The organism is Helicobacter pylori (genome assembly GCF_009689985.1).
GTDB lineage: Bacteria > Campylobacterota > Campylobacteria > Campylobacterales > Helicobacteraceae > Helicobacter > Helicobacter pylori_CG.
The window spans coordinates 1-57,671 of the sequence record NZ_QBAW01000003.1 but is presented as its reverse complement, the minus strand read 5'-3'; the positions used below and the strand labels follow the sequence as shown (position 1 = coordinate 57,671).

46 protein-coding genes and 2 pseudogenes (1 of these 48 running past the window's edge) are annotated in these 57,671 nt (G+C 39.2%); 35 read left to right on the top strand and 13 right to left on the bottom strand.

Translation table 11 applies throughout. The annotated features are described in order from the left end of the window. The 6 genes from hefA to DBU79_RS03180 all read left to right on the top strand — a co-directional run. Positions 1-1,067, top strand: the 3' portion of a protein-coding gene (gene hefA / locus DBU79_RS03205; RefSeq protein ID WP_154411579.1) for an efflux RND transporter outer membrane subunit HefA. It extends 367 nt beyond the left edge of the window; 1,067 of the gene's 1,434 nt are visible here — the last part of the coding sequence; its start codon lies off the left edge, out of view; the stop codon is at positions 1,065-1,067. 10 nt (positions 1,068-1,077) lie between these two features. Beyond that, the gene (gene hefB, locus DBU79_RS03200) at positions 1,078-1,782 is read left to right on the top strand and encodes an efflux RND transporter periplasmic adaptor subunit HefB (protein WP_154411516.1); all 705 of its coding nucleotides are present in this window, start codon (positions 1,078-1,080) and stop codon (positions 1,780-1,782) included. Positions 1,783-1,794: 12 nt separating this feature from the next. Beyond that, positions 1,795-4,881: an efflux RND transporter permease subunit HefC gene (gene hefC, locus DBU79_RS03195; RefSeq protein WP_154411515.1), complete on the top strand. Its 3,087-nt coding sequence runs from the start codon at positions 1,795-1,797 to the stop codon at positions 4,879-4,881. Then, positions 4,878-5,447, top strand: coding sequence for an outer membrane beta-barrel protein (locus DBU79_RS03190; protein WP_154411514.1), 570 nt, complete (start codon positions 4,878-4,880; stop codon positions 5,445-5,447). The genes hefC and DBU79_RS03190 overlap by 4 nt, the downstream gene beginning before the upstream one ends. 150 nt (positions 5,448-5,597) lie before the next feature. Beyond that, positions 5,598-5,723: a hypothetical protein gene (locus tag DBU79_RS08000; protein WP_260621346.1), complete on the top strand. Its 126-nt coding sequence runs from the start codon at positions 5,598-5,600 to the stop codon at positions 5,721-5,723. A gap of 140 nt (positions 5,724-5,863) precedes the next feature. Next, positions 5,864-15,430: a vacuolating cytotoxin domain-containing protein gene (locus tag DBU79_RS03180; protein ID WP_154411512.1), complete on the top strand. Its 9,567-nt coding sequence runs from the start codon at positions 5,864-5,866 to the stop codon at positions 15,428-15,430. Between the two features lie 62 nt (positions 15,431-15,492). Here DBU79_RS03180 and DBU79_RS03175 read toward each other — a convergent pair. The 4 genes and pseudogenes from DBU79_RS03175 to ligA form a co-directional block, all read right to left on the bottom strand. Beyond that, positions 15,493-16,249, bottom strand: a pseudogene (locus tag DBU79_RS03175) (ABC transporter permease). Beyond that, positions 16,249-16,950, bottom strand: coding sequence for an ATP-binding cassette domain-containing protein (locus DBU79_RS03170; protein WP_000625014.1), 702 nt, complete (start codon positions 16,948-16,950; stop codon positions 16,249-16,251). The pseudogene DBU79_RS03175 and the gene DBU79_RS03170 overlap by 1 nt, the downstream one beginning before the upstream one ends. A 306-nt stretch (positions 16,951-17,256) precedes the next feature. Continuing rightward, a complete protein-coding gene (locus DBU79_RS03165) occupies positions 17,257-17,589 on the bottom strand; it encodes a ribbon-helix-helix domain-containing protein (RefSeq protein ID WP_195834216.1) in 333 nt (110 codons plus the stop codon). Positions 17,590-17,689: 100 nt separating this feature from the next. Continuing rightward, positions 17,690-19,663, bottom strand: a complete 1,974-nt coding sequence (ligA, locus tag DBU79_RS03160) for an NAD-dependent DNA ligase LigA (protein WP_154411510.1) — start codon at positions 19,661-19,663, stop codon at positions 17,690-17,692. A 78-nt stretch (positions 19,664-19,741) separates the two neighbouring features. On the opposite strand from ligA, the gene DBU79_RS03155 reads away from it, so the two are divergent. The 7 genes from DBU79_RS03155 to ppa are packed head-to-tail and all read left to right on the top strand — an operon-like array spanning position 19,742 to position 25,934. Then, positions 19,742-20,683 (top strand): chemotaxis protein, encoded by a 942-nt coding sequence (locus DBU79_RS03155; protein ID WP_154411509.1) that lies wholly within the window; start codon positions 19,742-19,744, stop codon positions 20,681-20,683. Between the two features lie 34 nt (positions 20,684-20,717). Next, on the top strand, positions 20,718-22,451 hold the full coding sequence (gene aspS / locus DBU79_RS03150) for an aspartate--tRNA ligase (RefSeq protein ID WP_154411508.1): 1,734 nt from the start codon (positions 20,718-20,720) through the stop codon (positions 22,449-22,451). Positions 22,452-22,467: 16 nt separating this feature from the next. After that, positions 22,468-23,043 (top strand): adenylate kinase, encoded by a 576-nt coding sequence (locus DBU79_RS03145; protein ID WP_134890106.1) that lies wholly within the window; start codon positions 22,468-22,470, stop codon positions 23,041-23,043. 20 nt (positions 23,044-23,063) lie between these two features. Then, a complete protein-coding gene (locus DBU79_RS03140) occupies positions 23,064-24,062 on the top strand; it encodes a glycosyltransferase family 25 protein (protein WP_154411507.1) in 999 nt (332 codons plus the stop codon). Between the two features lie 52 nt (positions 24,063-24,114). After that, positions 24,115-24,675: a glycosyltransferase family 25 protein gene (locus tag DBU79_RS03135; protein ID WP_154411506.1), complete on the top strand. Its 561-nt coding sequence runs from the start codon at positions 24,115-24,117 to the stop codon at positions 24,673-24,675. Next, positions 24,614-25,357 (top strand): glycosyltransferase family 25 protein, encoded by a 744-nt coding sequence (locus DBU79_RS03130; protein WP_154411505.1) that lies wholly within the window; start codon positions 24,614-24,616, stop codon positions 25,355-25,357. The genes DBU79_RS03135 and DBU79_RS03130 overlap by 62 nt, the downstream gene beginning before the upstream one ends. A gap of 55 nt (positions 25,358-25,412) precedes the next feature. Further along, positions 25,413-25,934, top strand: a complete 522-nt coding sequence (gene ppa / locus DBU79_RS03125) for an inorganic diphosphatase (protein ID WP_001047002.1) — start codon at positions 25,413-25,415, stop codon at positions 25,932-25,934. 143 nt (positions 25,935-26,077) lie between these two features. Here the strand turns inward: ppa and DBU79_RS03120 are convergent, their stop codons facing one another. The 4 genes from DBU79_RS03120 to DBU79_RS03105 are packed head-to-tail and all read right to left on the bottom strand — an operon-like array spanning position 26,078 to position 31,184. Next, positions 26,078-28,324 (bottom strand): endonuclease MutS2, encoded by a 2,247-nt coding sequence (locus DBU79_RS03120; protein ID WP_154411504.1) that lies wholly within the window; start codon positions 28,322-28,324, stop codon positions 26,078-26,080. 25 nt (positions 28,325-28,349) lie between these two features. Continuing rightward, positions 28,350-28,715, bottom strand: coding sequence for a hypothetical protein (locus DBU79_RS03115; RefSeq protein ID WP_000537714.1), 366 nt, complete (start codon positions 28,713-28,715; stop codon positions 28,350-28,352). Beyond that, the gene (gene murC, locus DBU79_RS03110) at positions 28,715-30,064 is read right to left on the bottom strand and encodes a UDP-N-acetylmuramate--L-alanine ligase (RefSeq protein ID WP_154411503.1); all 1,350 of its coding nucleotides are present in this window, start codon (positions 30,062-30,064) and stop codon (positions 28,715-28,717) included. The genes DBU79_RS03115 and murC overlap by 1 nt, the downstream gene beginning before the upstream one ends. Beyond that, on the bottom strand, positions 30,057-31,184 hold the full coding sequence (locus tag DBU79_RS03105) for a succinyldiaminopimelate transaminase (protein ID WP_154411502.1): 1,128 nt from the start codon (positions 31,182-31,184) through the stop codon (positions 30,057-30,059). The genes murC and DBU79_RS03105 overlap by 8 nt, the downstream gene beginning before the upstream one ends. Before the next feature lie 154 nt (positions 31,185-31,338). On the opposite strand from DBU79_RS03105, the gene ispG reads away from it, so the two are divergent. The 4 genes from ispG (at position 31,339) to DBU79_RS03085 (ending at position 36,876) form a co-directional block, all read left to right on the top strand. Continuing rightward, positions 31,339-32,418, top strand: a complete 1,080-nt coding sequence (gene ispG, locus DBU79_RS03100; protein ID WP_154411501.1) for a flavodoxin-dependent (E)-4-hydroxy-3-methylbut-2-enyl-diphosphate synthase — start codon at positions 31,339-31,341, stop codon at positions 32,416-32,418. Between the two features lie 11 nt (positions 32,419-32,429). Then, on the top strand, positions 32,430-33,635 hold the full coding sequence (locus tag DBU79_RS03095) for a 2,3,4,5-tetrahydropyridine-2,6-carboxylate N-succinyltransferase (RefSeq protein ID WP_154411578.1): 1,206 nt from the start codon (positions 32,430-32,432) through the stop codon (positions 33,633-33,635). A gap of 11 nt (positions 33,636-33,646) precedes the next feature. Further along, on the top strand, positions 33,647-34,705 hold the full coding sequence (locus DBU79_RS03090) for a tetratricopeptide repeat protein (RefSeq protein ID WP_154411500.1): 1,059 nt from the start codon (positions 33,647-33,649) through the stop codon (positions 34,703-34,705). 119 nt (positions 34,706-34,824) lie between these two features. After that, on the top strand, positions 34,825-36,876 hold the full coding sequence (locus tag DBU79_RS03085; protein ID WP_154411499.1) for a DUF262 domain-containing protein: 2,052 nt from the start codon (positions 34,825-34,827) through the stop codon (positions 36,874-36,876). 50 nt (positions 36,877-36,926) lie between these two features. On the opposite strand, the gene DBU79_RS03080 is transcribed toward DBU79_RS03085, so the two are convergent. Continuing rightward, positions 36,927-37,511 (bottom strand): NAD(P)H-dependent oxidoreductase, encoded by a 585-nt coding sequence (locus DBU79_RS03080; protein WP_154411498.1) that lies wholly within the window; start codon positions 37,509-37,511, stop codon positions 36,927-36,929. Between the two features lie 160 nt (positions 37,512-37,671). On the opposite strand from DBU79_RS03080, the gene DBU79_RS03075 reads away from it, so the two are divergent. From DBU79_RS03075 to hydE, 5 genes are read left to right on the top strand one after another with little or no spacing between them, the layout of a single operon-like run. Further along, the gene (locus DBU79_RS03075) at positions 37,672-38,826 is read left to right on the top strand and encodes a hydrogenase 1 small subunit (protein WP_000499057.1); all 1,155 of its coding nucleotides are present in this window, start codon (positions 37,672-37,674) and stop codon (positions 38,824-38,826) included. 9 nt (positions 38,827-38,835) lie between these two features. Then, positions 38,836-40,572 carry a nickel-dependent hydrogenase large subunit gene (locus DBU79_RS03070; RefSeq protein ID WP_154411497.1) on the top strand — a complete coding sequence of 579 codons (1,737 nt, stop codon included), beginning with the start codon at positions 38,836-38,838 and terminating at the stop codon, positions 40,570-40,572. Between the two features lie 12 nt (positions 40,573-40,584). Further along, positions 40,585-41,259 (top strand): Ni/Fe-hydrogenase, b-type cytochrome subunit, encoded by a 675-nt coding sequence (gene cybH, locus DBU79_RS03065; protein WP_154411496.1) that lies wholly within the window; start codon positions 40,585-40,587, stop codon positions 41,257-41,259. Then, complete coding sequence (gene hydD / locus DBU79_RS03060) at positions 41,256-41,792, top strand: hydrogenase biosynthesis protein HydD (protein ID WP_000078619.1); 537 nt, start codon at positions 41,256-41,258, stop codon at positions 41,790-41,792. Before cybH ends, hydD begins: the two co-directional genes overlap by 4 nt. A gap of 1 nt (position 41,793) precedes the next feature. Continuing rightward, positions 41,794-43,332, top strand: a complete 1,539-nt coding sequence (gene hydE, locus DBU79_RS03055) for a hydrogenase biosynthesis protein HydE (protein ID WP_154411495.1) — start codon at positions 41,794-41,796, stop codon at positions 43,330-43,332. A 4-nt stretch (positions 43,333-43,336) separates the two neighbouring features. On the opposite strand, the gene DBU79_RS03050 is transcribed toward hydE, so the two are convergent. Together DBU79_RS03050 and DBU79_RS03045 are read right to left on the bottom strand one after the other, a co-directional pair. Further along, on the bottom strand, positions 43,337-43,783 hold the full coding sequence (locus DBU79_RS03050; RefSeq protein ID WP_154411494.1) for a hypothetical protein: 447 nt from the start codon (positions 43,781-43,783) through the stop codon (positions 43,337-43,339). Positions 43,784-43,882: 99 nt separating this feature from the next. Then, a complete protein-coding gene (locus DBU79_RS03045) occupies positions 43,883-44,335 on the bottom strand; it encodes a hypothetical protein (protein ID WP_154411493.1) in 453 nt (150 codons plus the stop codon). A gap of 179 nt (positions 44,336-44,514) precedes the next feature. Here DBU79_RS03045 and oipA point away from each other — a divergent pair, with 179 nt between their 5' ends. Next, entirely contained in the window at positions 44,515-45,441 is a 927-nt protein-coding gene (gene oipA / locus DBU79_RS03040; protein WP_154411492.1) for an outer inflammatory protein OipA, read from the top strand. A gap of 68 nt (positions 45,442-45,509) precedes the next feature. Here the strand turns inward: oipA and queC are convergent, their stop codons facing one another. Next, positions 45,510-46,196 carry a 7-cyano-7-deazaguanine synthase QueC gene (queC, locus tag DBU79_RS03035; RefSeq protein WP_134890583.1) on the bottom strand — a complete coding sequence of 229 codons (687 nt, stop codon included), beginning with the start codon at positions 46,194-46,196 and terminating at the stop codon, positions 45,510-45,512. 62 nt (positions 46,197-46,258) lie between these two features. Here queC and DBU79_RS03030 point away from each other — a divergent pair, with 62 nt between their 5' ends. The 12 genes from DBU79_RS03030 to DBU79_RS02980 all read left to right on the top strand — a co-directional run bounded on the left by DBU79_RS03030 (position 46,259) and on the right by DBU79_RS02980 (position 57,584). Continuing rightward, entirely contained in the window at positions 46,259-47,467 is a 1,209-nt protein-coding gene (locus tag DBU79_RS03030; protein WP_180395259.1) for a CCA tRNA nucleotidyltransferase, read from the top strand. 13 nt (positions 47,468-47,480) lie between these two features. Beyond that, positions 47,481-47,984, top strand: a complete 504-nt coding sequence (locus DBU79_RS07780; RefSeq protein ID WP_195834215.1) for an SRPBCC family protein — start codon at positions 47,481-47,483, stop codon at positions 47,982-47,984. 14 nt (positions 47,985-47,998) lie between these two features. Continuing rightward, on the top strand, positions 47,999-48,856 hold the full coding sequence (locus DBU79_RS03025; protein ID WP_031204267.1) for an NAD(P)-dependent oxidoreductase: 858 nt from the start codon (positions 47,999-48,001) through the stop codon (positions 48,854-48,856). Position 48,857: 1 nt separating this feature from the next. Beyond that, on the top strand, positions 48,858-49,511 hold the full coding sequence (gene frxA, locus DBU79_RS03020; RefSeq protein WP_154411491.1) for an NAD(P)H-dependent flavin oxidoreductase FrxA: 654 nt from the start codon (positions 48,858-48,860) through the stop codon (positions 49,509-49,511). Positions 49,512-49,676: 165 nt separating this feature from the next. Next, positions 49,677-50,996: a glutamate--tRNA ligase gene (gene gltX / locus DBU79_RS03015; protein WP_154411490.1), complete on the top strand. Its 1,320-nt coding sequence runs from the start codon at positions 49,677-49,679 to the stop codon at positions 50,994-50,996. Next, on the top strand, positions 50,993-51,286 hold the full coding sequence (locus tag DBU79_RS03010; protein ID WP_154411489.1) for a YggT family protein: 294 nt from the start codon (positions 50,993-50,995) through the stop codon (positions 51,284-51,286). The genes gltX and DBU79_RS03010 overlap by 4 nt, the downstream gene beginning before the upstream one ends. 8 nt (positions 51,287-51,294) lie before the next feature. Further along, positions 51,295-52,977, top strand: a complete 1,683-nt coding sequence (locus DBU79_RS03005; protein ID WP_154411488.1) for a lytic transglycosylase domain-containing protein — start codon at positions 51,295-51,297, stop codon at positions 52,975-52,977. Then, on the top strand, positions 52,974-53,795 hold the full coding sequence (gene galU, locus DBU79_RS03000; protein WP_154411487.1) for a UTP--glucose-1-phosphate uridylyltransferase GalU: 822 nt from the start codon (positions 52,974-52,976) through the stop codon (positions 53,793-53,795). The genes DBU79_RS03005 and galU overlap by 4 nt, the downstream gene beginning before the upstream one ends. Positions 53,796-53,806: 11 nt before the next feature. Continuing rightward, positions 53,807-54,214 (top strand): hypothetical protein, encoded by a 408-nt coding sequence (locus DBU79_RS02995; protein WP_154411486.1) that lies wholly within the window; start codon positions 53,807-53,809, stop codon positions 54,212-54,214. A gap of 2 nt (positions 54,215-54,216) precedes the next feature. After that, positions 54,217-55,485, top strand: coding sequence for a UDP-N-acetylglucosamine 1-carboxyvinyltransferase (gene murA, locus DBU79_RS02990; protein ID WP_154411485.1), 1,269 nt, complete (start codon positions 54,217-54,219; stop codon positions 55,483-55,485). Between the two features lie 57 nt (positions 55,486-55,542). Next, positions 55,543-56,949, top strand: coding sequence for an aspartate ammonia-lyase (gene aspA / locus DBU79_RS02985; RefSeq protein WP_001217501.1), 1,407 nt, complete (start codon positions 55,543-55,545; stop codon positions 56,947-56,949). 44 nt (positions 56,950-56,993) lie between these two features. After that, the gene (locus DBU79_RS02980) at positions 56,994-57,584 is read left to right on the top strand and encodes a uracil-DNA glycosylase family protein (protein ID WP_154411577.1); all 591 of its coding nucleotides are present in this window, start codon (positions 56,994-56,996) and stop codon (positions 57,582-57,584) included. Between the two features lie 8 nt (positions 57,585-57,592). On the opposite strand, the pseudogene DBU79_RS07895 reads toward DBU79_RS02980, so the two are convergent. Next, positions 57,593-57,671, bottom strand: a pseudogene (locus DBU79_RS07895) (fucosyltransferase); the annotation flags it as partial.

The following is a 57,671-nucleotide window of genomic DNA, read 5'->3' as shown; positions in this document are numbered from 1 at the left end:
CCACCTTAAATACGAGTTATAATTTTAAGAATGAAAATAGGGATACTCCGCACTTTAAGCATTACAACACGCAACAACTCCAAGCTGAAGTCAAATTGAATGTGTTTAATGGTTTTAGCGATGTGAATAATGTCAAAGAAAAGTCTGCGACTTACCGATCCACTGTGGCTAATTTAGAGTATAGCCGCCAAAGCGTGTATTTGCAAGTGGTGCAACAATATTACGAGTATTTTAATAATTTAGCTCGCATGATCGCTTTACAAAAGAAATTAGAGCAAATCAAAACGGACATTAAAAGGGTTACCAAACTCTATGACAAAGGGCTAACTACGATTGATGATTTGCAAAGCTTAAAAGCGCAAGGGAATTTGAGCGAATACGATATTTTAGACATGCAATTTGCTTTGGAACAAAACCGCTTGACTTTAGAATACCTCACTAATCTCAATGTGAAAAATTTAAAAAAGACTACGATTGATGTGCCTAATTTGCAATTGAGAGAAAGGAAAGATTTGGTCTCTTTAAGGGAGCAAATTTCCGCACTCAAATATCAAAACAAACAACTCAATTATTACCCCAAGATAGATGTGTATGACTCATGGCTTTTTTGGATCCAAAAACCCGCTTACGCTTTGGGGGGTTTTGGGAACTTCTTCCCCGGTCAGCAAAACACGGCTGGGGTTACTGCGACTTTGAATATTTTTGATGATATAGGGTTGAGCTTGCAAAAACAATCCATCATGTTAGGCCAATTAGCGAATGAAAAGAATTTAGCGTATAAAAAATTAGAGCAAGAAAAAGACGAACAGCTTTACAGAAAGTCGCTTGATATTGCCAGAGCCAAGATTGAATCTTCCAAGGCTAGTTTGGATGCGGCTAATCTTTCTTTTGCCAATATTAAAAGGAAATACGACGCTAATTTAGTGGATTTCACCACCTATTTAAGAGGCTTAACCACGCGCTTTGATGCGGAAGTGGCTTACAATTTAGCGCTCAATAATTATGAAGTGCAAAAAGCCAATTACATTTTCAACAGCGGGCATAAAATAGACGACTATGTGCATTAAGGGAATAAAAATGATACGAAAAATTTTAATAGGACTTTTTTTGAGTCTTTTGAGTTTGGAAGCTGGCGAGAGAGTGTATGCGATTTTCAATGTGAAAGCGGTGCAAGACTCCAAGCTCACCTTAGACAGCACAGGGATTGTGGATAGCATTAAGGTTACTGAGGGGAGCGTGGTCAAAAAGGGCGATGTTTTGTTGCTTTTGTATAATCAAGACAAGCAGGCTCAAAGCGATTCTGCCGAGCAACAACTCATTTTCGCTAAAAAGCAATACCAACGATACAGCAAAATTGGGGGCGCTGTGGATAAAAACACTCTAGAGGGTTATGAGTTCACTTACAGGCGTTTGGAATCAGATTACGCTTATTCTATTGCGCTATTGAATAAAACCATTTTAAGGGCCCCTTTTGATGGCGTAATAGCGAGTAAAAACATTCAAGTGGGCGAAGGGGTGAGCGCGAATAACACGGTGTTATTGAGATTAGTCAGCCATGCTAGGAAATTGGTTATTGAATTTGATTCTAAATATATTAATGCGGTCAAAGTGGGGGACACTTACACTTATTCTATAGACGGGGATTCCAATCAGCATGAAGCTAAAATCACTAAGATTTACCCCACGGTTGATGAAAACACTAGAAAAGTGAGCGCTGAAGCCCTTTTATCTAAGCCTATGGCAGTGGGGCTTTTTGGCGATGGGTTTATCCAAACGAAATAATAGGATATTTTGATGTATAAAACAGCGATTAATCGTCCTATTACGACCTTGATGTTTGCTTTGGCGATTGTCTTTTTTGGGACTATGGGTTTTAAAAAATTGAGCGTGGCGCTTTTCCCTAAAATTGATTTGCCTACGGTGGTGGTTACTACGACTTATCCTGGAGCTAGTGCTGAAATCATAGAGAGTAAGGTAACCGACAAGATTGAAGAAGCGGTGATGGGGATTGATGGGATCAAGAAGGTTACTTCCACGAGTTCTAAAAATGTGAGTATTGTTGTCATTGAATTTGAGTTAGAAAAGCCTAATGAAGAAGCCTTAAACGATGTGGTTAATAAAATTTCTTCGGTGCGTTTTGATGACTCCAACATTAAAAAACCCTCTATCAATAAATTTGATACCGACAGCCAAGCCATTATTTCGTTATTCGTGAGCAGTTCAAGCGTGCCTGCTACAACCCTCAATGACTACACTAAAAACACCATTAAACCCATGCTCCAAAAAATCGATGGGGTAGGGGGCGTGCAACTCAACGGCTATAGGGAACGCCAGATTAGGATTTATGCCGATCCCACTTTGATGAATAAATACAACCTCACTTATGCGGATCTTTTCAGCACGCTTAAAGCGGAGAATGTGGAAATTGATGGGGGGCGCATTGTCAATAGCCAAAGGGAATTGTCTATTTTAATCAATGCGAATAGTTATAGCGTGGCGGATGTGGAAAAGATCCAGGTGGGTAATCATGTGCGTCTTGGCGATATTGCAAAAATTGAAATTGGTTTGGAAGAAGACAACACTTTTGCGAGCTTTAAAGACAAACCCGGTGTGATTTTAGAAATCCAAAAGATTGCCGGAGCGAATGAAATTGAAATCGTAGATAGGGTGTATGAAGCTTTAAAGCGCATTCAAGCCATTAGCCCCAGCTATGAAATCAGACCCTTTTTAGATACAACGACTTTCATTCGCTCTTCTATTGAAGATGTGAAATTTGACCTAGTCTTAGGGGCGATTTTAGCGGTTTTAGTGGTGTTTGTGTTCTTGCGTAACGGCACGATCACCCTTGTTTCAGCGATCTCTATCCCTATTTCTATCATGGGGACTTTTGCGCTCATTCAATGGATGGGTTTTTCATTAAACATGCTCACCATGGTGGCTTTAACGCTAGCGATAGGGATCATTATTGATGATGCGATCGTGGTGATTGAAAACATCCATAAAAAGCTAGAAATGGGCATGAGCAAACGAAAAGCGAGCTATGAGGGGGTGAGGGAAATTGGTTTTGCTCTAGTAGCGATTTCAGCGATGCTGCTTTCTGTTTTTGTGCCTATAGGGAACATGAAAGGCATTATTGGGCGCTTTTTCCAAAGCTTTGGGATCACGGTGGCTTTAGCGATCGCTTTGTCGTATGTGGTGGTCGTTACGATTATTCCTATGGTAAGCTCAGTCGTAGTTAATCCCAGGCATTCTCGTTTTTATGTGTGGAGTGAGCCTTTTTTTAAGGCTTTAGAGTCTCGTTATACCAGGTTACTCCAATGGGTATTAAACCACAAGCTCATTATCTTTATAGCGGTGGTTTTGGTGTTTGTGGGTTCACTTTTTGTAGCTTCTAAATTGGGCATGGATTTCATGCTGAAAGAAGATAGGGGGAGGTTTTTAGTGTGGCTTAAGGCTAAACCGGGCGTGAGCATAGATTACATGACACAAAAGAGTAAGATCTTTCAAGAAGCGATTGAAAAACATGCTGAAGTGGAATTTACCACCCTGCAAGTGGGTTATGGCACCACACAAAACCCTTTTAAGGCTAAAATTTTTGTGCAACTCAAGCCTTTAAAAGAGCGTAAAAAAGAGCATCAATTGGGGCAATTTGAGTTGATGAGCGCTTTAAGGAAAGAGTTGAGAAGCTTGCCTGAAGCTAAAGGTTTAGATACTATTAATCTTTCTGAAGTTGCTCTTATAGGGGGCGGTGGGGATAGTTCGCCCTTTCAAACCTATGTGTTCTCTCATTCTCAAGAAGCGGTGGATAAAAGCGTAGCGAATTTGAAGAAATTCTTATTAGAAAGCCCTGAATTAAAAGGCAAGGTTGAAAGCTACCATACAAGCACGAGCGAATCGCAGCCGCAATTGCAACTCAAAATCTTAAGACAAAACGCCAACAAATACGGCGTGAGCGCTCAAACCATTGGTTCAGTGGTGAGCTCTGCTTTCTCTGGGACTTCTCAAGCGAGCGTCTTCAAAGAAGATGGCAAAGAATACGACATGATCATTAGAGTGCCTGATGATAAGCGCGTTTCTGTAGAAGACATCAAACGCTTGCAAGTGCGCAACAAATACGATAAGTTGATGTTTTTAGACGCTTTAGTGGAAATCACAGAAACCCAAAGCCCTTCCAGTATTTCTCGCTATAACCGCCAGCGCAGCGTTACGGTGCTTGCTGAGCCTAATAGGAATGCGGGCGTTTCTTTGGGCGAGATTTTAACGCAAGTGAGCAAGAACACGAAAGAATGGCTGGTTGAAGGAGCGAATTACAGATTTACCGGTGAAGCGGATAACGCTAAAGAGAGCAACGGGGAGTTTTTGATCGCTCTAGCGACAGCGTTTGTGTTGATTTATATGATTTTAGCGGCGTTGTATGAGTCCATTTTAGAGCCTTTTATCATCATGGTTACCATGCCTTTAAGCTTTTCAGGGGCGTTTTTTGCTCTAGGTTTAGTGCATCAGCCTTTGAGCATGTTCTCTATGATAGGATTGATTTTGCTCATTGGTATGGTGGGTAAAAACGCCACGCTTTTAATTGATGTGGCGAATGAAGAGCGTAAAAAAGGTTTGAATATCCAAGAAGCCATTTTATTTGCCGGCAAAACCCGTCTAAGACCGATTTTAATGACGACCATTGCGATGGTTTGCGGCATGCTGCCTTTAGCGTTGGCGAGTGGGGATGGAGCGGCGATGAAATCCCCTATAGGGATTGCGATGAGTGGGGGCTTGATGATTTCTATGGTGTTAAGCTTACTGATTGTGCCGGTGTTTTATCGTTTGCTCGCTCCCATAGATGATAAAATCAAGCGGTTTTATCAAAACCAAAAAACTTTAGAATGAAAAAGATTGTTTTCATTTTAGCTTTATGGGTGGGCTTGTTAGGGGCGTTTGAGCCTAAAAAAAGTCATATTTATTTTGGGGCTATGGTGGGTTTAGCCCCTATTAAAATAACCCCAAAACCAGCTAGCGATTCTTCTTATACGGCTTTTTTATGGGGGGCTAAAGGGGGGTATCAATTCGCTTTTTTTAAAGCTTTAGCGTTAAGGGGTGAATTTTCCTACCTTATGACAATCAAACCAACCGCATTCCACACGATTAACACTTCTTTATTGAGCTTAAATATGGATGTGTTGAGCGATTTTTACACTTACAAAAAATACAGCTTTGGGGTGTATGGGGGGCTTGGGATAGGGTATTTTTATCAAAATAACCATTTAGGCATGAAAAATAGTTCGTTTATGGGTTATAACGGCTTGTTTAATGTGGGGCTTGGCAGCACGATTGCTCATCACCACCGCGTAGAGCTTGGGGCTAAAATCCCTTTTTCAAAGACTAGAAATTCTTTTAAAAATTCTTATTTTTTAGAGAGCGTTTTTATCCATGCGGCTTATAGCTATATGTTTTAACCACTCAAGCAGAAATCCCAAATATCTTTAGTGTTTGGGATAAATGCTACCAATTCATGGTATCATATCCCCATACATTCGTATCTAGTGCAGGAAGTGCACAAAGTTACGCCTTTGGAGATATAATGTGTGAGACCTGTAGGGAATGCGTTGGAGCTCAAACTCTGTAAAATCCCTACTATAGGGACACAGAGTGAGAACCAAACTCTCCCTACGGGCAACATCAGCCGAGGAAGCCCAATCGCTTTAGCGGTTGGGTGCTTCACGAGAGAATAAAAATAGCCTATTGGTGGTCGTTATCAATAAGATAAGATCCTTATGATATAAGGAGATCGTGCCGTTTTTAATTGATATTGTATAATGGATAGCATCAAAAAATATAACAACGAGTATGACCACATGAAAGGGTTCAAAATATGACTTATAGAAATGGCAAAATAGATTTAAGGGAACGCTTTAGTAAAAACCGCTCTTTTAAGGGTATTAAAAAGAAAATCGCTAAAAAATACACAATCAAAAACTCGCCTTTGACAATTTACTCCTTAAAAACGCATTCAAATTCTTCTCTATCCATTAATAAAAAAATCTTCTTAGGGCTAGGGTTCGTTTCGGCTTTGAGCGCTCAAAGTGAAGATTATAATAGTTCGGTGTATTGGCTCAATAGCGTGAATGAAAACAATAACAACAAATCCTACTATATCAGCCCTTTGCGCACTTGGGCTGGGGGGAATAGGAGTTTTACGCAAAACTATAATAATAGTAAGTTATACATAGGGACAAAAAACGCTTCCGCAACGCCTAATAATTCTTCTGTGTGGTTTGGGGAAAAGGGCTATATAGGTTTTATTACAGGGGTTTTTAAGGCTAGAGATATTTTTATCACAGGAGCTGTTGGATCGGGTAATGAGTTAAAAACCGGCGGAGGGGCGATACTTGTTTTTGAAAGCTCAAACGAATTAAGCGCTAATGGGGCTTATTTTCAAAATAACAGAGCCGGGATGCAAACTTCTTGGATCAATTTGATTTCCAATCATAGCGTGAATTTGACAAACACGGATTTTGGCAACCAAACCCCTAATGGGGGCTTTAATGTGATGGGGCGAAAGATCACTTATAATGGCGGGATCGTCAATGGCGGGAATTTTGGCTTTGATAATGTGGATAGCAATGGCACAACCACCATTAGCGGGGTAACTTTCAACAATAACGGCGCGCTCACTTATAAGGGTGGGAATGGTATCGGGGGGAGCATCACCTTTACTAACTCTAATATCAATCATTATAAACTCAATCTTAACGCCAATAGCGTTACCTTTAATAACAGCGCTCTAGGGAGCATGCCTAATGGCAACACTAATACTATAGGAAATGCCTACATTCTTAATGCAAGCAATATCACTTTTAACAATTTGACCTTTAATGGGGGTTGGTTCGTTTTTGATAGATCTAATGCTAGCGTTCATTTTCAAGGCACAACCACGATCAACAACCCCACTTCGCCCTTTGTCAATATGAGCGCTAAAGTTACCATTAATCCTAATGCGGTTTTTAATATTCAAAATTACACGCCCAGCATAGGGAGCGCTTACACGCTCTTTAGCATGAAAAATGGCTCTATCGCTTACAATGATGTCAGCAACTTATGGAATATCATCAGGCTTAAAAACACGCAAGCCACAAAAGACAACAGCAAAAACGCCACTTCTAATAACAACACCCACACTTACTATGTAACCTACAATTTAGGCGGCACGCTCTATAATTTTAGACAAATTTTTAGCCCTAATTCTATTGTTTTACAATCTGTCTATTATGGTGCGAATAATATTTACTACACCAATAGCGTGAATATTTATGATAATGTCTTTAACTTAAAAAATATTAATGATGATAGAGCTGATGCGATTTTTTATCTTAACGGCTTAAACACTTGGAATTACACTAATGCGAGATTTTCTCAAACCTATGGCGGGAAAAACAGTGCTTTAGTCTTTAACGCTACGACCCCTTGGGCTAATGGCAGCATCCCTAAATCTAACAGCACGGTGCGTTTTGGGGGGTATCAAGGGGTTAATTGGGGGAAAACGGGATATATTACTGGCACTTTTACGGCCGATAGGGTTTATATCACCGGTAACATGATGTCTGGGAATGGCGCTCAAACCGGTGGGGGAGCGACTTTGAATTTTGTGGGCGCGACTGAAATTAATATCGCTGGAGCTGATTTTAAAAACCTAAAAACCACTTCACAAAACTCTTACATGACTTTTATCGCTTTAGGGAATGGCTCTGGGAGTGGTAAGATCAATGTTTCTCAGTCTGATTTTTACGATTGGACGGGTGGGGGGTATGATTTTACCGGTAATGGTGCTTTTGATAGTGTGAATTTCAACAAGGCTTATTATAAATTTCAAGGCGCTGAAAATTCTTACACCTTTAAAAACACGAACTTTTTAGCAGGGAATTTTAAGTTTCAAGGCAAGACCACCATTGAAAAATCCGTTTTAGATGACGCTTCTTATTCTTTTGATGGCGTGAATAACGCCTTTAATGAAGACAAATTTAATGGCGGTTCGTTTAATTTCAACCACGCAGAGCAAACAAATGCTTTTAATAACAATTCGTTTAATAATGGTTCGTTTAGTTTTGACGCTAAGCAAGTGGATTTTAATCATAACTCGTTCAATGGGGGCGTGTTTAATTTCAACAATACCCCTAAAGTCAGTTTTACTGATGATGCTTTCAATGTGAATAATCAATTCAAAATAAATGGCGCTCAAACAGCTTTTACTTTCAATAAGGGCGTTGTTTTCAACATGCAAGGGCTTTTGAGCAGTTTAAGCGTGGGCACGACTTATCAATTGCTTAACGCTAAAAGCGTGGATTATAAGGATAATAATAACGCTTTGTATCAAATGTTGCGCTGGATTAGTGGGGAAAACCCTAGCGGCACGCTAGTAAATAAGGATCAATCCGTGCCAAGCAGCGCTAAAATTTATAATATCCATTTCACCGATAACGGCTTGACTTACTACATCAAAGAAAATTTTAATAATGGGATCACGCTCACTCGTTTATGCACTCTAGGCTATACGCATTGCGTGAGTATCCACAATGATGTATTCCATCTTAAAAATATCAATAATAACGTCAGTAACACCGTGTTCTATCTCAACGGCATGACGACTTGGAAGAATGCTGGCACAGGCGTTTTCACGCAAGATTATAGCGGCGCTAACAGCGTTTTAGTGTTCAATCAGACCACCCCTTTTCTTGATGGGGCGAATCCCGCTTCTAATAGCGTGGTGAGTTTTGGGAAAACTTCAGGGGCTGAATGGGGGCTAGTGGGCTATATTCAAGGCGTTTTTAAAGCCAATCAAATTGATATTACCGGCACGATTCGCTCTGGTAATGGCGCTCAAACCGGTGGGGGCGCGACTTTAGTGTTTAACGCTCAAGAGCGTTTGAATATCGCTAACGCTAATTTGAATAACGATAAAGCCGGTTTGCAAAATTCATGGATGAATTTCATTGTCAATAATGGTAATTTGAATGCAACAAACGCCAATTTTAGCAACCAAACCCCGCATGGAGGCTTTAACCTTAAGGCCAATAACATTACTTGGGATAAAGGCTCTGTGAATGGAGGGGGGAATTTTGGTGTGGATAACGCTAGTGCTAACGGGAAGGCAGTGATTAAAAATGTGGCCTTCAATGATAACGGCACCTTGATTTATAAAGGGGGTGAAAACAGCACTGGAAATTCTTTAACCCTAGAAAACAACACCTTCAATTCCTATAATATCAATGCCAGAGTGCAAAACCTTATCTTCAACAACAACTCGTTTAATGGCGGTAGCTATTCGTTTAATGACACTAAAAACACCACTTTTAAAGGCACAAACACGCTCATCAACAGCGATCCTTTCAGCCGCCTTAAAGGATCAGTTTCTATTGAAAATGATAGTATTTTTAATATTGAAAGGAATTTGACCAATGAAACCACTTACACGCTTTTAAGTGGGGATAGCATCAAATACAATAACCAAGCTTTGGCGGATAATGCTTTTTCGCAAAATTTATGGAATTTGATCCATTATGGTGGCGAACGAGGGACTTTATTAAGGACGGAGAAAAACACTTATTTTGTGCAATTCACTCAAAGCAACGGCCAAAAATTTGTTTTTGAAGAAACTTTTAATTCGGGATCTATCACTTATAAATACCTTACGCTCCACTCTTCGTCTTTCCACACAGACGCTGATTCTAAGGATATTTGGAGTCAAGTGAGGAAGCAATTTGATTTTATTCCAGGAAAAACCCCTGTGTGTGTTGGCGTGTGCTACATCGCACCTTATAAAAATCAAGATCTTATCGGCTCTAGCGCTTTTGCATGGTCGCTGAACTTTGGGGCTACGGTGGTAGGGACTTTGCTTTTAGGGAGTGCGCAAGAAAAAGCCAATAACAATGGCGGATCTATCTGGTTTGGTAAGAATAATTTGCTGTATTTGCATGGCAATTTCAACGCGACTAATATCTTTTTAACGAATAACTTTAATGTTGGCAACCCTAACGCTGGCGGTGGGGCGACGATTAATTTTAACGCTGATAAAACCTTGAACGCTGACGGGTTGAATTATACGAATTTCCAAACCGTGGCTATGGGCTTACAAACTAGCGCGAGTCAGCATTCATGGGCGAATTTTAATTCCAGGTTTTCTATGGATATTAAAAACTCTAACTTTAGGGATTTCACATGGGGAGGCTTTAATTTTAATTCAGGGCGTATCACTTTTGAAAACACCACTTTTAGCGGCTGGACCAATATTAACGGAGCGACTGAAAGCGGTTCTTCGTATGTGAATATGGCTGCGAATACAGATTTGATATTCACTAATTCCATTTTAGGAGGGGGCATCCGCTATGATTTGAAAGCCAATAACATTATTTTCAATAACTCTCAAATGGTTATTGATGTGTCTAAAAATGTGAATCAGTCTTCATTGAATGGGAATGTTACTTTCAATAATTCCAGGCTTTCAGTCAAACCCAACGCTGCTATTAATATTGGGGATAGCCAAACCCAAACGACTTTAGAAAACGCTTCAAGCCTTTCTTTTTACAACAACAGCGTGGCGAATTTTAACGGCACAACCGCTTTTAACGGGGTGTCTTATTTGAATTTGAACCCTAACGCTCAATTAAGCTTCAATCAAGCAAATTTCAATAACGCTAATGTTACCTTTTATGGAATCCCTCTATTTGGTAAAACGCCTGATTTTGGCAATTCTGTGCGCCTTATCAATTTCAAAGGGAATACGAATTTTAATCAAGCCACACTCAATCTAAGGGCTAAAAATATCCATATCAATTTCCAAGGGGCTTCCACTTTTGAAAATAACTCTACGATGAATTTAGCTGAAAGTTCTCAAGCGAGCTTTAATGCACTTAGCGTAGAAGGGGAAACGGATTTCAACCTCAACGGATCAAGCTTGTTGAACTTCAATGGCGATAGCGTTTTTAACGCTCCTGTGAGTTTTTATGCTAATAATTCTCAAATTTCTTTCACTAAACTAGCGACCTTTAATGCAGACGCTTCATTTGATTTAGGTAACAACAGCACCCTAAATTTTCAAAGCGTTCTTTTAAATGGCACTCTAAACCTTTTAGGCAATGGAGGTAACGCTTTATCTATTAATGCAAGCGGGAATTTCAGCTTTGGATCTCAAGGCGTTTTGAATCTGTCTAATGTGAATTTGTTTGATGCAAAAAACAAGCCCTTAGTTTATAATATTTTACAAGCTCAAAACATTCAGGGTTTAATGGGGAATAACGGCTATGAAAAGATCCGTTTTTATGGCATACAGATTGACAAAGCTAATTACTCGTTCAATAACGGCGTTCATTCTTGGAGTTTCACTAACCCGCTCAATACGACTGAAACGATTACAGAAACCTTGCATAACAACCGCCTGAAAATCCAAATCTCTCAAAACGGCGTTTCTAATAATACGGCATTTAATCTCGCTCCTAGCTTGTATGATTACCAAAAAAACCCTTATGATGAAAGCTCTAATTCCTATAATCACACAAGCGATAAAGCCGGCACTTATTATTTGAGTAGCAATATCAAAGGCTTTGGTAAGAATAATGAGATACCCGGGACTTATAACGCGCAAAACCAACCCTTACAAGCCTTACACATTTATAATCAGGCTATCACTAAGCAAGATTTGAATATGATCGCTAGTTTGGGTAAGGAGTTTTTGCCTAAAATAGCCAATCTTTTATCTTCAGGGGCTTTAGACAATCTCAATCTCAATAGCCCGGATAGCTTTGAAACGATTTTTAGTATCTTAAAAGAATATGGCATTGCTTTAAACCAAGCAAATTGGAAGAGTTTATTGAAGATCATCAATAATTTTTCTAACACAACTAATTATGATTTCTCTCAAGGCAATCTCGTTGTAGGGGCGATCAAAGAAGGGCAAACGAACACTAATAGCGTGGTGTGGTTTGGAGGCGATGGCTATAAAAATCCATGTGCGGTTGGGGATAACACTTGCCAGATGTTCAGACAGACTAATTTGGGGCAATTGCTTAATTCTAGCGCGCCTTATTTAGGCTATATTAACGCTAATTTTAAGGCTAAAAACATTTACATTACCGGGACAATCGGCAGCGGGAACGCTTGGGGGAGTGGAGGGAGCGCGAATGTGTCTTTTGAAAGCACGACGAATTTAGTGCTTAATCAAGCCAATATTGACGCTCAAGGGACTGATAAAATCTTTTCTTATCTAGGGCAAGGTGGCATTGAAAAGCTTTTTGGAGAAAAAGGTTTAGGGAATGCGCTTTCTAATATTGTTTATGAAGAAAGCTTGAATAATAACGCTATCCCTAAAGATTTAGCCAACATGATCCCTAAAGATTTTGGATCTAAGACTTTAAGCTCTTTGCTTAGCCCTACTGAAGTGAATAACCTCTTAGGCGTGAGTGCTTTTAAAAACGCAATCATGGAAATTTTAAATTCTAAAACGGTGGGCGATGTTTTTGGTGAAAACGGGCTTTTAAACGCGTTAGATCCTGTAAAAAGAAAAGAAATCGATCAAATGCTTTTAGAGCAAATCCAAGCCCATTCTTCAGGGTTTGAAAAATTCATCGTTAAAACTTTAGGGATTGAAAATGTAGAGAATTTCATCAATAACTGGTATGGCAAGCAAAGCTTGAGCGCTTTTGCGAATAATTTTGTGCCTGGAGGCTTGAATCAAGCTCTTGATAAAATAGGTTCTAGTGCTGATTCTAAAGAATTGCAAGGTTTTTTGAACAAAACGACTTTTGGGGATATTCTCAATCAAATGATCAATCAAGCCCCCTTAGTCAATAAGCTCATTTCTTGGCTCGGCCCGCAGGATTTGAGCGTGTTAGTCAATATCGCTCTAAATAGCATCACTAACCCCAGTGAAGAGCTAACTAACACCATTTCTAGCATAGGCGAAAAAGCGTTAAATGACTTATTAGGCGAAGGCGTAGTGAATAAAATCATGAGCAATCAAGTCCTAGGGCAAATGATTAATAAAATCATCGCTGATAAGGGCTTAGGGGGTGTTTATCATCAAGGTTTGGGCTCCATACTGCCTAAATCCTTACAAGATGAGTTAAAACAATTGGGTTTTGGATCTTTACTAGGCTCTAGGGGATTGCACAATCTTTGGCAAAAAGGGAATTTCAATTTTGTGGCTAAAGATTATTTATTTACTAATAACAGCTCGTTTAGTAACGCTACAGGGGGGGAATTGAATTTTGTGGCGGGCAAGTCCATTATCTTTAATGGGAAAAACACGATTAATTTCACGCAATATCAGGGCAGGCTTTCTTTTGTATCTAAAGATTTTTCTAATATTTCATTAGATACCTTAAACGCTACCAATGGTTTAATTCTTAACGCGCCACGAAACGATATTAGCGTTCAAAAAGGTCAAATTTGCGTGAATGTTTTAAATTGCATGGGCGAGAAAAAAACCAATCTTTCAAACACAAGCACTTCAACCGATGAAACTTTAGAAGTGAATGCGAATAATTTCGCTTTCTTAGGTTCAATTAGAGCGAATGGATTAGTGGATTTTTCAAAAGTCTTACAAAATACCACGATCGGGACTTTGGATTTAGGGCCAAACGCTACTTTTAAAGCGAATAATTTGATCGTGAATAACGCTTTTAACAATAACTCTAATTATAGGGCTGACATTAGCGGTAATCTCAATGTGGTTAAAGGAGCGGCTCTCAGCACGAATGAAAATGGTTTGAATGTGGGGGGGAATTTTAAGAGCGAAGGGCCATTGACTTTCAACCTCAAGCGCCCGACTGATAAAACGATACTGAGCGTGACTGGTGCTTCTACGATCATGTCTTATAACAATCAAGCTTTGATCCATTTTAATACTCAAAAGCAAGGCGCTTACACGCTTATCAACGCTAAACGCATGGTTTATGGCTATGATAATCAAACGATTCTTGGAGGGAGCTTGAGCGATTACCTCAAGCTTTACACCCTCATTGACTTTAACGGCAAACGCATGCAGTTAAAGGGCGATTTACTAAGCTATGACAACCAACCGGTCAATATTAAAGATGGGGGTCTTGTGGTGAGCTTTAAAGACAATCAAGGGCAAATGGTGTATTCATCTATCCTTTATGATAAAGTTCAAGTTACCGTCTCGGATAAACCCATGGATATTCATGCCCCTAGTTTGGAGTATTACATTAAATACATTCAAGGCAGTGCTGGTTTGAATGCGATCAAATCCGCGGGCAATAATTCCATTCTGTGGCTGAATGAGCTTTTTGTGGCTAAGGGGGGTAATCCCTTGTTCGCTCCTTATTATTTGCAAGACAATCCCACTGAACACATTGTTACTTTAATGAAAGATATTACCAGCACTTTAGGCATGCTTTCTAAACCCAATCTTAAAAACAATTCCACCGATGCTTTACAGCTCAACACTTACACGCAACAAATGAGCCGTTTAGCCAAGCTTTCTAATTTCGCTTCCTTTGATTCAACGGATTTTAGCGAACGCTTGAGCAGCCTTAAAAACCAAAGATTTGCTGATGCGATCCCTAATGCGATGGATGTGATTTTAAAATACTCTCAAAGGGATAAACTAAAAAACAACCTTTGGGCGACCGGCGTTGGGGGCGTGAGCTTTGTGGAAAATGGCACAGGAACGCTCTATGGTGTCAATGTGGGCTATGACAGATTCATTAAGGGTGTGATTGTTGGAGGGTATGCGGCTTATGGGTATAGTGGTTTTTATGAACGCATCACTAATTCTAAATCCGATAATGTGGATGTGGGCTTGTATGCGAGAGCTTTCATTAAAAAGAGCGAGCTGACTTTTAGCGTCAATGAAACTTGGGGGGCTAATAAAAACCAAATCAGCTCCAACGACACTCTGCTTTCTATGATCAATCAGTCCTATAAATACAGCACATGGACAACGAACGCGAAAGTTAATTACGGGTATGATTTTATTTTTAAAAACAAAAGCATCATTTTAAAACCTCAAATTGGTTTAAGGTATTACTATATTGGCATGACCGGTTTAGATGGAGTGATGAATAACGCACTCTATAACCAGTTTAAAGCTAATGCGGATCCGTCTAAAAAATCCGTTTTAACGATTGATCTTGCTTTGGAGAACCGCCATTATTTCAACACAAACTCTTATTTTTATGCGATTGGCGGCGTTGGTAGAGACTTATTAGTTAATTCTATGGGGGATAAATTGGTGCGTTTCATTGGTAACAACACTTTGAGCTATAGGAAAGGCGAGCTTTATAACACTTTTGCGAGCATCACTACAGGCGGGGAAGTGAGGTTGTTTAAAAGCTTTTATGCGAATGCTGGGGTGGGTGCTAGGTTTGGATTGGATTATAAAATGATCAACATTACCGGGAATATTGGAATGCGTTTAGCGTTTTAAGGGGTTGGGGCTTACCCCTTTTTTGAGCCATTAAACAATTGATAAATGGTGGGATTAAGGATTTAACGCATGCGTTCTTTTGGTGTTAGTAACATGCGATTAGCACTTAGTAAAAATAAAATAATGCCACCAATAATGAAAAATGTTGAAGTTGCTAAAACCAGTATAGTATCAATCCCTTGAAAAGCTTTGATTAGAAGTTGATTAAGGTAGTAAAAAATAGATGTTTTGATAAATAATTGACCAATATTAGGTAGGTATTCTAAAGGAACAAAAACATTACAAGACATTAGCGCATAGAGATTGATGATGTTACAAAATCCTAAGATGCTTTGTTCGTTTTGAAAAATTCTAGCTACAAAAATTGCCAAGCAAAAACAAAACAATGCGCTTGAAAAAACACTAACAAACCCCAAAATAAGCGCTTTAAAATTAAGAATAGTGATGATATTGAGCGCATAAAAAGAGAGAACAATAAAGATAAAAGCATATAGGATTACAACGATTAATCTTGAAGCAATGAGCGCGAGAGTTATTTGTTTAAAAGTTGCTGGTGATAGCATGTAGAACAAGAATATATTATGCGATTCTCAAGCTTGTTATAGCTTGAGTGAGACCAAAGATCGCACTAGAAATAATAAGGAGTCCCATTAGACCTATAATATTATTAAAGTAAAAAATTTCAGTGGTATTTTTTGAAAAAACAAAAATCAGTAATAGGAGCATTAAAACAGGATAAATAAAGGTCCAAAATAGCGTGCTTGTATTGGTGAGATAAGATTTGATTTCAAGTTTTAGGATAGATAGAATTGCTCCCACTAAATATCCTTTAGTAATGCTAATAAGTCTTTTGTGGTTGGTTTTTCTTTAAAGTTAAAAGTTTTAGCTACAGATTTTAATATAGAATTTAAAGGTTTGTATTGAGCAATGTTGCCATTCTTAAGGAGCAATACCCATTCGCAACTATCTAAGACAATAGGATCATGAGTGGCGATGATACTTGTAAGTTGTTGGGTGTTGCGCAAGCTTATGAGATTTGATAGTCTTATAAGAGCGTTTTGCTCTAAACTGGTTTCTGGTTCATCCATAATAATTAATTGGGGGTGGTGGCTAAGAGCTAAGTCAATTTTTAAGCGCTGTTTTTGTCCATCGCTTAGGTGTTCGTAGGTTTTATTCAAAAGATTTTTTTCAAATAGATTTGGAGTGCAGTTTTTGTGAAAAAATTGATAGAATTTAAAAAGGTCGTTTGCGTTTAATCCAGGTGGATAGTTGAATAGGTTAGAGACAACTCCCAATTGCTTGCGTTGTGGTATAACATTGTCGTGGTATGGAATATTATTGTTTTGTGCTTTAAAATTATAGTCTGATCTAATGCCTAGAATAGTGTTGATAAGCGTTGATTTTCCAGCACCATTTGTGCCAATAATGGCTGTACTAGTATGACTTTTAAATGAAAAATCTTGTATATTTAAAGCGTTTTTAAACATGGTTTTTGGGTGTATGCTGATGTTAGAAATCATAAAATCCCCTTAAATAGAAATGATTTAAAATCCCATTTAGGGTTATTATATTCAAATAATGGTCTTATTTAGCGTAGTGTTACTAAAAAATTAACTGATCTTTGTTAAAACAAACTAAAAGCGTTACTGATAGACACGATTCAAACGAGTGAAACGATTTTAAAAAGCACTCAAACTCTCAAAAATAGACAAAGCCAAGGCTTTGAATAAAAAGATCAATAACCTTAAAAAACCAAAGGAACGGACTCCTTGATTTTCCATTCTCAAAACCCTAAATACCCTCTTATTTTTTTGTCCGTTATTGGTTTATGGGTGTTTTAACATATAAAATTCCAACGCTTTTTCAAAGAGAAGCGAGCGGTTAGGAAAACCTTTCTCTTTCATGTATTCATCCACTTTAGCCATAAAACTGGGCGAAAGTAAAACGCTGTGATTGATTCTTCGCTCTTTGCTTGTTTTTTCTTCGTATTCTATCTCTTCTATTTCAGCTAACAAACTGGGCGAGGGCGAAATGTTAAAACTACTCTTCCGTTCGCTGCTCACTTTTATTTCTGCTTCTAGCTCGGCTAATTCTGTTAGCAATTTTTTGCGTTTGGCTTGTAAAGCCTGAATGGTTGTGTGCGCTTTATGGTGTTCCATTATTGCTCCTTAAAGTATCTTTATTTTTCGCATTCTACTATAAAATAGGATCTTGTGAGTAAATTCATTAAGAATGAAAATTGGAATTTTTCTTTAGAATTTAATCAAATTCTTCTTTAAGGTGTTTTAACAATTCTTCTTCATTCAAAACGCTCACGCCATGTTTTTGTGCTAGAGCGAGTTTTGAGCCGGCGTTTTCTCCAACGATTAAAAAATCGGTTTTAGCGCTCACGCTTGAAGAAATTTTTGCCCCTAAATTTTCTAACATTTGAGCGTATTCTTGCCGTGGTTTAGAAAGCGTGCCGGTTAAAACAATCGTTTTATGACTGAAAACAGAAGAGCTTTCTTGCTTTTCTTTGGTCATATCGCTGTTTTTAGGGTTCAACAAATCAAATAACGATCGGATAAATTCCTGATTGCTCGCATAAAAATTGACTAAAGAGCGCGCCATTTCCACCCCAAAGCCTTCCATTTCTAAAAACTCAGCTTCGCTTTTTTCTAACACATTTAAGCCGTATTTAGCCAGCGTTTTACTCGCTCCCTTACCAATATGCTCAATCCCTAAAGCGTTAATCAAACGCCATAAAGGAGGGTTTTTGCTTTTTAAAATAGCGTCCAATAGATTTTGAGCTTTTTTGATTTTAAATTTGTCTAGCCGCATTAAATCTTCTAATTTTAAAGCATACAAATCCAGGGCGTTAAAAATGAGCTTTTCTTCAAAAAGTTGCTCTATGACTTTATCGCCCAATCCTTGAATGTTTAAAGCGTCTTTAGAAGCGAAATGAATCAAGCTTTCTTTCAACCTTGCCGGGCAGTTGAGGTTTTGACAATAAGTAAAAATCTCTTCGCATAAAAGTTCATGCGAACATATAGGGCAAACTTTGGGGCGTTCAATTTTATGTTGCGAGCCGTCCCTATAAGATTCTAAAGGTTTGATGATTTTAGGGATCACATCGCCGCTTCTAATGACAACAACCCTATCATTGAGCATGATATTCTTTTTTTCAATTTCAGAATAATTGTGCAAGGTCGCTTTAGTAACCATAGCCCCAGCGATTTCTACAGGCTCTAAGAGAGCGACCGGTGTGATTGCCCCGCTGCGCCCCACTTGGTTAATAACTCCTACAATTTTGGTGTGTTTTTCTAGAGCCGGGAATTTATAAGCGCAAGCGAATTTGGGGGATTTTTGCGTGTAGCCTAGCTCCTTTTGAATATCCAATTCATTCACAACGATCACCATGCCGTCTAAAAGGGCAAAAAAGCCCTCCCTTTCTCTAATCAAGGTGTGGTAACTTTCTTCTATTTCTTGGTGGTTTTTGTTTAGGCTTAAGTGTTGAATGGCGCTAAAACCTAACGAGACGATAAAATCCAAACACTCCTTAAAGCTCAGGAAATCTAAAGAATGCTTGCCCACGCCCCAAGGAATGAATTGCAATTTACGCTTTTTAGTGATTTCGCTATCAAGCTGTCTCAAACTCCCTGATGCGGCATTTCTAGGGCTAGCGAATAGGGGTTCATTAGCGTCTAGGCGTTCTTTGTTTAAAGCGTCAAAATCCTCTTTAGAAATGATCACTTCGCCCCTGATTTCTATTTCTCCATTATAAGCGATAGAATGGGGGATATTAGCGATGTGTTTAGCGTTGTGAGTAACAAGCTCTCCTTCTAAGCCATTACCCCTAGTGGTCGCACTCACTAGCTTGCCATGTTGATACAAAAGATTGAGCGAAACCCCATCAAGTTTGGGCGAGCACACGAACGAAGCGCTAGGATAGGCTTTTAAAATGCGTTGCAACCACGCTTGCAATTCGTTTTGATTGAACACATCATCTAAACTCCACATCCGCATTAAATGGGGGTTTTTATTGAACGAATTGGTGGTAATAGCCCCCACTTTTTGGGTAGGGGAATTGGCTTGAATGTGGCTAGGGTTTTTTTCTTCATAAGCTTTTAATTCTTGGTAAAGTTCATCATAGATCGCATCGCTTACGATTGACTCATCAAGGTTGTAATAATGGTGCGATAGGGTGTTTAAATATTCAATTCTTTCTAAATATTCTTTTTGGCTTTTTATCATAGTTTCTAAAAACCTTTTAAACTAAATTAGGGTAGTATTATAACATTTAATCTTTGATAGGGCTTTAGGGGAAAATAGGTGGTAAGAGATATTGACAAAACGACTTCATTGCACTTAAACAACGAAGCGCAATTTCTATGCTTTAGATTAGATGCAGAAAAAGACGCCCAACTTTATGGCATGAATATTTTTAAGATCCGAGAAATTATCCATTATGATGGGGAGGTTACAGAGATTCTTGGGGGGAGCGATGGCATGATGCTCGGGTTTCTTAGCGTTAGGGGTGAATCCATTCCTTTAGTGGATGTGAAAAGGTGGTTGCATTATAACGCTAGTGATCTGAGTCGCAATTTAAAAGAATACAGCGTTAAAGATGAGCATAATTTGGTGATTGTGTGCCATTTTTCTAACCATTCCATCGCTCTAAAGGTTTTAAAAATTGAAAGGATCATTCATAAAAATTGGACTGAGATTAGCGCTGGGGACAAACAAGGCATTAATGAAGAGGGTAAGATTAGCACTATCACTCGTTTTGATAAAGAACGAGTGGTGCAGATTCTAGATGTGGAAAAGATGATTAGCGATGTTTTCCCTAGCTTGAAGGATTTAGACGATTTGACTTTGCGTTGCATAGAAGCCATTCAAAGCCAAAAACTCATTTTAATCGCTGAAGATTCCTTGAGCGCTCTTAAAACCCTAGAAAAAATCGTTCAAACTTTAGAATTGCGTTATTTAGCCTTTCCAAATGGGAGAGAATTGTTGGATTATTTGTATGAAAAAGAACATTACCAACAGGTCGGCGTGGTCATTACGGATTTAGAAATGCCTGTTATTTCAGGGTTTGAAGTGTTAAAAACCATTAAAGCTGATAGCAGGACTGAGCATCTTCCTGTGATTATCAATTCGTCCATGAGCAGCGATTCTAACCGCCAATTAGCCCAATCTTTAGAAGCGGATGGTTTTGTGGTAAAATCTAACATTCTTGAAATCCATGAAATGCTTAAAAAAACGCTTTCATAAATTTAATTTTTGTTTTAATTTAAAGGGATAAAACATGCGAAGTCATTTCTGTGCAGAAATTAGTGAAAAAGATGTGGGTAAAACCATCAAAGTGGCCGGATGGTGTAACACTTATAGAGACCATGGAGGCGTGGTTTTTATTGATTTAAGGGATAAAAGCGGTTTAGTGCAATTAGTCTGTGATCCTAGCTCTAAGGCTTATGAAAGGGCTTTAGAAGTTAGGAGTGAATTTGTGCTAGTGGCTAAAGGAAAAGCGCGTTTAAGAGGGCCCGGGTTAGAAAACCCTAAACTAAAGACCGGTAAAATTGAAATTGTTTTAGAAGAGTTAGTCATTGAAAATAAAAGCGCTACCCCACCGATTGAAATTGGCAATAAAAATGTGAATGAAGATTTGCGCTTGAAATACCGCTATTTGGATTTGCGCTCTTTGAATGCTTATGAAATCTTTAAATTGCGCAGCGAAGTGGCTTTAATCGCTCGTAACGCTTTAGCCCAAAAGGGCTTTTTAGAGATTGAAACCCCCATTTTGTCTAAAACCACGCCTGAGGGGGCTAGGGATTATTTAGTGCCAAGCAGGGTGCATGAGGGCGAATTTTTCGCACTTCCCCAAAGCCCGCAATTATTCAAACAGCTTTTAATGGTGGGGGGAATGGATAGGTATTTTCAAATCGCTCGTTGCTTTAGAGATGAAGATTTGAGAGCGGACAGGCAGCCGGAATTCACGCAGATTGATGCGGAAATGAGTTTTTGTGATGAAAATGATGTGATGGGCGTGGTGGAAGATTTGTTGCAAGAGATTTTTAAAGCGATTGGGCATACTATTTCTAAACCTTTTAAACGCATGCCTTATAAGGAAGCGATGGAAAATTACGGGAGCGATAAGCCGGATTTACGCTTTGAATTGCCTTTAATAGAAGTGGGGGATTGTTTTATGGACAGCTCAAACGCTATTTTTTCTAATATCGCAAAAGATCCTAAAAACCAACGCATTAAAGCTTTGAACGTTAAGGGGGCTGATGCGCTTTTTAGCCGCAGCGTTTTAAAAGAATTAGAAGAATTTGTGTGCCAATTTGGGGCTAAAGGCTTAGCGTATTTGCAGATTAAAGAAGATGAAATTAAAGGGCCTTTAGTTAAATTTTTGAGCGAAAAGGGGCTTAAGAATATTTTAGAAAGGACTGATGCGCAAGTTGGGGATATTGTCTTTTTTGGAGCCGGGGATAAAAAAATCGTGTTAGATTACATGGGGCGCTTGCGCTTGAAGGTGGCTGAAACGCTTGATTTGATTGATAAAGACGCTTTGAATTTCTTATGGGTGGTCAATTTCCCCATGTTTGAAAAAACCGAAAACGGCTATCACGCCGCGCACCACCCTTTTACGATGCCTAAAAATATAGAATGCGAAGACATAGAAGAGATTGAAGCGCATGCGTATGATGTGGTGCTTAATGGTGTGGAGCTTGGTGGAGGGAGCATAAGGATCCATAAAGAAGAAATGCAAAAAAAAGTCTTTGAAAAAATCAATATCAACGAAGAGGAAGCGCAAAAGAAATTTGGCTTTTTACTAGAAGCGCTAAAATTTGGCGCTCCTCCTCATGGGGGCTTTGCGATAGGTTTTGATCGTTTGATCATGCTCATGACTAAATCTCATAGCATTAGAGATGTGATCGCTTTCCCTAAAACGCAAAAAGCTTCATGCTTATTGACGAACGCTCCTAGCCCCATTAATGAAGAGCAACTAAGAGAATTACACATTCGCTTGAGAAAATAATTTAAAAGGATATGATATGAAACAACTATTTTTGATTATTGGAGCCCCAGGGAGTGGTAAAACCACTGATGCAGAGCTTATCGCTAAGAATAACAGCGAAAAAATCGCTCATTTTTCTACTGGGGATTTACTCAGGGCTGAGAGCGCTAAAAAGAGCGAACGAGGTTTATTGATTGAAAAATTCACTTCTCAAGGCGAATTAGTGCCTTTAGAGATTGTGGTAGAAACGATCCTTTCAGCGATTAAAAGTTCTAGCAAAGGGATCATTTTAATTGATGGTTATCCCAGGAGCGTGGAACAAATGCAAGCTTTGGATAAGGAATTGAACGCTCAAAACGAAGTGATCTTAAAAAGCGTGATTGAAGTAGAAGTGAGTGAAAACACCGCTAAAGAAAGGGTTTTAGGGCGCTCTAGGGGGGCTGATGATAATGAAAAGGTGTTTCATAACCGCATGCGGGTGTTTTTAGACCCGTTGGTTGAAATCCAAAACTTCTACAAGGCTAAGCGTTTGCATAAAATCATCAATGGCGAAAGAAGCATTGAAGAAATCGTGAATGAAATGCAAGAATATATTTTGTCTTTTGGGAATTAAATGCGACTAAAGAATGAGCTGTGATCTCTGTTTATATCATTTCTTTAAAAGAAAGTCAAAGGCGTTTGGATACTGAAAAACTCGTTTTAGAATCCAATGAAAAATTTAAAGGCCATTGTGTTTTTCAAATCTTTGACGCTATTAGCCCCAAACATCAAGATTTTGAAAAATTACTTCAAGAGCTTTATGACGCCCCAAGTTTATTGCAATCTGATTGGTATCATTCTTATGTGGGCGCTGGTTTGACTTTTCCTGAATTAGGGTGCTATTTAAGCCATTATCTTTTGTGGAAAGAATGCGTCAAAACAAACCAACCGGTCGTTATTTTAGAAGATGATGTAACGCTAGAATCTAATTTCATGCAAGCCTTAGAAGATTGCTTGAAAAGCCCTTTTGATTTTGTGAGACTCTATGGGTGCTATTGGTATTACCACGAGACAAAATTCCATGTTTTACCCAAAGAATTTGTATTTCCTCCCTTTGATTATCCTTTTAAAAATAACCCTATTTTAGAAAAATTTAAAAAATTTTTTGATGTTTCTAGATTTTTAAATCTTTCTACCCATAAAGTTATCCACTATATTCTCAAAAAAATACAAAAAAGCTATTACGCAACGCATGAAAAAGAAGCCTTTTTTTTAGAGCATTTTTACCTCACCAGCGTGTATGTGGCTTCTACAGCCGGTTATTATTTAACCCCTAAGGGCGCTAAAACTTTTATAGAAGCCACGGAGCGTTTTAAAATCATAGAGCCGGTGGATATGTTTATGGATAATTCTGCTTATCATGATATAGCGAATCTGACTTATGTGCCTTGCCCTGTTTCTTTAAGCGAGCATTCTTTAGACAGCACTATTCAAAAGCCCCAAAAAAAGAGCTTGAAATCTTACCCGTCTCCGCCTAAAAAATCAACTTTTAAGAATCTTTTCTACTATAGCCTTAACGCTAAAAAGCGTTTAAAAGCCTTTCACAAATACAGCAAACAATACGATCATTTAAAAACCCCTAAAGAGGTTTAAAAAGAATGAAAAAACTTTATGGTAGAATGGAATACCATATTTAGGAGTTCATTTGACACAAATTTATATCATTTCTTTAAAAGAAAGTCAAAGGCGTTTGGATACTGAAAAACTAATTTTAGAATCCAATGAAAAATTTAAAGACCGTTGTGTTTTTCAAATCTTTGACGCTATTAGCCCCAAACATCAAGATTTTGAAAAACTCGTTCAAGAGCTTTATGATTCTTCAAGTTTGTTAAAATCCGATTGGTTCCATTCTGATTATTGTTATCAAGAATTATTGCCCCAAGAATTTGGGTGCTATTTAAGCCATTATTTTTTGTGGAAAGAATGCGTTAAAACAAACCAACCGATCGTTATTTTAGAAGATGATGTAGCCTTAGAGTCTAATTTCATGCAAGCCTTAGAAGATTGCTTGAAAAGCCCTTTTGATTTTGTGAGACTCTATGGGCATTATTGGGGAGGGCATAAAACCAATTTGCACTCTCTCCCTATCTATACAGAAACTGAAGAGGTTGAAGCGTCTATGGAAAAAACGCCTATTGAAAATCATGAAGTTACCCCCCCCCCCCCCCAATCCCGCACAAGATACGCAGCAAGATTTTATTATTGAAACGCAACAAGACCCTAAAGAACTATCTGATCCTTGCAAAATAGCGCCCCAAAAAACCTCTTTTAACCCAGTGGTTTTTAGAAAAATTAAAAGAAAACTCAACCGCTTCATTGGAAGTATTTTAGCTCGGACAGAAGTGTATAAGAAACTCGTAGCAAAATACGATGATCTCACAGGAAAATACGATGATCTCACAGGAAAATACGATGATCTCACCACAAAATACGAATCCTTACTGGCAAAAGAAACAAACATTAAAGAGACCTTTTGGGAAAGGCGTGCTGATAGCGAAAAAGAAGCGCTATTTTTAGAGCATTTTTACCTCACCAGCGTGTATGTGGCCACTACGGCAGGCTACTACCTCACGCCAAAAGGCGCTAAAACCTTTATAGAAGCCACGGAGCGTTTTAAAATCATAGAGCCGGTGGATATGTTTATGAACAATCCCACTTACCATGATGTGGCTAATTTTACCTATTTGCCTTGCCCTGTTTCTTTAAACAAGCATGCTTTCAATAGCACCATTCAAAATGCAAAAAAGCCTGACATTTCATTAAAGCCTCCTAAAAAATCTTATTTTGATAATCTTTTTTATCATAAATTCAACGCTCAAAAGTGCTTAAAAGCCTTTCACAAATACAGCAAACAATACGCTCCTTTAAAAACCTCTAAAGAGGTTTAAAAAGAGCGGGCTTTATGTTAGAATAATTCTTTTTTGTTATTCAAAGGAGATTGCAATGAATTTAGACCAATTAGAAGTGAGCCATGACGCTGATTCTTTGTGCGTGGTGATTGAAATATCCAAGCATTCTAATATCAAGTATGAATTGGATAAAGAAAGCGGGGCTTTAATGGTGGATAGGGTGCTTTATGGGGCGCAAAATTACCCCGCGAATTACGGCTTTGTGCCTAACACTTTAGGATCTGATGGCGACCCTGTAGATGCGCTGGTTTTAAGCGATGTGGCTTTTCAAGCCGGGAGCGTAGTGAAAGCGCGCTTGGTTGGGGTTTTGAACATGGAAGATGAAAGCGGAATGGATGAAAAATTACTCGCTCTGCCCATAGATAAGATTGATCCCACGCATTCCTATGTCAAGGATATTGATGATTTATCCAAACACACTTTGGATAAAATCAAACATTTTTTTGAAACTTACAAGGATTTAGAGCCTAATAAATGGGTGAAAGTCAAGGGGTTTGAAAACAAAGAGAGCGCGATTAAGGTTTTAGAAAAAGCCATAAAAGCCTATCAAGGCTAAAGATTTTTAAGGGTTTTGACTCAATTAAGCGATAAAAACCCTTTTTCAACGCTCTTTTAAAAGGCTTTGTCCTCATTGGGTGCTGGTGTAAAATAGGGTAGTTTAAAGCGGATTTTTGCATTCCCCATAAAAAGTGCCAAAAACTACAATTTAACGATTTTAACCCCACTGCCACCTAAATTAATGGGAGCGTCGCTAAAACTCACCACTTTGGGGTGGTTTTTTAGAAATTCTTTCACAAACTTTTCTAAAATCCCGCTCCCCTTGCCATGGCAAATCAGCACTTCTTCAAAGCCCCCTAAAAGTGCATTATTTAAAAAAGCGTCTAGTAAATCTAGGGCTTCTTCGCTGCGTTGCCCTCTTAAATCAAGGCGCAAGCTCGCTTCTTTAGGTTTAGGAATGATGGTTTTAGGGGGTTTGAATTTGTTTTTAGGGGGTTTTTGGATTTTTTTCAACAAACTCCCATGCGCTTTCAAACGCATGCCAAGCTCGGTTTCTACCAAACAATAGCCCTTGTCTAAAATTTGTATAACCATCACGCTTTCATTTTTATAGCGCGCTTTTTCGTTAATTTGAAAGCTTGTTATTGTTTGCGGGATTTCCTGGCCTGTCTTATGTTTGTTTAAAATCTCGCTCGCTTTATGGATTTCTTTATGCATAGAGCTGGTATCTTTTGAAGCGACTTCGTTTTTTAAGATATTTAGGGCTTGCTGGTAGGATTTTTCCAATTCCAATTTTTTATGGTGAAAGATTTCTTTTTGTTTTTCCATTTCTAAAAGCCATGCGTTTTTTAAATCTTCTTGCTCTTTTAAAGCGTTCTCTAAGCTTTCATTTTTTTGTTTTAATTCCCTTTCTAGCGCGCTGGAATTTTCAATCAAAACGTTCAATTTTTCCTTATCTTCGCCATAGAAGGCTTTCGCTTTTTCAATCAAGAAATGCGGCACGCCATAGCGTAAAGCGGTTTCAAACGCATAGCTTTTGCCAATAACCCCTTTTAAAAAAGTGTAAGTGGGCCGTTCTTTTTCTTCGTCATAAAGAGCGGCTAGTAATTCCACTTCTTGGTTTTCTGCCATTAACACGCTCAAGCGTTTGTGGTGCGTGGTGATAACGATTTGGTTGTTTTGATTAAGCAATTTTTCTAACAGGGTTTTATACAAACTGCTCGCTTCATCAGCGTCAGTCCCTAGCTCAATTTCATCAACGCCTAAAAGCATGTTTTCTTTGGATAAAAGAGCGCTAAATTGCTTCATTCTGCCTGCAAAAGTAGAGATATTGTTCGCGCTGTTTTGGGGGTCGTTGATAATGGCGTGGATTTCTTTAAAATAGGGGATAATGGAATGATGAGCGTTGATTTTCATAGGAATGAGATGCTTGCTCAAAAACGCCGCGCTTAAAAGCGATTTTAAGAGCATGGTTTTCCCGCCCGCATTCACGCCAGTAACAGCGAGCATGGATTTTTCAAACTTCAAATTTAAGGGCTTTGGCTCTTTCAAAATGGGGTGCGAAAAGTTTTCTAAAATCATTTTTTTTTGCGTAAAGCTTGGCATGACAAATTCTAAATTGTAGGCTTTAGCGAAATTAAGCCGTGCTTGCAAGCTGTCTAAAAAATCAAATTCTTTGAAAAGGAATTTTAAAAATAAAAGGTGTTTTTGCAAGCTACGGCTTAGAGTTTGACACATTTCAACAATACAGCAATCTATTTCATTACCAATTTGCGCGATTTTTTGGGCGATTTTTTGCGCGCTTTCAGGCAAAAGATAGAAATAACCATTAGCACTCCTTTCTAGCACAACGCCTTTGATCGCGCTAGAAAACCCGCTCTTTAATAAAAGGCATTCATAGCCATGCTTAAGGTGGCTTTGCGTATCCACTAAATAAGGGGCAAGCTCTTTAGAGTGGGCGTAATGATGAATGACTTTAGCGCTCTCTTTTTTAAGGCGGTTCAAGCTTTCATTCAAAGCATCTAGGGTAGCGTTCGCCCCTTGTTTGATTTGCCCTTCATCATCCAATAAAGCGATCAGATCATTAAAAAAAGGGGGTAAAATAATAGCGTTAAGGCGTTCATGAAATTTTAAATGCGTGAAAGTTTTAAAAGCGTTTTGTAAAACGACAATGTAGCGCAATCGTTTGACAATCTCAAAAATTTCATCTAAATGGAGCGTCCCTAATTTGGTGAGTTTGATAAGAATAAGATCGCTTTCTTTCACGCTTTTGGGGGCGATCAAACCGATCGAATCCACTTCAGTTAGATAAGTGAAAGCCTGTTTGAGATCGTTTTCTAAAGCGATAGTGTCCCTTTCTTTTGCAAAAAAGGTTTTAAAAAGAGCGATAAACTCTTTTAAATCCAGGCTTTCTTCTAGGGGTTTGGGTGGGGTATTATTATTACTCATTATTCATTGGGTATTCATTGGGTATTCATTGGGGTTGGATTAAGGGATCTTTTTGGAGCGTTTGACAAGAATCCAAATCCACAAGAACGTCTTTCATAGGGGTTTGTTTTTTGCCTAAAAAGCTCAAAGTCCCGCTCACTAAATTAAAGGTTTGGTTATTGACTTTAATGCCTTTACACAACAGGGTTTCCCCCCTTAAAAACGCTCTTTGTAAAGCGATTTCTTGTTGGTTTTGTTGGTTTTGCTTGTAAGTATAAACGCTGATGCTCGCTCCTATAATCCCTACGATTAAAAAAGCTAAAATCTTTTGTTTGGGGCTAACTAAACCAAAATCCCTTAAAACTAAAAACAATAAAATTAGCGTCAAAAATAAAACAACCGCTACGCCCATTACATTTCGCCTCTCAATTGATAGGTAATATCCCCCGCTCCAAAGCCTATCACAAAGCCTTTTTCAATCGTTTCTATGACATTATCATTGACTAACAGCTCTAAAAAATCCCCTTTTTTACGCACCCTGTCTATAAAGGTGGGGTTATAATGTTTAAAATGGGCTTTCAAATCAATATCTCTTTTAACTTCACTCGCGCTATAAACGGGTAGGATAATCAATCTGTCGCAATGCTCTAAAAAACATTTTTTAAACTCTTCTAAATTATCCATTAAGCGAGAATATTTGTGCGCTTGCCAGATCACAATAATTTTTTCTTGCATGTTCAATAAGTTAGCATAAATCCTAGCGCTTTTTAAAGTGGCGCTGATTTCAGTAGGGTGGTGGGCGTAATCATCAATGAGGATGAGTGCGTTTTTTTGCAAAATATCAAAGCGTTTTTTAATGCCTTTGAAATTCAATAAATTATTTCTAATTTCTTCTAAATTCAATTCATCTAAAGCGCTTAAAATCGCCAAACTCGCATTCGTAGCGTTATGTTCGCCTAACCCCCACACCAAAAAAGCCCCCAAGTTTTTCAATTCAAATGAAGTGTAAGGCTCGCCGTCTTTTAAAATGTATTGGATATTATAAATGTCTTTTTTTTCTAAAACAATAGCGTCTTTAGAATAGTGTTTTAAAAAAGGATCTTCTTTATAGATCACTCTTTTTTGAGCATGGTCTAAAAAATATTCATAAGCGAAGAAAAAGCGCTCTAAATCATGGTCATAATGCTCCAAATGTTCTGGCTCTGTGTTAGGCACAATCGCAGCATAAGGGTTAGAAAATAAAAAACTTGAATCGCTCTCATCGGCTTCAAAAACCAAGCTATCATTCGCGCTCTCTCGCACATTGGAATCAAACTCTTTAGAATGCGCCCCAATAATCGCTCCAAAAAAGGGGCAAATCGCGCTTAACATGGCGGTGATACTGCTTTTTCCATGAGCCCCGCACACGCTAAAAACGCGCTTGTCTTTAAGGATAGAATACAAAGCGTCTTTGCGAGATAAAATAGGGATTTCTAATTCCTTAGCCCTTTGTATTTCTGTATTGTCTTCTTTAATAATGGCTGAATGGATGATGGCATCTTGATTATTGATCGCTTTTGGATCATGCGGGATATTGATTTCTACGCCTAAAGCTTTCAAATACTTAACGCTGGGGCTTATGGCAATATCAGAGCCGCTGATTGTAGCCCCTTGCGCTTTAAGGTATTTGGCTAAGCCTGAAATGCCAATCCCCCCTATACCGATAAAATGGATCTTGCAATCTTGCAGGTTTTTGAGTAAAACTTTTGGGGTTTCAAGCATGATTTTCTCGATAAGTTTCTATGATTTCTAAAGGCTTTTCTAAAAGGGGGGTGTCATAGACAAGGGCTAAACGCACGCAATCAGTGCCGATGTGATTGCGCCCTAAATACAAAGCCGGTAAAGTAATAATGCCTTCGTTTTGATAAAGCGTTTTGGCAAAATTTTCGCCGTTTTGAACGGGCAGATACACATAAAAACTATAAGGATAAATGAGCGTGTTTTTAAAGATTTTTCGCGCTAGTTTCAAATTATTCGCATAAATATTGCGGAAAAATTCTGCATGCGCATCATCTAGCCAAGCTATTTCACTAGCCTTTTGGATCGCATTAGCGCTCGTATAGCCTAAATAGGTGCGAAACGCTTTGTATTTTTCTAAAATACTGCTATCCCCAGCGATAAAACCACTCCTTAGCCCTGGAGCGCTGGAGCGTTTGGAGAGCGAATGGATAACCAAAACATTTTTAAACGCTTCATTACCAATAAGCATGCAAGCTTCTAAAAGCGAAGGGGGAGGCGTATTTTCATAAATTTCGCTGTAGCATTCATCATTGATTAAAATAAAATCATGCTTTAAAGCGAGTTTGACCCAACTAATCAGCTCTTCTAAAGAAAGGGTTCTTCCGGTGGGGTTGTTAGGGGAATTTAAGATCACTAAATCCACTTCTTGCAATTCTTTTTCATTCAAACTTGGAGTGAAATCATTTTCTTTAGTTAAGGGCATTAAAAGGCTTTTGGCTCTAGCGAATTGGGCTGCTCCTTCATAGATTTGATAAAAGGGGTTGGGGTAGGCGATAGTGGGGTTTTGATAGTCAAATAAAACAAAACTAGGGAAATTGAATAACACTTCTCTAGATCCTAGCGTGGAGATTAATTCGTTTTCTTTCAATTCTATTTTAAAACGGCGTTTAAAAAAACCTCTTTGAGCCTCCCTCAAACCCTCTTCAAACGCGCTTTTAGGGTAGATATTGAGCGAATGGGCGTGGCTTTTAAGAGCGTCTTGAATGAATTTGGGCGTTTCAAATCGTGGCTCGCCGATGCCTAAATCTAGCCCCTTTTTTTTAGGGGTGATTTCTTTAAACAAGGCTCTTAATCGTTCAAAAGGATAAGGCTCAAAAGTCATAGGGCTACTTTAATCTTAAAATGGAATAGTTAATCTTACCTAAAATTTAAGCGTTTATCATTCAAAGCGCTAAAAAAGAGCCAAAGACAACATAAAAGAGAGAGCATAAAAGAGTATAATAACGCATAAGAATTTAACTTGAAGAAGAGGTTTAATGCTGGAAAATAGAGTGAAGACCAAGCAAATTTTTATCGGTGGCGTGGCCATAGGGGGTGATGCTCCTATAAGCACGCAAAGCATGACCTTTAGTAAAACCGCTGATATTGAAAGCACTAAAAATCAAATTGACAGACTCAAACTCGCCGGGGCTGATTTAGTGAGGGTGGCGGTGAGTAATGAAAAGGACGCCCTAGCCTTAAAAGAATTGAAAAAAGTGTCCTCTTTGCCTTTAATCGCTGATATTCATTTCCATTATAAATTCGCTCTCATTGCCGCTCAAAGCGTGGATGCGATCAGGATTAACCCCGGAAACATCGGCTCTAAAGATAAAATCAAAGCGGTGGTTGATGCTTGTAAAGAAAAAAACATTCCTATAAGAATTGGCGTGAATGCCGGGAGTTTAGAAAAGCAGTTTGATCAAAAATACGGACCCACCCCAAAAGGCATGGTAGAAAGCGCTTTGTATAACGCCAAACTTTTAGAAGATTTGGATTTTACTGATTTTAAGATTTCTTTAAAAGCAAGCGATGTGATGCGCACCATGCAAGCTTACAGGATGTTACGCCCTCTTGTGATCTATCCTTTCCATTTGGGGGTTACTGAAGCGGGTAATCTTTTTAGCTCTAGTATCAAATCCGCCATGGCTTTAGGGGGGCTTTTAATGGAGGGCATTGGGGATACGATGCGCGTATCCATCACAGGGGAATTAGAAAATGAAATTAAAGTGGCTAGAGCGATTTTACGCCATAGCGGGCGTTTGAAAGAAGGGGTTAATTTGATTTCTTGCCCTACTTGCGGGCGCATTGAAGCCAATTTAGTGGATATGGCGAGTAAGGTAGAAAAACGCCTAAGCCACATTAAAACCCCTTTAGACATTAGCGTGATGGGTTGCGTGGTGAATGCTTTAGGTGAAGCCAAGCATGCAGACATGGCGATCGCTTTTGGGAATCGCAGCGGTTTGATCATTAAAGAGGGTAAAGTCATTCACAAACTGGCTGAAAAGGATTTGTTTGAAACTTTTGTGATAGAAGTGGAAAATTTAGCTAAAGAAAGAGAAAAAAGTTTAAAGGATTAGGCATGATAAACATGATAAATAAGTTTAAAAATTTTGTGAGCAACTACCAGCAATCCAGTTGTTATAGAGAGCCTTTAGGTTTTGGCATTGCCCGAGTGGATATTGCCCCTATTTCCAAAAAGATTTTATGCGCCACTTACCCCGTTTTGAACTGGAAAGATGAAAATCTAGGCTCTTATGCGGTGTTTTGCAATTCGCTTTCTAAAGACAAAATCCTAAAAGAGAGCACGAGCGAGTGCGTCGTTGAGATTGATGAAAGTTTTGTGTTAAAAGCGCTAGAGTTTTATACGCCCTTTTTGAATGAAGCCTATTCTAATAAAATGGCTCATAAAAACATCCAAGTGGTTTTAGAGCTTTTAAAGGCTTTGGAAGAAAATCGTTTGAAAAATAGCGATGGGGAGTCTCTTTATCGCTTGGTGATCTTGTATGAAGACAAGCCTTGCGAGAGCGTGGAGAGCGCGTATATGAAACTTTTAGCACTTTCTTTAGGGAAAGCCCCTTTGAGGAGTTTGAATTTAGAGGGCATTTTCAACCAGCTTTCTAATGCGGCCTGGAGCGGTAACAAGCCTTATGAATTAGAATGGCTTAGGATGAACGAAGTGGCTTTAAAAATGCGAGGCCATTTCCCTAGCATTGATTTTATAGATAAATTCCCGCGCTATTTGATGCAATTAATCCCTGAGTTTGATAATATCCGCTTATTGGATAGCTCAAAAACGCGCTTTGGGGCGTATTTAGGGACTGGAGGTTATACCCAAATGCCTGGGGCGAGTTACGTGAATTTTAACGCAGGGGCTATGGGAGTGTGCATGAATGAGGGGCGCATTTCTTCATCAGTGGTGGTTGGAGCAGGCACTGATATTGGTGGAGGAGCGAGCGTTTTAGGCGTTTTAAGTGGAGGGAATAACAACCCCATTAGCATCGGGAAAAATTGTCTGTTAGGGGCTAATAGCGTTACCGGCATTAGTTTAGGCGATGGCTGTATTGTGGATGCAGGCGTTGCGATACTAGCCGGGAGCGTGATAGAAATTGAAGAAAATGAGTTTAAAAAGCTTTTAGAAGTGAATAGCACGTTAGAAAAACATGCCAACAATCTTTACAAAGGCAAAGAGCTTTCCGGAAAAAATGGCGTGCATTTTCGTTCCAATAGCCAAAATGGTAAGCTAATCGCTTTTAGGAGCGTGAAAAAAATTGAGTTGAATCAAAACCTGCATTAAGGATTAAAAGAATGCTCAAACAAAGTTTGTTATTGCTTGTTTTTTTAATCTTACAGCTTAGCGGCGCTGAAGAAAACAATCAAGCCCCAAAAAACACGCCCCTTGAACTTAACCCCGCTAACGCAAAGGGTGCGCCAAACCCTAACACCCAGATCACCCCTAAAAACGATAACTCCAATCTGTTAGACAAATTAGGATCGCCTGAAAACGCTCAAACCGAGCTTTCTGCCGGTATTGATTTGGCTAAAAAGGGCGATTATCAAGGGGCTTTTAAGCTTTTTTCCCAATCGTGCGATAATGGTAATGCGGCCGGGTGTTTTGCGGTAGGGGCGATGTATGCTAATGGGGTAGGGATTCAAACCAACAGACTAAAAGCCGCTCGCTATTATGAAATGGGTTGCAGTGGGGGCGATGCGACCGCTTGCGCGAATTTAGCTCAAATGTATGAAAACAAAAAAAACGCTGATTCAAACGATAAGGAAAACGCTTTGCAATTGTATGCGGTGGCTTGTCAAGGGGGGGATATGCTCGCATGCAATAATTTGGGGTGGATGTTCGCTAATGGGAGTGGGGTCCCCAAAGATTATTACAAAGCGATAAGTTATTATAAATTTTCATGCGATAATGGGAATGATATGGGGTGTTATAATCTGGGCTTGATGTCTAATGTGAATAATATTTATGGCATTGATAAAGCGCAACTCAGTCAAGTGGATTTGAATTATTTGGCGTGTAACGCTGGGGATATGATGGGGTGCGCGAATTTAGGCTGGATTTATGCGAATGGGGATTTAGGGGCTCCTTTGAATAACCACTACGCGGCGAAATATTTTCAAATGGCATGCGATGGGGGGATTTTGGGGAGCTGTAACAATTTAGGCGTGCTGTATCAAAAGGGCTTAGGCGTGCCTCAAGACGATCAGAGGGCTTTGGATTTATTCTCGTATGCGTGCGATAATGGTTTTGAGTCAAGCTGTCGTAATTACGGGAATTTCAAAGAGCATTTATTGCGCGTGAATCCTAATTATGGGCGCTTGTTCATGCCCTATCATTCTTATGAGATGCCTTAGTAATAGCCATTTCTTAATAAATTCAGCCACAAATTGTGGTTTTTTCAAAAGTTTAAGCTCTTTTTTTTTTTTTGATTTAATACTCGGTGTGATTGTAATTTTACTTAAAAGGAAGAGCTATGAGAGCAACACAAAGCACCGTTAACGACTTTTTTGCCCTAACAGGCACGATCTTTTCTATCCCTGTATACCAGAGGAACTACACTTGGGAAGAAGAAAATTGTGAAAAATTACTGCAAGATATTGTCAGTATTTCTCAAAATAAGAAAACGCATTTCATGGGTTCTATCACTTATGTTTTGCATTTGATTGATGATGAAAAGAGCTTAAGACAACTGCAAGAATTTGTCATCATTGACGGGCAGCAAAGGGTTACTACCATCATGCTTTTGCTCAAAGCCGTAGAAACAAAGATACAAAATGAAGGGATAAAAAAAGAGATTGGTAATCTACTCAATCTTTCAGGACAAAGGTTGCGTCTCAAGCCCATTAAAAGCGACAAAGAAGCCTTTGATCTGGTCATGCAAAATCGATCGCATGAACTGCAAGGCGTATCACACATTAGGAACAATTATAAATTTCTCACCAAAGAGCTTGAACGATATATCAGCAAAGGGTATCGCATTGAAGAGATTTATGGCGCGTTTTTGCGGCTTAAAATCGTAGCCATAGGTTTAGAGGTAGGCGAAGACGATCCGCAAGTGGTGTTTGAAAGCATTAACGCTACCGGCGTGCAATTAAAAGGGCTGGATCTCATCCGCAACTACCTGATGATGGGGGAAAATTCTGACAGACAGAAACATCTTTATGACACTTATTGGGTTCCTTTAGAAAATTGGCTTGGCGAAAAGGATTTGAATGAATTTATTCTAACCTATTTAAGAATCTATTTTGAAGATAAATTAAAAAAAGAAGAGCGTGAAGTGTATTACACGCTAAAAGCCCACCACAGAGACAATTTCCCTGATAATATACAAGGTCTTATGAGCGATATGCGTGAATATGGCAGAATCTATCAAATCTTTTTAGACAGAGATCATCATATTTTAGAGTGTGGGGATCCGCAGCAGTTAGCGAATTTACGCTTGCGTATCAAAGATCTGGTGAAAATCCAATTTGGCGTGGCAAAGCCCTTCATCTTGCGTTGCGCCAGAGATTTTGAAGAAGGCAAATTGGATTATGAAAACTTCCACGAAATTTTGCAAATCCTTACCAGCTACTATGTGCGCCGGAGCGTGTGCGGGGATTCTTCCCCTACGCTTACCAGAGTTCTTTATTCTTTATACAGACAGCTAGGGGAAAATGTTTCAGCCGATGCATTGAAGCGGTATCTGGGCAAGAGCGTTGGTCAAGCGGCGTTCCCTAATGACGATAAAATTAAAGCGGCGTTTCTTGTGCGTAACGCTTATGCAGCAAATCAAGTGTGCAAGTTCATTTTGCTTGAGATAGAAAAGCTAAGCAACGCCGAACCGCCAAGAGAAGAAAATCTAGAAGTGGAGCATTTCTACCCCAAAACCCCCACACAAGAATGGCGTGATAGGGTAGGGGACTATTTCACTTTTGAGCAAGACTATCTCAATAATTTTGGGAATCTAACCTTATCAGGGCAAAATCAAAAGCTTGGCAACAAATCTTACGAGGCAAAAATAGCGCTTATGGAAGAATACAGCTCCTTGCATTTAAACGACTATTTCATCAATAACACCCATTCTTGGGGGATAGAGGAAGTGAGGGCCAGGAGCGAATATTTAGCGGATCAATTCTGTCAAGTGGGATTGTTTAAAGATTTGCCTAAAGAATACCGCACAAGAGAGCTTCACAAAACCCTTGATGATAATTTAACTGACCATAAGCTTCAAAGCGTTAAGCTCCCCAATGGCCAAAGGTGCATGGCAAGAAACGCTAAGGAATTAGCTAGCGTTGTCATAAACTACTTGCTAGAAAATGCCAGAGAAGCCTTTGAAAGCTATACAGACGATGAGCTTCCAAGCTACATTTGTTGGGATAAAGCAAAAGCGCAATTAAGGGATAGAGATGGCACTAATGTTGTGCCTTTTGAAAAATACGGATTCTACTTTGTAAGCAATGCGAGTTATCAAACTACGGGCAGTAATCTTAAAGATCTCATCTTAGGCTGCGATCTCAATCCCAGAGACTTTATTGTGGAATAAACAAGCCCCCCAAAGAAATGGGGGGGGGTTAAAAAGCTCTTATTTTAAAATCACTTGCCAAAAGCTTGGCGCAAATGCGTGGTGAGAGAGTTAAGATACTGCTCCACTTGGGGGTTTTTCATCACATCATTACAAATAAAAGTAGGCAACGCTGAAAGCCCTAAAAATTGGAACGCTTTATGCAAATGCAAATACACAACATCCACACCCACCCCTTCAAAAAATTCACTAGGATCGTTAAAGGCTTCAATGGGAGCGTTCCAAGTCAAGCTCAACATGTATTTTTTGCCTTGCATCAAGCCCCCTTTCCCGTAGTTTTTAGTGGGGTTTTGCGAACTTCTGCCATCGCTAGCATAAAGCTTCCCATGCCCTAAAGTAAAGACTTCATCAATGTATTTTTTCACAATCCAAGGCTCTCCCATCCACCAGCCAGGCATTTGCCAAATCGTCGCATCTGCGTTAAAGAATTTCTCCACTTCTTGAGCGTGTTCATAGCCCTTATCCACGATCGTTGTATCCACTTCTAGCCCCAAAGACTCTAGAGTCTTTTTTGCATGATCAGTCAAGGTTTCATTGAGTTTCCCCCCAGAGCTCCCGAACGCTTTGGCTCCATTAATGATGAGTACTTTTTTCATTTTGTTCCTTTTTTAATAAAATAGGGGGGAATTTTATCCAAATGAAACTTAATGTTAAAGAAATTCCTTTCATCTAAAATAAAAGTTAAAAAATAATCAATTGCCACTACATTATTTTTATTATGTTAAGATAATGAAAATTTCTAGTTAAGGAGTGGCGATGTTCTACGATGAAAAAAAGACTTATCAAAAGATTGAAGAACGCCTTGAGATAGTCAGCTCGTTTAACGCTCATAACGAGCATAAAAACTTGCAAGACGAGTTTAAGGGTGCTGGCATTTCCAGGCGTGATTTATTGAAATGGGCGGGCATGATGAGCGCGACTTTAGCCTTGCCGGCTAGTTTTGCTCCCTTGACTTTAAAAGCGGTAGAAGTGGCTAATAGGTTGCCTGTGATTTGGTTGCACATGGCAGAATGCACCGGCTGCAGCGAGAGCTTGTTAAGGAGTGCAGACCCCACCATTGATAGCATCATTTTTGATTACATCAACCTAGAATACCATGAGACCATCATGGTAGCGAGCGGTTTTCAGGCTGAAAAAAGCTTGCATGACGCCATAGAAAAGCATAAAAACAATTACATTTTAATGGTAGAGGGCGGTATCCCCCAAGGCACCGAATACTTCCTCACTCAAGGTCCAAACGCTGAAACGGGGGCTGAAGAGTGCAGGAAAGCCGCTCAATACGCAGCCGCTATTTTTGCCATAGGCACATGCTCCAGTTTTGGGGGCGTTCAAGCGGCTTACCCTAACCCCTCTAACGCGCAACCCTTACACAAAATCATTGATAAACCCGTAATCAATGTTCCCGGTTGCCCGCCTAGTGAAAAAAATATCGTGGGCAATGTGCTTTATTACTTGATGTTTGGGGCTCTCCCTAAATTGGATGCGTATAACCGCCCCTCTTGGGCTTATGGGAACAGGATCCATGATTTGTGCGAAAGGCGAGGGCATTTTGATGCGGGCGAATTTGTGGAGCATTTTGGCGATGAAAACGCTAAAAGGGGCTTTTGTTTGTATAAAATGGGCTGTAAAGGGCCTTACACTTTCAACAATTGCTCCAAACTCCGCTTCAATTCACACACCTCTTGGCCCATAGGCGCAGGGCATGGGTGCATAGGGTGTTCTGAGCCTAATTTTTGGGATACGATGAGTCCTTTTGAAGAGCCTTTGGCGAATCGCTCCATTAAAACCGCTTTTGATGGCTTAGGGGCTGATAAAGTGGCCGATAAAGTCGGCACAACTTTGCTTAGTGCAACCGCTATTGGGATTGTTGCGCATGCGCTCCTTTCTAAAGCGATCAAAAACAAAGAGTAAGGGATTAACATGTCAAAAAAAATCGTAGTCGATCCTATCACTAGGATTGAGGGGCATTTAAGGATTGAAGTGATCGTAGATGATGATAATGTGATCACTGATGCGTTTTCTTCTTCTACGCTTTTTAGAGGGCTAGAAACGATCATTAAAGGCAGAGATCCACGAGATGCAGGCTTTATCGCTCAAAGGATTTGTGGGGTATGCACTTATTCGCATTATAAAGCCGGTATCACGGCGGTAGAAAACGCTCTAGGCATCACCCCCCCATTAAACGCGCAATTGGTGCGATCTTTGATGAACATGGCGTTGCTTTTTCATGATCATGTGGTGCATTTCTATACTTTGCATGGGCTTGATTGGTGCGATATTATGAGCGCTTTAAAAGCCGATCCCATTCAAGCGGCAAAACTTTCTTTCAAATACAGCCCTTATCCTATCAATACCGGTGCGCCTGAATTAAAAGCGGTTCAAAAACGCTTGAGCGATTTCGCTAAAGGTGGATCGTTAGGGCCTTTTAATAACGGCTATTATGGGCATAAAACCTATCGTTTAAGCCCAGAACAAAATTTAATCGTCTTAAGCCACTACCTCAAGCTTTTAGAAATCCAAAGGGAAGCGGCGAAAATGACCGCTATTTTTGGGGCCAAACAGCCTCACCCACAAAGCCTAACGGTGGGGGGTGTTACGAGCGTTATGGATATATTGGATCCGACAAGATTGGCTGAATGGAAGAGCAAGTTTGAAGTGGTGGCTCATTTTATCAACCATGCTTACTACCCAGATTTGGTGATGGCGGGCGAAATGTTCGCTAATGAGCCGTCCGTTATTAAAGGCTGTGGCTTAAGGAATTTTATCGCTTATGAAGAAGTGTTGCTTGGGAGGGATAAATACCTTTTGAGTAGTGGGGTGGTGCTTGATGGCGATATTTCCAAACTGCACCCCATTGATGAGAGTTTGATTAAAGAAGAAGTTACGCATTCTTGGTATCAATACGAAGACACTAAAGAAGTGCAACTCCACCCTTATGACGGGCAAACTAACCCACATTATACCGGTTTAAAAGACGGCGAGAGCGTGGGGATTGAAAATAAAATCATTCCTGCTAAAGTGCTTGACACTCAAAATAAATATTCCTGGATAAAATCGCCCAGATACGATAGTAAGCCCATGGAAGTAGGCCCTTTAAGTTCTGTAGTGGTAGGTTTAGCGGCGAAAAACCCTTATGTTACTGAAGTGGCTACTAAGTTTTTAAAAGACACTAAACTGCCTTTAGAAGCGTTGTTTTCAACGCTTGGGCGCACGGCTGCAAGGTGTATTGAAGCTAAGACAATCGCTGATAATGGCCTTTTGGCGTTTGATGCGTTAGTGGAAAACCTAAAAAGCGATCAAAGCACTTGCGCTCCTTATCACATTGATAAAAATCAAGAATATAAAGGGCGCTACATTGGTCAAGTGCCAAGGGGCATGCTAAGCCATTGGGTGCGTATTAAAAACGGCGTGGTGGAAAATTATCAAGCGGTGGTGCCTTCTACTTGGAATGCAGGGCCTAGAGATTCTAAAAATCAAAGGGGGGCTTATGAAATGAGCTTGATTGGCACTAAAATCGCTGATTTAACCCAGCCTTTAGAAATCATTAGGACTATCCATTCTTTTGACCCATGCATCGCATGCTCAGTGCATGTGATGGATTTTAAAGGGCAGTCTTTAAACGAGTTTAAAGTAGAGCCTAATTTCACTAAATTTTAAAAAGGGTTACGCATGGATAAAATGAATAAGGTCGTTTTACACAAAGAGTATTCGGGTTTTGTGCGCTTTTTCCATTGGGTTAGGGCTTTGAGTATTTTTACTTTAATCGCTACAGGTTTTTACATCGCTTACCCTTTTTTGCAGCCTAATTCCAGCTTTTATAAAGGGGTGTATCTTTTACAAGCTTATGTGCGCTCTTTTCATGTCATGTTTGGGTTTTTACTCATTAGCGCATTAATCTTTAGAACCTATCTTTTTTTCACTAAAGAAAGCTTAATGGAACGCAGGAGTTTCAGCCAACTTTTAAGCCCAAAAGCATGGATAGATCAGATGAAAGCGTATTTTCTTATCAGCGGCAAAACCCACACTAAAGGAGCGTATAACCCTATCCAACTCGTGGCTTATTTCACTTTGGTTGTTTTGATCGTATTGATGAGTTTGAGCGGGATAGTGCTGTATTATAATGTCTATCATGCGGGGCTTGGGGCGTTTTTAGCAAACGCTTTTAAGTGGTTTGAAGCGCTTTGTGGGGGGTTAGCGAATGTGCGTTTTATCCACCACTTAGCGACTTGGGGGTTTATTTTGTTTGTCCCTGTGCATGTTTATATGGTGTTTTTCCATTCTATCCGGTATGATAGTTCAGGGGCGGATTCTATGATTAATGGCTATGGTTATACCAAAGAATGAGTCAAAAAATCCTAATTTTAGGCATTGGAAATATCCTTTTTGGCGATGAAGGGATTGGGGTGCATCTAGCCCACTACCTCAAAAAGAATTTTTCTTTTTTCCCTAGCGTGGATATTGTGGATGGGGGGACTATGGCTCAGCAACTCATTCCTTTAATCACTTCGTATGAAAAGGTCTTGATTTTAGATTGCGTGAGCGCTAAAGGCGTTGAGATAGGATCAGTTTATGCCTTTGATTTTAAGGACGCTCCTAAAGAAATCACATGGGCTGGGAGCGCGCATGAAGTGGAGATGCTGCACACTTTAAGGCTCACGGAGTTTTTAGGGGATTTGCCTAAAACTTTTATCGTAGGGCTTGTGCCTTTTGTGATAGGGAGCGAGACCACTTTCAAGCTCTCAAGCGAAATGTTAAACGCTTTAGAAACAGCCTTAAAAGCCATAGAAACCCGACTCAACGCATGGGGGGTTAAAATGCAACGCACCGATCATATCGCCCTAGATTGTATCGCTGAACTCTCTTATAAGGGTTTTTGAATTGGCGTTTGTTTTTCTTTTTAAATGCGTTAATGAAAAAATAAGCCTAATTTTTACGCCCCTTTTAGAGCAAATGGCATTCCATTTGCAAGCGCGTTTTTATAGCATTTATAAGGATAATACCACTTCTTTCTACCTCCAAGCGAGCGCTGAGATCACTTTAGAGTTCGCGCAAAAATTAAGCGAAATTCTGCCCTTTTCTTTAGATTTTAGCTTTTTGTCTTTAAAAGAAATCACAGAGCCTTTAGATGAAAATCTTTTCCAAACAACAAGCCTTTCAAAGCCCCTTTTTATGAACGCTAAAGAGCATCAAGATTTTTTAGACAAAAATTCATCTTTGTATGCCAATGCGTTAGGTTTTATCAAAAACACCGCTTTTAAAGGAGATGTGATCCATAGCCCTAAAGAGCTTATAGATTGCTTAACCCAATTAAAAGGCATGCTCAAAACACAAGATTTTATCCCTATTTTCACTTCTAGAGGGGCATTATCCCTTTCTTTAAAAAATCCCTCTCCAAGCGTTATTTTTAGCGATCTTTCTAGCGTTTTAACCTGCACTAAATTGCCTTTAGAGGACGCTAAATATTTAGCCAGTTTGGAAAAACCCTCTATCAAAGCCCCATTAAAAAGCGTGTTTAAGGACACTTTTAAAAACGATGAAATCATAGCCCAACTACCCTTTGACCCCATATTGAATTTATTGTGCCATATTTTACAAGATGAGGGGATAGAATTTGTTTTTATGCATGAAAGCCGTTCTTGTGAAGCGCTGTTGCATTATGAAGCGCTTTTTAAAACCCCTAAACGCTTGATCACGCCCACTAAAAAATTCGTGCTAGAAAACAATTTTTCTACCCTTCCCTTTAAAGATGAACTAGAGTTTTTAAGCGCAACCCCCAATTCTATCGTTTTGTATTTTAGTTTCAAGCACCCTACAAGGTTGTTATTACATGCTAATGGTTCTTTAAAAACGCTCTTAAGCGTTAGTTTTGATTTCAATCAAATATTTAACCTCCTCAAACAAGATGAAAAAGCCTCTAGAATGCTACAAAACTACGCTACTAAATTCCCTAATTTTTACGCGCGCATTTTAGAGCTTTCTAAATACCAGCTAGGGGGCGCGAATTTATTGGATTTTTTTCGCATTTTAGGGTTTGTTTTGGGTTATAGCGAGGATTTTTGCGCTCAAAGCGTTATTTCTTTGGCTAAAGAATGCTTACGCCCTAAAGGCCCTAGGATTGATTATAAAATCCTTAAAGACGATTCTTTTAAAATGGCTTTAAACTTTTCAAAAGTCATGCATAGCGCGATGAGTTTCAGGCTCGCAGGCGTGGAAAATGAAATCTTGAGTCTGGGGATTTTGGACTCTTTAGCGGAGTTTTTAGGGAATTTCATTTGGGATAACGCACAGAATTTTAGCGTTCAAGAAGTAACGATCGCTGGGGGTTTCTTTGGCGAAAAAGTGTTTTTGGATTTGTTTGTGCAATATTTCCCTAAAACCCTAACCCTTAAAACGCATGCGTTTTTGGATTATGAATAAGGGCTTAAAAGCGGATGTGTATCATCAACCCGCCGTCCATGTATTGGGTTTTTTTGCTTTTAGTCCTTTCAAAATAAGGCCCAAAAGACAGAGCTTTATTGAAATTAACAATCGGCACGCTCACCCCTTCAGCGATATTGTTTTTAGCGAGTTGTTTGTAAAACTTTTTGTCGCTTTTTTTATGGCTTTTAAGGGTAGGGCTTTTTTCTAAATCTATGCCTTCTAAAGCACTATTTTTAGTGAAATCATAAAGCTTTTTGTCGTTTTTAGTCTCGGTTTCTAACCCATGGTTTTTATGGAGTTCGTAAAACTTTTTACTGCTTTTTTTGTCGCTTTTAGTTTCGGTTTCTAAATTCACTGCGAACGCACTACTATAAGCCACAAACGATACAAGAAATAAACTTTTAATTATACGCATAAGATCTCCTCTTATATAGTCTTTTTCTACCACACCACCCTAGCATGTTAGAAACAACCATTAGAAAACATAAGTGCGTTTGAGCAAAAACACCAACACGCTTATTGTTTAGCGCAAGCTGTTTTAAGCTAATCAATAAAAAACGTAAGGGAAGTATCCAGGCGCTCCATACCCATAAGGCCCATAAGGCATAAGACCAGACCCATAAGGCATGAAACCATAGGGCATGTAATAATAAGGCATGTAATAGCCTCCATACATCCCGTTTTGCATGGGCGAATTGAGGTTGTCCACTGAATTGTAGAAGCCGTTTAAAGAGCCATAAGCGTTATAATTAGTGAAACGATTGATTAAAGGCGTGGTGCGCGCATCAATGATGGCGTTTTCTTGCTGGATGGCTTTTTCTTCTCTGGCGACTTCTTGGGCTTTGGTTTCTTTAGGATCTTTAACTATCACTTCTTCTATAGGCACATTCGCCCCACAAGCGCTTAACAGATAGGCTAAAAAGCCAGTGTTTAAAAAAAGAATGACTTTAGAAAGATGAGCGGATTGGTTGGGTAAAAAAGTTTTATTGTTTTGATGCATGGGTTTTCCTAAATTTAAAAATAACCAAAGATTAACATGTTTTTAATTTAATGTTGATTAAGCGGTGGTTTTGTGGCTGTTTCATTTTAATTTTGTTTTTCATTAAAACCCAATCTAAAATCTTATTTTTATGATAAAATACCTAATCATAATATCAAATCTTAAACCAAAGAGAAACCATGAAAAAAGCTCTCTTACTCTCTCTCTTTCTCTCGTTTTGGCTCCACGCTGAAAGGAACGGATTTTATTTAGGTTTGAATTTTGCAGAAGGAAGCTATATTCAAGGACAAGGCAGCATCGGCGAAAAAGCTTCAGCAGAAAACGCCTTAAATCAAGCGATCAATAACGCAAAAAATTCATTATTCCCTACAACACAAAACACAAAAGCCATAAGAGATGCACAAAACGCCTTAAATGCAGTGAAAGATTCAAACAAAATCGCTAGCCGATTCGCAGGAAATGGCGGGTCGGGCGGTATTTTCAATGAACTCAGCTTGGGGTATAAATATTTTTTGGGTAAAAAAAGGATTATAGGGTTTAGGCACTCTCTTTTTTTCGGTTACCAACTTGGTGGTGTTGGTTCTGTTCCTGGCAGCGGTTTAATAGCTTTTTTACCCTATGGTTTCAATACGGATTTACTCATTAATTGGACTAACGATAAACGAGTGTCCCAAGAATATGTTGAACGAAGGGTAAAAGGGCTCTCTATATTTTACAAAGATATGACCGGCAGAACGCTAGACGCTAACACATTAAAAAGAGCATCAAGGCATGTAATCAGAAAATCTTCAGGACTTGTAATTGGCATGGATATAGGGGCTAGCACTTGGTTTGCAAGTAACAATCTCACCCCTTTCAATCAAGTCAAGAGCCGCACGATTTTTCAGTTACAAGGGAAATTTGGCGTTCGTTTTAGTAGTGATGAATACGATATTGATCGCTATGGTGATGAAATCTATCTTGGAGGTTCTAGTGTTGAATTAGGGGTTAAAGTGCCAGCGTTTAAAGTCAATTACTATAGCGATAATTATGGGGATAAATTGGATTATAAAAGAGTGGTGAGCGTTTATCTTAACTATACATATACTTTTAGACGCAAACATTAAAAATGCACTTTTTGTCGCTCTTTGATTGTTTGTCTTAAAAAACGCTTTTGAGTATTTTTACCAACGCTTTATTGAAACAAAGCCTTAGCTTGAAACTCTTCAAAGCCTTTTTTTCTCAATTGGCATGCTGGGCATTTATCGCAGCCATAGCCATAAGCATGCAAAATCTTTCGCTCTCCTTGATAGCAGGTGTGCGTTTCTTTGATGATTAGATCCAAAGCCCCTAAATCTTTAGCCATTTGAAATTCTTGTGCTTTATTTAAAAACATTAGAGGCGTTACGATTTTAATCGCTGTGTTTGAGCCTAAATTTAGGGCATGCTCGATGCTTTTAATAAAATCTTCTTTACAATCCGGATAGCCGCTAAAATCCGCTTGCGAAACCCCTAAAGCGATGTTGCTAGCCCCTAGTTTTTGCGCATAAGAATGCAAAAGGGTGATAAAAATAGCGTTACGATTAGGCACAAAAGAATTGGGTAAATCTTTATTTTGCGCATGCGAATGCCCTATTAAATCGTTAGAGTTTTTAAAAAGCGCGGAGTGGGTGATATTCTCTAAAAAATCTAATGGGATGATTTCATAAGGGAGTTGTAAAAGAGAAGCGATTTTTTGAGCGCATTCTAATTCCACAGAGTGTTTTTGCGCGTAATCAAACCCCACTAAACAGACTTTTTTAAAACGCTTTTTCGCCCATACGGCTAAAGTGGTGCTATCTTGCCCGCCACTAAAACCGATCACGCAAATTTCTTGTTCCATCAAAATTCCTTAAAAATTCTAAAAAGATATAATAACACAAAGAAATTTTAAGAGTAAAAAGCGTGTTTGAGTTAGAAAAAGAATTAAAAGAATTGTTTGACATTTATGAAAAATCCCCTTATGAGCTTTACTTGGTAGGGGGGTGCGTGCGCGATTGTTTGATGGGCATTACCCCAAAAGATTACGATTTAACTTCAAACGCTTTAGTCAATGAAAGTAAAGAGCTTCTTTTAAAGCACGATTTTAGGGTTCTAGAAACCGGTATCAAACATGGCACGATCACGGCTCTTAAGAACCATCAGAGCTATGAAATCACAACTTTTAGAATTGAAAAGGGGCATATCAAACACCGAAAGCCTAAAGAATTGGTTTTTAGCACTCATCTAACAGACGATTTAAAGCGGCGCGATTTTAGCATGAATGCGATCGCTTATAGCCCTACAAAAGGGATTATCGATCCTTTTAAAGGGCAGAATGCGATTGAAAATCAAACGATTGAATGTGTGGGGGAAGCGCGATTGAGGTTTTTTGAAGACGCTTTAAGGATTTTAAGATCGCTGCGATTTAGTGCGACTTTAGGCTTTAAGATAGCAGCAAGCACCAAAAGAGCGGTTTTTGCGTGTAAGGATTTGTTAAAACACCTTTCTAAAGAACGCTTACAAAGCGAGTTGAATAAGCTTCTTATGGGGAAAAACGCCTATGAAGTGGCTAAAGAATATCAAGAAATTTTGGAGTTGGTTATTCAAGAAAAAATAGAAAATTTAGGGTTTTTAAAAAACGCGCCTTTGAATCTGGAATTAAGATTATTGGGGTTTTTTAAGCATCAAAAAAGTTTAGAAAATTTACGCTACCCTAAAAAAACGATCGTTTTATTTTCCAAAGCCAAAGAATGTCATAAAGCTTTTTTAAATATTCATGACAAAACAGAGTTAAAATTTTTATTGAAAAACTACGATTTAGATCCTTTTAATTTGGCTTTAGATTTTTATGCGCTCAAAAACCACAAACACGCTTTAAAAATTAAAGGCTTGTTAAAAGAAATCTTTGATTCTAACGAGCCTTTTAAAAAAGAACATTTAGCCATTAAGGGCGGTGCGCTTCAAAGTTTGGGTTATCAGCACCAAAAAATCGGTGAAATTTTAAACGCATGCTTAGATTTAGTCATCGCTAACCCTAAAAATAACGCTTTAGAATGGCTGATTGAATGGGTTAAGGGTAATTATTTACCTAATGATGTTATAAACCATTCGCCAATAGGCAGAAAAAATTAAAAACAGAGAAAACATGATAACGATGAATGCGATTCAATGGCCTAAGAAATGGATACCAGGAGAGACTGATAATTTTGTGTCCAATGAAGTCATTGTCAAAGGTTTGGATTTTAATAAAGTGGTACAGCATTTAAGAGATGCATCCCATTGGGAAAAGTATTACAAAAATTCAGGGAATGTTCATGTGTATCATCAAGACAATACCATTCTTAAAGACAAGACTCGTTTTTGTTTTGAAACTTTTGGCTTTCTCATTGAAGCGCAAGTGGAAGAGTTTGAATTGAAAGACACCATACTGCGTTTGGCTTGGAGAGGTTGGAATGAAGCTAAAGGCGATGAGTATCTTGAAGCCTATCACGCATGGCTAGTTGAAAAATTAGATAATGATCGTGTGCGTATTCTAACCCAAGAAACTCAGTTAGGAGTCCCTGCTAAAGCTTTAGCGAAATCTGTGCCTAATGCGATGCTAAATGGCCATCAAGTTTGGTTAGATGGTTTAGTGGCGTATTCACGCTAATAAGTGAGAATTGAATGAAAATCGGATGGATTGGACTAGGGGCTATGGGAACTCCTATGGTGGCTCGTTTGCACGATGCAAATTTAGAAGTGTCGGTTTATAACCGAACAGAGAGCAAAGCAGTCCCCTTAAAAGAAAAAGGCGTAGCGGTTTATACTAACCCTATAGATTTAGCCGCTAAAGTTGATCTGATTTTTATTATGCTTTCGGATAAAGTGGCGATTGATGCTGTTTTAGTGCCAGAATTTTGGGAACAGATGTCTGAAAAAATTGTGGTGAATATGAGCACTATCGCCCCTTTGGAAAGCTTATCTTTAGAAGAAACCGCTCAAAAACATCAAGTAACTTACCTTGAAGCACCCGTTTCAGGATCGGTTGGCGTGGCTAAAGCTGGGGCGTTATTGATTTTGGCGGCAGGCGATGAAGAAGGGGTTGATCAACTCAAACCTATTTTCGCGCATTTAGGGAGTCAAACCTTTTATTTAGGAAAAGTTGGTCAAGGGGCAAGAGCCAAGTTATCCATTAACAGCCTTCTAGCTCAAATGGGGGTTGCTTATTCAGAAGCTTTGCTATTAGCCAAACATTTAGGGGTTGATGCAGAGTTGTTTTTGCAAATTATTGGCCAATCTGGCATGAATTCGCCTCTCTTTCAAGCTAAAAAAGGCATGTGGCTACAAGATAGCTATCCGGCCGCTTTCAGTTTGAAACTCATGCTCAAAGACATTCGTTTAGCTAACAATGAAGCAGGAGAGGCGATTGAATTGCCATTCTTATTCAAGGCGCAAGAACTTTATTCTCAAGCGGAAAAATCCGGTTTAGGCGAAATGGATATGGCAGCCGTTTATCATTATTTAGAAAAAGGAGAACATTAAAATGGACAGAGAACAAGTGGTTGCTTTACAGCACCAACGATTCGCTACGAAAAAATACGATCCCAATCGCCGTATTTCTCAAAAGGATTGGGAAGCGTTGGTTGAAGTGGGGAGGTTAGCCCTTTCTGCATTCGGGCTTGAACCATGGAAAATGCTTTTATTAAAGAATGAACGCATGAAAGAAGATTTAAAACCGATGGCCTGGGGGGCTCTTTCTAGCTTAGAGGGAGCGAGCCATTTTGTCATTTATCTTGCACGAAAAGGCGTTACTTATGACAGCGATTATGTTAAAAAAGTGATGCATGAGGTTAAAAAAAGGGATTATGACACTGATTCTAGGTTCGCTCAAATGATTAAAAATTTCCAAGAGAGCGACATGAAACTCAATAGCGAACGATCCTTGTTTGATTGGGCTAGCAAGCAGACTTATATCCAAATGGCGAACATGATGATGGCAGCGGCCATGTTAGGGATTGATTCTTGCCCAATTGAAGGGTATGATCAAGAAAAAGTGGAGGCTTATTTAAAGAAAAAAGGCTATCTAAACACGGCGGAATTTGGGGTATCGGTAATGGCTAGTTTTGGTTATCGCAATCAAGAAATCACCCCTAAAACCCGCTGGAAGACAGAAGTTATTTATGAAGTGATTGAATAAGAAACGCTTTTGGCTTTTTGATAACCAACCATAAAGAGCTTGGCGTTAGCCAAACGCTAATCTCTTAAATGATGCTTGTTCATGTTTGATAAAAACAAAACCACCACAACACAATTAAGTATTCTTTAGGTATAATCAAAAACTATTTTTCAATAAAGGGTTTTTATGCTTCGTTTTGCACCTTCGCCTACAGGAGATATGCATATAGGGAATTTAAGGGCAGCCATTTTTAACTACATTGTGGCCAAACAGCAACACAAACCCTTTCTCATCCGCATTGAAGACACGGACAAAGAGCGCAACATTGAAGGCAAAGACCAAGAAATTTTAGAGATCTTAAAGCTTATGGGGATAAGCTGGGACAAGCTCGTGTATCAAAGCCATAACATAGATTATCACAGAGAAATGGCAGGAAAATTACTGAAAGAAAATAAAGCGTTTTATTGTTATGCGAGCACGGAGTTTTTAGAAAGAGAAAAAGAAAAAGCCAAAAATGAAAAACGCCCTTTCAGGTATTTAGACGAGTGGGCGGCTTTAGAAAAAGACAAGCGTCATGCCCCTGTGGTGCGTTTAAAAGCCCCAAATCATGCGGTGTCTTTCAATGATACGATTAAAAAAGAAGTGAAATTTGAACCTGATGAATTGGATTCTTTTGTGCTTTTAAGACAGGATAAAAGCCCTACTTATAATTTCGCTTGCGCATGCGATGATTTGCTCTATGAAATCAGTCTGATTATTAGAGGCGAAGATCATGTGAGTAACACCCCTAAACAAATTTTAATCCAGCAAGCTTTAGGCTCAAACGATCCGATTGTTTATGCGCATTTGCCCATTATTTTAGACGAAACAAGCGGTAAAAAAATGAGTAAAAGAGATGAAGCCTCCAGCGTGAAATGGCTTTTGAATCAAGGGTTTTTACCGGAGGCTATTGTGAATTATCTCATCACTATCGGTAATAAAGTGCCTAAGGAAGTTTTCAGCCTTGATGAAGCGATAGAATGGTTTGATTTAGAAAATCTTTCCAGCTCCCCGGCTCATTTTAATTTAAAATATTTAAAACACTTAAACCACGAGCATTTAAAGCTTTTAGACGATGACAAGTTATTAGAACTCACTTTGATAAAAGATAAAAACCTCTTAGGGCTTTTAAGATTGTTTATAGAAGAATGCGGCACGCTTTTAGAATTGAGAGAAAAAATTTCGTTGTTTTTAGAGCCAAAAGATGTTGTTAAAACTTACGAAAACGAAGATTTTAAAGAGCGTTGTTTAGCGCTTTTTAACGCTCTAAAAAGCATGGATTTTCAAGCGTATAAGGATTTTGAAAGTTTTAAAAAGGAAGCCATGCGATTAAGCCAGCTTAAGGGTAAGGATTTTTTCAAACCTTTACGCATCCTTTTAACCGGGAACTCGCATGGCGTTGAATTGCCTTTGATTTTCCCCTATATCCAAAGCCATTATCAAGAAGTTTTAAGGCTCAAAGCATGATATTTTCCACTCTTATTAATGCGGTAGCGGTGATTTTAGGCTCGCTTATTACGATTTATATGTGGGTGGTCATCATTTATTCACTCATTAGCTTTGTGCAACCTAACCCCAATAACCCCATCATGCAAATCCTCGCTCGCTTGTGTGAGCCGGTGTTTTATTTTTTACGCTCTAAATTCAAGCTGGTGTTTAACGGGTTGGATTTCGCTCCTTTAGTGGTGGTCATCGTTTTGAAATTTTTAGATTTAACCCTCATCCAATGGCTTTTTATGCTCGCCAAAAGCCTTTAAAGAAAATCATGCGTTTTTTTATTTTATTTTTTATGGGTGTGCTTGGCGTTGGTTTTTCTCAAACCGAGTTGAGTTTAAAAGATTTAGAAAGAAAGCCCGCCGGGATTGTTAGGGATTATTATTTATGGCGCTATATTAGCGATAAAAAAACCACTTTAGAAAACGCTAAAAAAGCCTATGAATTGACTCAAAATAAAAATAACGCCCTACAAAAGGCCATGCAAGAAAAAGACTCAGACAATGCAGAAAAAAGCCCTGATGTTAAATTGCCTGAAGATATTTATTGCAAGCAAATTACCCTAGAAAGCATGTTAGAAACAACAGACACTTTCCAAAATAGCTGTATCGCTATCGCTTTAAAATCAAAAATCAAAGATTTTGATAAAATCCCCCTTCAAACCCTTAAGCCCTTACAAATTAAAATCAAAGAGGCTTACCCCGTTCTTTATGAAGAATTAGAAATTTTGCAAAGTAAGAATGTGAGCGCTTCTTTATTTAAGGCTAATGTGCAAGTGTTTAGTGCACTTTTCAACCATTTGAGTTATGAAAAAAAGCTCCAAATTTTTGAAAAACATATCCCTATTAAAGAGTTAAACCGCCTTTTAGATGAAGATTACCCGGCGTTTAACCGCTTGATCTATCAGGTTATTTTAGATCCTAAATTGGATCATTTTAAAGACGCTCTCACTAAAACTAACGCTACCCACAGCAACGCGCAAACCTTTTTTATCCTAGGGATTAATGAAATCTTGCGTAAAAAACCCTCTAAAGCGCTCAAGTATTTTGAACGCTCAGAAGCGGTGGTTAAAGACGATGATTTTTCAAAAGACAGAGCGGTTTTTTGGCAGTATCTAGTCTCTAAAAAGAAAAAAACTTTGGAACGCCTTTCACAAAGCCCTGCCTTAAACCTTTATAGTCTTTATGCGAGTCGCAAGCTCCAAACCACGCCCAGTTATCGCATCATTTCTCACATCCAAAATTTAAGCCAAGAAGACCCTCCTTTTAACACTTGTGACCCTTTTTCGTGGCAAATTTTTAAGGAAAAAACCTTGAGTTTGAAAGGCGAAGACGCGTTTAATGCGATGCTAAAAAGCTTGTATTATGAAAAAAGCGCCCCTGAATTGACCTATCTTTTAAGCCAACGCAATAAAGACAAGATTTATTATTATTTATCCCCTTATGAAGGCATTATTGAATGGCAAAATATTGATGAAAAGGCTATGGCGTATGCGATCGCTAGGCAAGAAAGTTTCTTGCTTCCGGCAGTCATTTCACGCTCCTTCGCTCTGGGGCTTATGCAAATCATGCCCTTTAATGTAGGGCCTTTCGCTAAAAGTCTTGGCATGGATAATGTTGATCTAAACGACATGTTTAACCCCAATATCGCTCTCAAATTTGGTAATTATTACTTGAACCATCTAAAAAAAGAATTCAACCACCCCCTTTTTGTCGCCTACGCTTATAACGCTGGGCCTGGGTTTTTAAGGAGGTGGCTAGAAAGCTCCAAACGATTTAAAGAAAAAAATCATTTTGAGCCATGGCTTAGCATGGAGCTTATGCCTTATAGCGAAACCCGTTTGTATGGCTTTAGGGTCATGCTCAATTACTTGATTTATCAAGAAATTTTTGGGAATTTCATCCCTGTTGATGCATTTTTAGAACAAACTCTTAACTCAAAGGACAAACCATGATTAAAAAATGCCTTTTTCCTGCCGCTGGCTACGGCACGCGCTTTTTGCCGATCACTAAAACCATTCCTAAAGAAATGCTGCCCATTGTGGATAAACCTTTAATCCAATACGCTGTAGAGGAAGCGATGGAAGCAGGCTGTGAAGTGATGGCGATTGTTACAGGCAGAAACAAGCGCAGTTTAGAAGATTATTTTGACACGAGCTATGAAATAGAGCATCAAATCCAAGGCACTAACAAAGAAAACGCCCTAAAAAGCATTCGTAACATTATAGAAAAATGCTGTTTTTCCTATGTGCGCCAAAAACAAATGAAAGGCTTAGGGCATGCGATTTTAACCGGAGAAGCCCTCATAGGCAATGAGCCTTTTGCGGTGATTTTAGCCGATGACTTATGCATAAGCCATGATTATCCAAGCGTGCTAAAGCAAATGATTTCATTGTATCAAAAATACCAATGCTCCATTGTGGCCATTGAAGAGGTGGCGCTAGAAGAAGTTTCAAAATACGGCGTGATTAGGGGCGAATGGTTAGAAGAGGGGGTGTATGAGATTAAAGACATGGTGGAAAAACCAAGCCAAGAAGACGCCCCAAGCAATCTAGCCGTGATAGGGCGCTACATTCTAACCCCGGATATTTTTGAAATTTTAAGCGAGACGAAACCGGGTAAAAACAATGAAATCCAAATCACAGACGCCTTACTCATTCAAGCCAAAAGAAAACGAATCATCGCCTACCAATTCAAAGGCAAACGATACGATTGCGGGAGTGTGGAAGGCTATATTGAAGCGAGTAACGCTTATTATAAAAAACGCTTATAAATCTTATCAACATGGGCAATTTAGCGTATTATGCTTACATGTATTTGATCCTCTTTGTATGCTTGCTCCCTGTATTATTGGTGGGGCTTGCTTGGAGGCTTTCTCGCCCCCCCTTAAAGCAAAATCTTCCTAATAAAAGCCTCTCTTTAGAAGATTTGAGCGAACAAATCAAAAACCTTAAAAGCGTGCCAGCTTTAGAAAAACTTAAAAACAGCTTTAATGAGCGTTTTAAAAATTGCCCCAAAGACAAAGAAACTCTGTGGCTAGAAACGATCCAAAATTTAGTCGCTTCAGAATTTTTTGAATTAGAAGACGCTATTAATTTTGGGCAAGAATTAGAAAACGCTAACCCTAATCATGCGCAAAAAATCGCTAACGCTACCGGCTTAGCCCTTAAGAATAAAAAAGAAAAAGGATAGAATTGGATTTTTTAGAGATTGTAGGACAAGTCACTTTAAAAGGGGGGGTAGAAATTTCAGGGGCGAAAAATTCCGCGCTCCCCATTTTAGCCGCCGCGCTTTTAAGCCGCCAAGAAGTCAAAATCAAATCCTTGCCCCAAGTGGTGGATATAAAGGCGATGGCGTTATTGTTGCAAAATTTAGGCGCTAACTTAGAATGGCTTGATCCTAGCACGCTCCAAATCAGCGCTAAATCTTTGCGCCACACCGAAGCCACTTACGATTTGGTGCGTAAAATGCGCGCTTCCATTTTGGTTTTAGGCCCTTTATTAGCGCGTTTTAAAGAATGCTTAGTGAGTTTGCCCGGTGGGTGCGCTATAGGAGCAAGGCCTGTGGATTTGCACCTAAAAGCGATGCAACAATTAGGGGCTGAAATCAAAATTGAGCAAGGCTATATCCACGCAAAAGCCCCTAAAGGCTTGAAAGGGAATGATATTTTATTTGATAAAATCAGCGTTACAGGCACAGAAAACGCCCTCATGGCAGCAAGCCTTGCTAAAGGGATCACGCGCATCATTAACGCCGCTAAAGAGCCAGAAATCGCTCAATTGTGCGCGTTTTTACAGAGTGGAGGGGTAGAAATTGAGGGCGTTGGCAGCAGCGAGTTAAAGATTAGGGGGGTAGAAAGCGACGCTTTAAATTTAAAAGACATTCAAATCATACCCGATAGGATTGAAGCAGGCACTTATTTGTGCGTGGGGGCTATCACTAACAGCCAGCTTAAAATCAATCGTATCATCCCTAACCATCTTCAAGCGATCACCGATAAGCTTATAGAAATTGGTTTTTCGCTAAACATTCAAGAAAATTCTATAGAAATTTATCCGGCCAAAAAACGCCAAGCCTTTGAAATCACCACGAAAGAATACCCAGGCTTTCCCACAGACATGCAAGCGCAATTCATGGCGTTAGCCACGCAGTGTTTGGGGACGAGCGTGATTGAAGAAACGCTTTTTGAAAACCGCTTCATGCATGCAAGCGAATTGCAACGCTTAGGGGCTAATATCAGCCTAAAAACGAATGTGGCTACCATTAGCGGATCCACAGAGCTTACCGGGAGCGATGTGATGGCGACTGATTTAAGGGCTTCTTCGGCTCTCATTTTAGCCGCATTAGTGGCTAAGGGTGTGAGTAGGGTGCATAGGATTTACCACTTGGATAGGGGTTATGAGAGATTAGAGGATAAAATCAACGCTTTAGGGGCAAAAGTGTTGCGTTTAAAAGAAAAATAATCTAAGATTTGGTTACAATAGCTAGAATATTTTTCAATTATTACATAAGGAGCTTTTATGCGTATTGAGCATGATTTCATTGGGCAAATGGAAATTAGCGATGAAGTTTATTATGGGATCCAGACTTTAAGAGCGAGTGAAAATTTTTTCATCACCAACGACAAGCTTTGCAGTTATCCTGTTTTTATCAAATCTTTTGCTCAAGTCAAAAAAGCGGCTGCTTTAGCGAACGCGCAATTAGGCTTGATTGATGAAAAGCTTAAAATTGCGATTTGCCACGCGTGCGATTTGTTGGTTGATGGCAAATACCATGATCAATTCATTGTGGATATGATTCAAGGGGGGGCTGGCACAAGCACGAACATGAACATGAATGAAGTGATTGCTAATTTGGCTTTAGAATACATGGGGCATCAAAAGGGTGAGTATCAATTTTGCCACCCAAACGACCATGTCAACCGCTCTCAATCCACCAATGACGCTTATCCTAGCGCGTTAAAAATTGCGATTTATGAGCGTTTGAGTAATTTAGTCGCTCCCATGAAGGCTTTAAGGGACGCTTTCGCTCAAAAAGCTAAGGAATTCGCTCATGTGATTAAAATGGGGCGCACCCAGCTTCAAGACGCTGTGCCTATGACTTTAGGTCAAGAGTTTGAAACTTACGCTTTGATGGTTGATAGGGATATTGAGCAGGTTTTAGACGCTAGGAATTGGGTAAGAGAGCTTAATTTAGGCGGCACGGCTATTGGCACAGGGATCAATTCGCACCCGGATTATCGCAGTTTGATTGAAAAGAAAATCCAAGAAGTAACGGGCCGCCCCTTTGTCATGGCTAATAATTTGATAGAAGCCACTCAAAGCACGGGGGCGTATGTGCAAGTGAGTGGGGTGTTAAAGCGTATTGCGGTCAAACTCTCTAAAGTCTGTAACGATCTAAGGTTGCTTAGCTCAGGCCCTAGAGCCGGGCTGAATGAAATCAATTTGCCTAAAATGCAGCCGGGTAGCTCTATTATGCCCGGTAAAGTCAATCCGGTGATCCCTGAAGTGGTCAATCAGGTGTGCTTTGCGGTGATTGGGAATGATTTGAGCGTAGCGTTAGCCGCAGAAGGAGGGCAATTGCAACTCAATGTGTTTGAGCCGGTTATCGCTTATAAGCTTTTCCATTCCTTTGTGATTTTAGGGCGTGCAATTGAAACCTTAACGACTAAATGCGTGGAAGGCATCACGGCTAATGAAAAGATTTGCCACGATTATGTCTTTAACAGCATTGGCATTGTTACCGCGCTAAACCCTCATATCGGCTATGAAAAATCCGCTATGATCGCTAAAGAAGCTTTAAAAAGCGATCGCTCTATCTATGACATCGCTTTAGAAAAGAAAATCTTAACTAAAGAACAACTGGACGATATTTTCAAGCCAGAAAACATGCTAAGCCCTCACGCTTTCAAAAAGCATAAAGACTGAACGCTTTGCAACTTTCACGCCTTCAAATTTTACGCTTCCTTTATATGGAGCGTCTTTTGGGCGAAACTTACACGAATACCAACCTTAATAAGCCCCAAAATAAGCCTCTTAACAAACAAGTTTATGAGAGCATAGAAAATTGCAATCTGTGCAAACGCCATCAAAATTCAAAACCGGTGATCGGGCTTTTTAATCCCACTTCCAAGCTCACTTTCATCACGCTAACCCCCATGCTGGATAGCCAATTGAATTTCTTAAACAATTTAAAAGCGACCATGTTAGAGAGCATTATCCAAAAAGTTTTTAACTTCCCCTTAAAAGATTGCAGTATTTTATCGCTCCTTAAATGCGACTCTAACAGCCTTAATTTAGAAGAAGAAATCAACGCATGTCTATTCCATTTAACCTGGCAATTAGACAACAGCATTTCAAAAGTCATTGTGGTATTTGGCGAGATTTTGCCCAAACGCCTTTTAAACCTTTCTAAAGAAGAATCCTTTGGGCGTATCGTGTCTTTAAAAACAAAACATTTTTTAAGCACCCATGCTTTAGAGGACATGCTCAAAAACCCCACGCTCAAAAAAGAAGCGTTAGCGCATTTTAAAATAGCGCTCCAATTTCTTAACCAATCTTAAAATGCACCTTATTTTTTAACCCATCTCCTTATGGCGCGCAACAAAGGTAAGGATTTTTGATAAGCTTTGCGATAGATTTTAAAAGTG

Coding starts and splice junctions, on each gene's coding strand:
- DBU79_RS03005 (WP_154411488.1), top strand. CDS start 51,295: ATGCGTTTTTTTATTTTATTTTTTATGGGTGTGCTTGGCGTTGGTTTT.
- DBU79_RS03025 (WP_031204267.1), top strand. CDS start 47,999: ATGAAAATCGGATGGATTGGACTAGGGGCTATGGGAACTCCTATGGTG.
- murC (WP_154411503.1), bottom strand. CDS start 30,064: ATGCTTGAAACCCCAAAAGTTTTACTCAAAAACCTGCAAGATTGCAAG.
- cybH (WP_154411496.1), top strand. CDS start 40,585: ATGGATAAAATGAATAAGGTCGTTTTACACAAAGAGTATTCGGGTTTT.
- DBU79_RS03090 (WP_154411500.1), top strand. CDS start 33,647: ATGCTCAAACAAAGTTTGTTATTGCTTGTTTTTTTAATCTTACAGCTT.
- DBU79_RS03070 (WP_154411497.1), top strand. CDS start 38,836: ATGTCAAAAAAAATCGTAGTCGATCCTATCACTAGGATTGAGGGGCAT.
- DBU79_RS03130 (WP_154411505.1), top strand. CDS start 24,614: ATGAAGTTACCCCCCCCCCCCCCCAATCCCGCACAAGATACGCAGCAA.
- gltX (WP_154411490.1), top strand. CDS start 49,677: ATGCTTCGTTTTGCACCTTCGCCTACAGGAGATATGCATATAGGGAAT.
- aspA (WP_001217501.1), top strand. CDS start 55,543: ATGCGTATTGAGCATGATTTCATTGGGCAAATGGAAATTAGCGATGAA.
- DBU79_RS02995 (WP_154411486.1), top strand. CDS start 53,807: ATGGGCAATTTAGCGTATTATGCTTACATGTATTTGATCCTCTTTGTA.
- hefC (WP_154411515.1), top strand. CDS start 1,795: ATGTATAAAACAGCGATTAATCGTCCTATTACGACCTTGATGTTTGCT.
- frxA (WP_154411491.1), top strand. CDS start 48,858: ATGGACAGAGAACAAGTGGTTGCTTTACAGCACCAACGATTCGCTACG.
- DBU79_RS03170 (WP_000625014.1), bottom strand. CDS start 16,950: ATGATTTCTAACATCAGCATACACCCAAAAACCATGTTTAAAAACGCT.
- DBU79_RS03080 (WP_154411498.1), bottom strand. CDS start 37,511: ATGAAAAAAGTACTCATCATTAATGGAGCCAAAGCGTTCGGGAGCTCT.
- DBU79_RS03105 (WP_154411502.1), bottom strand. CDS start 31,184: ATGACTTTTGAGCCTTATCCTTTTGAACGATTAAGAGCCTTGTTTAAA.
- DBU79_RS03190 (WP_154411514.1), top strand. CDS start 4,878: ATGAAAAAGATTGTTTTCATTTTAGCTTTATGGGTGGGCTTGTTAGGG.
- ppa (WP_001047002.1), top strand. CDS start 25,413: ATGAATTTAGACCAATTAGAAGTGAGCCATGACGCTGATTCTTTGTGC.
- DBU79_RS03010 (WP_154411489.1), top strand. CDS start 50,993: ATGATATTTTCCACTCTTATTAATGCGGTAGCGGTGATTTTAGGCTCG.
- hefB (WP_154411516.1), top strand. CDS start 1,078: ATGATACGAAAAATTTTAATAGGACTTTTTTTGAGTCTTTTGAGTTTG.
- ispG (WP_154411501.1), top strand. CDS start 31,339: ATGCTGGAAAATAGAGTGAAGACCAAGCAAATTTTTATCGGTGGCGTG.
- DBU79_RS02980 (WP_154411577.1), top strand. CDS start 56,994: ATGGAGCGTCTTTTGGGCGAAACTTACACGAATACCAACCTTAATAAG.
- DBU79_RS03085 (WP_154411499.1), top strand. CDS start 34,825: ATGAGAGCAACACAAAGCACCGTTAACGACTTTTTTGCCCTAACAGGC.
- DBU79_RS07780 (WP_195834215.1), top strand. CDS start 47,481: ATGATAACGATGAATGCGATTCAATGGCCTAAGAAATGGATACCAGGA.
- DBU79_RS03095 (WP_154411578.1), top strand. CDS start 32,430: ATGATAAATAAGTTTAAAAATTTTGTGAGCAACTACCAGCAATCCAGT.
- oipA (WP_154411492.1), top strand. CDS start 44,515: ATGAAAAAAGCTCTCTTACTCTCTCTCTTTCTCTCGTTTTGGCTCCAC.
- hydD (WP_000078619.1), top strand. CDS start 41,256: ATGAGTCAAAAAATCCTAATTTTAGGCATTGGAAATATCCTTTTTGGC.
- DBU79_RS03120 (WP_154411504.1), bottom strand. CDS start 28,324: ATGAGTAATAATAATACCCCACCCAAACCCCTAGAAGAAAGCCTGGAT.
- DBU79_RS03115 (WP_000537714.1), bottom strand. CDS start 28,715: ATGGGCGTAGCGGTTGTTTTATTTTTGACGCTAATTTTATTGTTTTTA.
- DBU79_RS03075 (WP_000499057.1), top strand. CDS start 37,672: ATGTTCTACGATGAAAAAAAGACTTATCAAAAGATTGAAGAACGCCTT.
- DBU79_RS03145 (WP_134890106.1), top strand. CDS start 22,468: ATGAAACAACTATTTTTGATTATTGGAGCCCCAGGGAGTGGTAAAACC.
- ligA (WP_154411510.1), bottom strand. CDS start 19,663: ATGATAAAAAGCCAAAAAGAATATTTAGAAAGAATTGAATATTTAAAC.
- aspS (WP_154411508.1), top strand. CDS start 20,718: ATGCGAAGTCATTTCTGTGCAGAAATTAGTGAAAAAGATGTGGGTAAA.
- DBU79_RS03180 (WP_154411512.1), top strand. CDS start 5,864: ATGACTTATAGAAATGGCAAAATAGATTTAAGGGAACGCTTTAGTAAA.
- galU (WP_154411487.1), top strand. CDS start 52,974: ATGATTAAAAAATGCCTTTTTCCTGCCGCTGGCTACGGCACGCGCTTT.
- DBU79_RS03045 (WP_154411493.1), bottom strand. CDS start 44,335: ATGCATCAAAACAATAAAACTTTTTTACCCAACCAATCCGCTCATCTT.
- DBU79_RS03165 (WP_195834216.1), bottom strand. CDS start 17,589: ATGGAACACCATAAAGCGCACACAACCATTCAGGCTTTACAAGCCAAA.
- queC (WP_134890583.1), bottom strand. CDS start 46,196: ATGGAACAAGAAATTTGCGTGATCGGTTTTAGTGGCGGGCAAGATAGC.